A 51,836-nucleotide genomic window follows, 5' to 3' on the forward strand; every position below is an offset into this window, starting at 1 on the left:
CGTAGGAGCGGCCCGCGGCCGCGACGGGCTGCCGCAACGACGGGTGGCCGGAACGATGATCAAGGCCCGCTCGGACTGCACCAGGCGGTGGGTGGTGTAGCGCTCCCCGGTGGCGCTGTTCGTGGTTTTCAGAAGGTTAGAAAGCCCAGGCAGACTCCGTCGGCTTCACTGTGCTCTGGGTGTGCCCGGCCACCGCGTTCCGGCGAATGTCCGGATTCCCACCAAGAACGCTGCATTGCCGGGCCGCACCGTCCCCGGAGACCCTCATCTCTCCGAATGCCCTCGGTCAAGTTTACCGACGCAGCCGAACGGGAAAGGTGCTTCACTCGTCGAGGATACGGGTGAACCGATGCTGCTCGGTGCGGCACTGCAACGCGTCGATGCAGCGTTGCAGCAGGTCCGCCCTGTCAAACTTCCGAAATCGTGAGGATGCACGAGTCACGCTGACCCCAAGCGTGCGCCTTGAGCCTTGTCTCGGCAGCCGTGCAAGTTTATGCTCCGATTAGCTAATTGGAGACTAACCATGCAAACCCAGTTCAACATCCACGAAGCCAAGTCACAGTTATCCCGGCTCATCGAACAGGTGGAGGCCGGTGGCGAGGCCGTCATCGCCCGCGCCGGCAAGCCGGTCGTGCGCTTGGTGCTGGTCGGTGAGGCACCGCAGCGGCGCGTGCTCGGTCGGCTGGAACGCTGCTTCAGTCTGCCTGACAAACATGCACCGCCGATCCCGGAGACCCCGGATGACTTCATCGACGCCGTCGAGGGCCGCTGATGCGGGCGCTGACCGACACCCACATTCTGCTGTGGGTCTTATTACGGCCCGCGCGACTCGATGCAGCGTGCAGAGACGTGCTGGAATCACCCGAGCATCGGGTCTTCTTCAGCGCCGTCAATATCTGGGAGATCGCGATCAAGCGCGCCCTCAACCGCCCGGATTTCGACGTGGAGCCTGATGCAATCCATCGCGCGGCACTCGAAACCGGCTTTCGCGAGCTGCCGATATCCGCCGTCCATGCCGCTGCCGTCCGTCACCTGCCGGCTCACCATCGCGATCCGTTCGACCGCCTGCTGATCGTCCAGGCGCAAACCGAGCCGCTGCTGTTGATGACCGATGACCCGCTGATCAGCCTCTACCCGGTTCAGCGGATTGGCGGGGTCGCAGCCGGCAAGAAGACATAGGCGAACGATCAGGTCTTACCTCCTGCGCGTCTTCGCGCTGAATCTCTCTGGCTTCCCGCGGCCGATGTGACGGGAAGATGAACGACGCCGGCCCATGCCGACACCGCATCATTTGGCTATGTTGTACGCTGGCAGCAGTCCAGCTTTGGCAACCTCTGGTACTTCTTCGCATCGGAACGGCGTGATCCTGCCACCACGCAACGACCGAGACAGAAAAGACGCCGCCGCCTGAACTGTGTTTACCGAATAAGGGGTTCCCTTACCCAGGGAATTCCCTTAGTATCCGGCCACCCGCAAACGACCGACCGACTTCCCACCCCCATTTCGCGGGCAGGAGGGACTGGGTCGGCCCAAATAAACGGTTGGTAGTGATGAAAAAAACCCTGATTATGTCGGCTCTGGCGGCACAGATGCTCGGCACCGCAGTCGCGGCCCGCGCCGCTTTTCCGCAGGAGCAGTCAGGCTCATCCCAGGCCGGTGTGGCCTCCTATTACGCCGACCGCTTCCACGGACGGCGCACCGCCAGCGGCGCCCGCTACGACCGCAATGGGTACAGTGCCGCCCATCGCACGCTCCCTCTGGGAACCCAGGTGCGGGTGACCGATGTCGGCTCCGGCGAGAGCGTGGTGGTGCACATCAACGACCGCGGTCCCTTCGGACGGGGCCGGGTCATCGATCTCTCGCGCGCCGCGGCCTCCGAGATCGGACTCACCCGCAAGGGCGTTGCCAAGGTCCGACTGGAGGTCTTAAAGAAATCCAGGTCTGAACCACTCACCCTGAACGACGTGTTCTGACCTCCCTCAAGCCCGCCTCGCGGTCACTCGCCGACCGCAGACGGGCGACGGGCGATTGCATCATTCACCCGTCTCGCGTAGGCTCTATGCGTGCCAATCTGTCGGATCACCGGATCAGGATTCATCGTGAAGCGCTTGTTCCCCATCGCTGCCGCCGTGTTGTTCGCGGGCCAGGTCCATGCTGCTCTGGTGCTGGGTAATCTGAGCACCACGACGCCTGGTGCGCAGCTCTCTTTCGGCTCGACCACCACCATCAACGAGGTGCAAAGTAAGGCGGTGAGTTTTACCGTCGATGAGAACTTTAGACTTGGCTCCGTGTATCTCGGGCTCTCGAACTTCGATGATGCTGACGTCTTCGACGTCTTCCTGGGCAGCCTGTCCGGAACGGTGATTTCCAAGGTTGCGCAATTGAGCCTGACGGCCCCCGTGCGCTCCCAGGATAATTCCGCGCTGGTTTGGCAGTTCAACCTGACCGGGCTCAGCGAGTTCCTGCTCCAGCCGGGAACCACCTACGCCTTGACGCTCATGGGCGGCAGCACCACCAGCTACACTTGGGGCCGCGAGGGACTGAACCCGATCCCACCGACCGGTCCCGCAAATTTCGGCAACTATTACTTCAGCAGTGATTCAGGCGTAACCTACAACGTCTCGACCGATACACACCTGACCAACTCCTTTGCCATCGACGGCACTCCGCTGCCGCTCCCCGCGCCCATCACCCTGCTGCCTGCCGGCTTGGTCTTACTCGCGTTGCGCCGTCCGCGGTTGCGGGCCAAGGCCTCGATCAAGATTCCGGCCGTGCGCAATCAGGCCATCCTGGCCTGAAACCGTCAGGGCTGGAAGCCCTGACTACGCACGCCGCCGGCCGGGATTACGATCAATGCCCTGGTCAACTAGCGCCTGAGTGATCTACAAAACGCGTGCGACCTGCGGCGAATCGAGGCGACGATTACCCCTTGCGCTCCGCGCGGCGCGGTTCCTTGAAGAGCAGGGGCAGCACCTCCTCGTAGCGTGAGACGAAGTGGATGCGGAATCCCTTGCGGACATGCTCCGGGACTTCATCGAATTCGCCGCGGTTGTCCTCGGGGAGGATGAGTTCGGTGATCCCGGCGCGGCGGGCGGCGATGAGTTTCTCGCGGACGCCGCCGATGGGGAAAACCTCGCCCGTCAGGGTGATTTCACCGGTCATGGCGATGCGCCGCACCGGCTCGTTGCGGGCGAGCGAGAGCAAGGCCGAGGCCATGGTGATGCCGGCGGATGGTCCGTCCTTGGGGGTGGCCCCGGCCGGAACATGCAGGTGGATGAAAGCCTTGTCGAAAAAGGATGGCTCGGCCCCCAAGTCGCGCGCGCGGCTGGCGACATAGGTGTAGGCGATTTCGGCGGACTCCTTCATCACATCACCCAACTGACCGGTGAGTTTGAAGCCGCGGGTCTGTTCATGGGCCCGCACCGCCTCAATGGACAGGGTGGCACCGCCCATGGCGGTCCAGGCGAGACCGGTGACGACGCCGGGGCCGGAGAGTTTACGCTCGTCGCGGAAGACCGGACTGCCCAGATAGCCCTTCAGGTCATCGGGTGTGATGATGATGGGTGTCTCCTGCCCTTCCAGCAGACGCACCGCCACCTTGCGCACGATCTTGCCGAGTTGCTTCTCCAGGCGGCGCACGCCGGCGTCGCGGGCATAGCCGTCGATCAGCGGACGCAGGGTCGCGGTATCGAGTTTGATCGTATCCTTGGCCAGCCCGGCGCGGTCGAGCTGGCGCGGCAGCAGAAACCGCCTGGCGATCTGGAGCTTTTCCTCGGCGATGTAGCCGGCGAGCGAAATCTGCTCCATGCGGTCCAGGAGCGGCCCCGGAATGCTGTCGGTCTGATTGGCGGTGCAGACGAACAGGACCTTGGACAGGTCGAAGCGCAAATCCAGATAGTGGTCGAGGAAGTCCGAGTTCTGCTCCGGGTCCAGCACCTCCAGCAGGGCCGAGGCCGGATCGCCATGGTAGGAGGCGCCGACCTTGTCGATCTCGTCGAGCATGATGACCGGATTGGCGGTGCCGGCGTCCTTGATGGCCTGCAGGAACTTGCCGGGCATGGCACCGATGTAGGTGCGCCGATGGCCCTTGATCTCGGCCTCGTCACGCATGCCGCCCACCGAGAACCGATAGAAGCGTCGACCCAGGGCATCGGCGATCGAGCGGCCGACCGAGGTTTTGCCGACGCCGGGCGGACCGACCAGCAGGATGATGGAGCCGGCGATCTCGCCCTTGTGGATGCCGACCGCCAGGAACTCCAGGATGCGCTCCTTCACATCCGCCAGCCCGTAATGGTCCCGATCCAGAACGCGGCGGGCGCGCTTCAGGTCCAGTTTATCCGCGGAGTGCTGTCCCCAGGGCAAGAGGGTGATCCAGTCGAGATAGTTACGGGTCACCGAGTATTCCGGCGAGCCGGTCTCCAGGATCGCCATCTTCTCGAGTTCCTCGCCGACGCGCTTCTCGGCCTCCTCCGTGAGTGTGAGTTTGGCCAGACGCGCCTTGAACTTATCCACCTCGGCGGTCCGGTCATCCTTGGCCAGCCCCAACTCCTTCTGGATGGCCTTGAGTTGCTCCTTCAAGAAGAATTCACGCTGCTGCTTCTGCATCCGCTCCTCGACCGAGTGGCGGATCTTCTGCTGCGCCTTGGCCAGTTCCAGCTCGTTGTTAAGCAGCACCAGCACTTTTTCCATGCGCGGCAGGAGCGGCACCGCCTCCAAGACCTCCTGTAACTGCTCTTTCTTGGAGGTGGTGAGGCTGGCGGCGAAGTCGGACAGGTGCGATGGATCATCCGGGCCGAAGCGGTCCAGGAACATGCGCAGCTCTTCCACATACAGCGGATTGAGCGGCAGCAGTTCCTTGATGGTATTGATCACCGCCATCGCATAGGCACGCACCTCATCGTCCGGCGGACCGGCGGGCTCCGGCAGGTAGGAGACCCGTGCATTAAAGGGGACCTCGCCATGGACCCAGCCTTCGATATGGAAGCGCTGCAGGCACTCGATCAGGACCTGCAAATGGTCATCCTGACGGTGCACCCGATGCACGCGGCAGGCGGTGCCGACGGTGTAGAAGTCCTTGGAGCCGGCCTCCTCCGAAGTCTCGCTATGGACCAGCACCACGCCGAGAATCTTGTGCTCCGTAGCGCCGACCGCCTCAATGGTGGACGACCAATGCTCCGCGGCCATCATGAGCGGCACGGCTTGACCAGGGAAGAAAGGTCGGGAAGCCACCGGTAATAGATGAATCTGTCCCGGCAGCATGTCACTCGCCCGCGCCAACTGAATCTGCCCGCCCGCCGCTTGGTCAGAGCTATCCTCGACATCGTCGCTTTCCATGTCCAGGCTGTCCGCTACCACGCTGTCCGACTCAGGCATGAAGGTCTCCCGGGCACTGGCCCGTTGCTGATTGAACCCGCGCCCAACCGCACCGCCAGCGGCGCCTGCTTCGGGGGGTAATACCTTGTTATCTATAGGCGGATTTCAGGGCGCGGCGCGGGAATTGCAAGCGGGTTCGGCGTCCGGGCGATGAACGGCGTTGGCCAGCCGGATAAAGCCGGCCACGTCGACCGTCTCCGCCCGTTGCCCTGGATCGATCCCGGCGGCAGCGAACACAGCCGCATCCGCCAACCCCAACAGACTGTTGCGCAAGGTTTTGCGACGCTGGGAAAAGGCCGCGGCGACCAGCCGCGCATGCAGCGCCGGGTCGACCAGGGGGTGCGGCAAGGGCCGCAGCGGTCGCAGACGCAGTAAGGCGGACTCCACCTTGGGAGCCGGGGTGAAGGCGCCCGGACCGATCCGGAACAGCAATTCCGCGTCGCACCAGGTCTGCACCATCACCGTGAGCCGGCCATAGACCTTGTTGCCTGGCTCCGCGGCGATGCGCTCCACCACCTCGCGTTGCAGCATCAGATGCATGTCCGCGATGCACTCGGCCTGTTCGAGAAAGCGGAACATGAGCGGGGTCGAGATGTTGTAGGGCAGATTGCCGACCAGCCGCAACGACGCCGGGCGCGGCGCCAGCGTGCACAGGTCAAAGCGCAGCGCGTCGGCACTGTGGATACGCAGCGTTCCCACCCCGGCCAGGCGCTCCCGCAGCGGTTCGATCAGGTCGCGGTCGAGTTCGATCGCGTCCAGTGAGCCGGCCTGCTCCAGCAGACCCCGGGTCATCGCGCCCTGCCCTGGTCCGATCTCGACCAGAGCCTCCCCAGGGCGCGGACGGATGGCCTCCAGAATGCGGCGGATGGTACCGGGGTCATGAAGGAAGTTCTGGCCGAAACGTTTGCGCGCTTGATGCATACCCTTCAGTGTGGCCGAATCAGCGGCCGGAATCGAGCCTTAATGCAGCGGCCAGCCAAGCCACGCTGGATGCGATCGCCGTCGGACGTGATCACCGGACGTAGGGGGCGGGTTTCAAACCCGCCCCTACACCAAGGGTCGGTCTGGATATCAGGTACGAAGGCGATAATGATCGGCTCAATAGACCCAGGGCACGAACTTGCGGACCCGCAGCGCATAACCGGCGTACTCGGGATGGCGCTCGGTCAGCCAGCCCTCCTCCTTGGCCGCCTTGTAGTCGAAGAACAGAAAACCGAGGATCAGAATCGCCAAGTGACTGAGACTCAGGGTGTAAAAGACCCAACCCAGGGCAACGAACAACTGGCTGCTGTAGAGCGGGTGGCGGATGAGCCCGTACACGCCGGTCGTCACCAACTGGCTGTGGTCCACCGGATAAGGCAAGGGCGTCAGGTACCGGCGAATGCCCAGCGAGCCAAGCGCGCCGAACGCCGCGCCGATGACACCCAGGGTCAGCAGGGCGACCCAACGCGGCTGGATGGTCGCGGCCATCAGGTCCGGCGTCAGCCAGGGATTCCAAACGGGAACCATGACAAAGGCAAAAAGGAGCGCGAACTGGACGGCGACCAGGAGTTCGCCGCGCCGGCCGTGCCAGGAGGCCGCTGGTGTTGACGGGGCGCCGGGGAGCGGATCGGGAGACATGGATCGTCCTGCGGGTAATTGATCAGTAGCCCCAAAGTGCGGGCGCGCGACCGCGAGGCAAGGCGGTCGGCGGCTCGCAGCATTTCCAGACGCCTATAACTGGTCAATAAACCACGCATCGTAGACGCGATACAGGGCGAGCGCGGGCTTGGCGTAGGGGCGGGTTTGAAACCCGCCCCTACATCGTGTTGGACTCCTGTAACCTGTCAATCAACCAAGCATCGTAGACGTGATACAGCGCGAGCGCGGGCTCGATGGCTGCGATAACACGATCGAGATCAATCATGCAAATAATGGCGGAAGAAACCGAGCTTACGAGTGATGACCTCAGTGTTGGGCACGGGCATAGAGAAGCTCCCGCTGTTGATCGCGGATCCACTGGGTATCGGCGTAGAGAAACACGGCGCGGTCCTGCTCCTGATCGAACAGTCCCGGCGTGTCCTCGAAGAGCACGCGGCCCTCACGCATCACCTCGAAAAGAGTCAGTGGCGAGGTCGCCGGCCCGAGCACCAGCAAGTCCAGGGGCGTACCCGCGAGGACGGCATCCAGGTCCGACCACCAGCACCCCTGCGCCAACAGGTCGGGCTGGACGCGGGGCAAGACCGCCAGATCCAGGTCGCGGCCATGGCCATCCCGCGCCACGGAACCGAACAAGACCACCAGCCGCCAGCGATGACGCTCGGCGACCGGTCTGACAGCCGCGCGCAAGGCCGCCGGATCAGGAGCCACGGGCGAATGACTTGGGGTGATCATCAGTGCGGCGGCGGATCGCCCGCGGCAGCCGGAGGCGGTGCTGGCGGCACCACGCCCTCCGTCATGATAGGCTTGATGGCATGGAGGATGTTGGCAAACAGGTGGGGGTGCCCGGATTCCTCCCGCGCCAGCAGCGCTTTCATGTACTCCCGACGCGTCGGCATGGAAAAACAGGCCGGGCAACTGTCGGGCACCACCGGCAATCCGGCCGCGCGGGCAAAATCCGCCGTCTGGCGCTCGCGGCAATAGGCGAGCGGACGGATGATGCGAATATCCCCCGCATCGTTGACATAATGTGCCTTCATGGTGCGCAACTGGCCGCCGTGGAAGAGCGACATCAGAAGGCTCTCGGCCAGATCGTCCAGATGCTGGCCCAGCGCCAGGACGTTGTATCCCTGCTCACGGCAGATGCGGTACATGATCCCCCGCTTCATGCGCGAACAGTAGGCACAGAACGAATCGCCGTCCATGTGGGTGCGGGCCTGCTCCATGAGCGGCTGGCGCTCGTAGTACCCAACGAGCCCCAGGCGCGCGTAAAAATCCGGCAAGTGCGATGGATCGAATCCAGGCACCTGCGGATCGACCGTCAGCGCCGCCAGCGCGAAACGCACCGGCGCATAGGTCTGAAGATGTCGCAGGATCATCAGCAGCGACAGCGAGTCCTTGCCGCCCGAGACACCGAGCAGGATGCGGTCACCATCGCGGATCATACCGAAGTCGGCAATCGCACGGCCAACCTGACGCAACAGGGATTTCGGCGGCTTGGGGAAAGACTCGGTCATGACTGGCAACACACTGTTTTCATGCGATGGTCAAGGCCAGCTTGCCGGTCACATGGCCGCCCTCGATCAGCCGATGGGCCTCCTGCACCTGCGCCAACGGGAAGGTCTGCGAGACATGAATCCGCAATTCCTCCTCATCGATCATCTTGCCGCAGCGACGCAGGATCTCACCCTGATGGGCACGCGCCCGCGGCAGATCGCGCAGTTGCGGCGTCAGCATCAGTTCCAGGCTGATGCGCAGGTTGCGGTTGCGCGCCTCCTTCAGGTCCAGGTCCGGCCCCGGGTCCAGAATGGTCACCAGATTGCCGTAGGCCGCCATCGCCGGAATGCTGGCACGGAAACACGCGGGTCCCACGGTGTCGAGGGCGACGTCCACCCCGCGCCCGCCGGTCCAGTCCATCACCGCCTCGACCAGATTCTCCTCGTGGTAATTGATGCAGTACTCGGCCCCCAGGGCATGGGCGAAGTCGGCCTTCTCCGGGCTGCTGACCGTGGTGCAGACCCGCGCCCCGGCCGCGCGCGCGAGTTGAATCGCGACATGCCCGACGCCGCCGGCACCGGCATGGATCAGCACTGTTTGATCCGGCAGCAAACCGGCCCGGTCAGCCAAGGCCTCCCAGGCGGTGAGCAGCACCAACGGGGCCGCGGCGGCCTCGACGAAACTGATCCCGCGCGGCTTCGCCTGAGCGAACTGATTGTCCAAACAGATGTAGTCTGCGTAGTTACCGACCGGCCCGCCCAGTCCGCCGTGACAGAACCAGACCTCGTCACCAACCTTGAAGCGGGCGACCTCGGCGCCGACCGCCTCCACCACGCCGGACCCGTCGCAGCCCAGGACGGCCGGCAGCCCGTCGGGGAGGAGTGGTCCGCGAGCGCGGATCTTGGTATCAACCGGATTGATCCCGGCCGCCGCCAGCCGCACCAGAATATCGGTCGGGGTCGTCAGCTCCGGCCGCGGACGCTCCGTCAACTGAAGCACCGCGGGTCCACCCGTTTCACGCATTTCGATGACTTTCATATGAATACTCCCCTCGCGTCATTGTCAGGTTCCGGAGCAACCAGCGCCGCGCGCTGCACTCCCCATGCGGCAGAATGTCGCGCCAAGCGCCTCAGAAGCAACAGTAGCCTTGAGCGCACCTGTCTGACAACAGCAAGACGGGTACAATTCGGCAACACGCAGACCAGAGGACCAAGACCATGAGCGACCCGACGGACCTTGATGACCTGAACGGCCAGATCGCCGAACTCCAGGCCCAGATCGCCCGGTCGGCGGTGGTCCGGCAGCAGTTGATGGCCACCCAGGACGACTTGCACCGCACGCTGGAGCGTTTCGCGGGCATCCAGTCCTACAACACCCGCGCCATCGCCGTGCGTGACCAAGGAGTATTTGCCGAAATTACGGCCGAAGCGGTGATGGAGTTGTTCGACCTCAGCTTCGGGCTCCTATGGCTGACGGCACCCGACAGCACCCTCGCGGACCACCCGGCCGCCGCCGTCGGAATCGCGCCCGCAACCATCGACGCCGCCGCGCTGGGCACACTGCTCGCCGACGCGCGTTTTCGGCGCGACCACACCGGATGGTGGGGTCCGGAAGCGCATCCCCTGCTGCGGGACCTGGGGTTGCGGCAACTGGTCGCGAGCGCCTGTATCGGCCCCAGCGAGACCCGCTTCGCCTTGGTCCTCGGCGGGGTCACGGCGCGCGAAAACACCGGCTGCCGCGAACTGACCGCCACGCAACTCGAGTCATTCACCGTCTTCGCCCAGCAAATCGGCGCCCTGCTCCAGAACCGCAGCGATCAGGCCCTGATCGAAGCCCAGCGCGAGCGGGCCGAGGCCGCCAGCCGGGCCAAGAGCGAGTTCCTGGCCACCGTCAGCCATGAACTGTACACCCCAATGAACGGCGTACTCGGCATGCTGCATCTCCTGCAGTCCAACGACCCCACGCCGGAACAGGCCAGACACATCGTCCTGGCGCAGCAAGCCGGCGAGCGGCTGCTGCACATCATCCAGGACATGCTCGATATGTCGTCGCTCGAAGCGGGCGCGCTGGAACCGCGCTATGCCCCACTGGAACCCGGTGCCGAACTTCAGTCGGCGGCGGAGTCGCTGCGTGACCGTTGTACAGCCAAAGGCTTGAACCTGGTGATCACGCGTGACCCGGCACTGCCCGCGCACCTGCTGGGAGACGCGCGGCGGTTGCGCCAGATTGCCACCAACCTGATCGACAACGCGATCAAATTCACCGACCGGGGTACCGTGACCGTGACCATCGGCGGCGCCCCCCTGAGTGCCGATCGCTACGAACTGGTGCTTACGGTGTCCGATACGGGAATCGGGATCAGCACCGAGATCCAAACCCGACTCTTCACCCCCTTCACCCAGGCCGACGCCTCATTCACCCGACGCCACGGCGGCGCCGGGCTCGGACTCGCGATCTGCCGCCGACTGCTGGACCTCATGGGCGGTCGCATCAGCGTGGACAGCCAGCCCGATCAGGGGGCCTGTTTCAAGGTCCAGGTGCCCTTGACCGTCAGTCACACGGCGGACGCCGCACCGCGATCCCCGGCACCGGCCGCGGTGTCGGCCGCGCCGCGGCGGGTTCTGCTGGTCGAGGACAATCTGGTTGGTCAGAAGGTGGCGGCGGCCATGCTCGAACGGCTCGGCTGTTCCACGATCATTGCAGCCAACGGACTGGAGGCGCTCGACACCTTTGGCCTGGGCGGCATCGATGTCGTCCTGATGGATGTCCAGATGCCGATCATGGACGGCTTCGAAGCCACGCGCCTGCTGCGTGAACTGGAGGCCGATCGGGGCTGGCCGCGCACCCCGGTGCTGGCCCTCACCGCCAATACGCATGACACGGACCGCAACGCCTGTCTGGCGGCCGACATGGACGACTTTGTCGCCAAGCCGATGACCAAGGCGGGGCTCCAAGACGCCCTGCGGCGGTGGGTGGAACTCTGATGGTCAGTTCAGTTTCATCAGGCATCCGTCAGGTTGATAGCACAGGGCGCAGATCGCCAGGTCGGTCAAGGGCACCAGATCGGGTTTGGCCGCGTCCGCGTCCAGGTAGACAACGTCGATGGTACGCACCGCACGCCCGCCCCCGTCGCGGCCGCTGGCGCGCAGTTCATGGAGCATCTGCAACTCACCCATTGTCAGCCCACGTCCGCTGGTCATGGCGGTAAACTCGACCCGCTCCGAGGCCGGGTCATAACCGACGAAGTTCAGAGATGCGTGGGGCGCGGCGAGCCAACGGCGGTTCCAATCGGTCAGCACCGCGCGATGCCAGAGGGTCTGACCGACCCGAGCCGCACGCGCCAGCCGTAACTGACCATCGAGAACCGACTCGACCCACTGCGGCTCCGTGACCCGGTCCGCGGCGCGGATCACGATCTTGTGGTTCCCGCTCGCCTGCGTATCGTCCCAGGCCCGCTCGAATGCGCGTCGATCCGCGCCGTAGTATTCCGCAATCTGGGCATCGGTCGTCATCCAGAGGTGGCGCATTCGCGCAATCGGCGGCTCGGGAATGAAGAAACCACCAACCGAAGGCGAACGCACGACCTCGGCGGCGAGCGTCGGCAGCGCCGGGACTAGATAATGTGCGATTACGAGTGCGTGGGCAAGCCAGCGCCGCATCGCCGCCTCGCCTGCTCGGGCAAAGCACATTGAATCGATCATCCACCCATTGCCTTGACGAGCGGCGATGACTTCCAAACCGCTGTCATAGGTCAGTTCCAGGAAGCCGTCATCGATTCCCGCAAGATCACCGTGCAGGATTTGATCAAGGGATGAGCGCCCCTGCGACGACGGCGACGGTTGGCCCGCCAGACGCCATGTTCGAAGCGTAGCGCCCACGGCGGCGGCATCAACGAGTGCGTCGGCCAGCGTCGGCAACGGAGTTCCTGTCGGGTGGACGGTCAGCAGACGCAGATATTCAGGCAGTGAGTCGTCTGGATTCATGGTGGGCTCAAAGTGAGTACATGGTCATCAAGGAATCGGAACGGCGGAGGCTGCGGGGCTCGGCGTCAACAACTGGCGAGCGCCCTTCGCATCGTAAGCACCCACATGAATTCCGCCGGGATGACGGCCCAAGAGCGGTCTTATCAAAGGATCTTCCCTCATCTGCTTCAGCGCCTTTCCGGCATCCTCAGCACTGGAGAACATGATGATGAGTCCATCATAGTCGCTGGCTTTCGCCGCGTCTGGAGCAAGACGCAGCCCGCGGCCCGGGGCGGCAGTGCGAGCATAGTCGCGCATTTGTTCAAGCACAAAGGCACCAGGGCCGGTCTTGTCCTCAACGGCGAAACGCCCCTTGGGCAGCCATCCGGGCACATCGGCCTTCTGTCGCACCACATCATCCGGCGTGCGCTTTGCAGTCGTAGTGGCAAACTCCGGATGCCTGAAGGGCTCCACCGGCAGGCCGACCTCAATCCCGCCCTCGGCCCGCCACATCGCCTTGCGGAACTCGGTGAACAGCTCGCCTCTGGAGCGGTTGTCCGGCAGGGCCGCGAGTAGCGCCTGCAACGTCTCCATGCGCTGGGCACCATCGCCCACTGCTGCCGCCACGTCCGCCGCCTCCGCACGCAGGGCGCCGCGGAAACTGCTCAAGGCGCCGTCGGTCATGCCGCCGACCCCGCGCGGCAGGCCGCGCACCGCGTTCAACTGGGGGATGGACCGCTGCGACCGGTTGACCAGTTCCTCGACGAAGCCCGCCCAGCCCAGCAACAGGCCGGCATCCGCCGGACCCATGGCGCCATCCTTCACCAGGCCTTCCAGATGCGTGCGGAACGGGCTCTTAAGAAGGCGCTGGGCGTTCACCAAATCCGTCCCCGTCAGCCGTCCAGCCGCTATGGCGGCTCGCTGACGCCCGAGCCCCTCCTGCTCTGCCTGCCAGGCGAGTGCCGCGTCCCGGCGCAGGTCCTCATGGTTGCGGACGCCGCCACGTCCGCGCGTGATCAGTCCGTCCGGACCGATCGACAGGTGGGGCAATACGCCCTCCGGCGCACCTGGCGGGCGCTGGATGCGAATGATACGGCCGCCTTGGTCGCGATGAATCGAATAACCGGCCGTTTGTAACTTGGCCTCGACCTCGCCCGGCAGTTTCCCCTCGAAGCCGGCGAGGATCTTTTCCTGCGCCGTGGTCAGGTTGGCTTCGACCGGCTTCGCCGCCGTCCCGCGGGCATAGAAGCGCGGGGGCGAGGGGTCGTCCAGCCGCAAACCGCGGGCGTCGATGGACTCCGGCTTCAACAGGGCACGATCGAGCTCCTCGATCCGGCGATTGATGAGGAACAGATTGTCGTCCGCCGCCAGCCACTCGCCCTCGGCCAGGGCATCACCCGCCCGGGCCCGGACCTCGACGTCGCGCAGGATGCCGCGTTGCGCGTCGGCCTCGACGATCAGATGCTCGCGCGCCAGGCGGGCGCGGTCGGCCGGCCCCATCCCGCGCCAGGTGGTGTCGTCCACCGCCATGACCCGCGTCATGCGCTCCCGCATCAGGGGGTCCTGCTGCCACTGCATCAGGTGCTGGATCTCCTCCCGCACGGCGGTCGGCGGAGAGCCGCGCCGCACATAGACCCGTGGGCTGCCGTTCTCGATGGCGAACACCGCGTGGGCGCGCGGGTCCGCCGCGTGGCTCAGGAACTCCTGCTCATCCACCTCCACGACTTGACGGGCCAGGACGCTCGCGTCGCGCTCACCGATATCGAGCCCCGTGCGCACCAGGTGCAGGCGCCGCAAGGCCGAATTCAGGGCCTCGGCATCCGCCGCGGCAAGCCCGCCAACACGCCGCAGGGCCGCTTGGGCACCGTCGATATCCCCCGTGGCGGCCTGGCGGCTGGCGGCCTGGATCGCCGCCAGGGCGTCGTCGCTGAGTGCTTCCGGGTGCTGCACACCCGCATCCGCCAGCAGGCGTCCCAGGGCCTCCGCCTCCTGCCCGCCGAGACGCGTAACCATACGCTGCACTGCATGACCGATGGCGCCGCCCAGGGCACCGCCCGCGGCACCCATCGACGCGCCGCGCGCCAGGGCCGCCAGCAAGGCGGCGATCGCCGCGGCCACGCCGCGGTTCCAGGTCGCCTCATCAATGGCGGTCTGAAACAGCTCCCCGGCCGCACCGCCGATGGCACCGTCGATCGCGCCCTCGGCCATGGCCGCGCCCAGGCCCCCGGTGGCCGTTCGCACCGCCTGGCCGCCGGCCGCCCGCGCGGCCTGACCGGCGGCACGCCCGGCGGTGGCCCCATGCACAAGCTCCGCCGCCAACGCGGCGCTGGCCACCGCCACCGCGCCCTCCACCGCGCCGGTGGAGACATCGGTCAGCACCTCGGCGTCCGTGGACTCCCCGCGGATCGCTGCGCCGGTGAGACCCGCCGCCGCGCCCCCGGCGAAGCCGGCCAGGGCCGCGATCGCCACCGGCCCCAGGGTGCCGCCGCTCAGCGCGGTGACGACCACGGTCCCGACCACAGCCGCGACCAGCATCCCGGCGGTCGAGGCAAAAGCCCGATTCGTGGGTGCGAAGACCTCGAGCGCCCGCAGGGTGCGATGATAGAGATCCGCGAGTTGAGCCAGCTCGGCGCGTCCGACGCCGCCTGGACGAACCCGGTCGTAGAGAACGCGAAACTGGGTGGCATTCTCGTCGACCGTCGGACCGGCCCAGCTCAGCAGGTCGGAGACGGCGGAGGCCGAAGGCCGCAAGGCGGTCAAACGGTCCTCCAACCGAAAGTGCATGAAGTCCGCTTCCGAGGTCGGATCCTGGGGGCCTGGGGTCGTACCCAGCACGTCCGGATCCCCAAAGGCGACCGCCTCGAAGGCCGCCCGCAGGTCGTGGTCGCGGTCTCCGATCTCCTCGGCCGCCTGACGAGCGGCGACGAAGCGCTCGGCCAAGGCGCGGTCGGCGGGTGTCACCTCGAGTGTCGGGTCCGCATCGAGTCGGCGGCGGATCACCATCCCCCGGCGCAGCTCCGCTTGGGCCTCCGGGCTGCGGGCGATGACTTCGATGAACGCACGGGGGTCGGCAACGCGCAAGGTCGGCCGGCCGTCGCGCACGACCCACGTGGTCGCGTCCTCCCGAAGCAAGGTTGCGGCCTCGCCCGCCAGTCCGCGGCGCAATCGCAGCCCCTGTATCGTCTCGGTGACGGTCCCGCGCTCAAGCCTGCGGAGCAAGTCGATCAACGGCGGGCGCGGCCGCTTATCGTCGGGCGCCGGGGGGGCCGCCATCAGGTTGGCGAGGCGCTGGCGCCGTTCCGCGGGCATGCGCAACAGCAGCGACCACACGCGGGCGCTCTCGCCCCGCTCCCAGCTCTGTTCGATGTCATAGGCATCGAGCAAGGCTTGTTGGTCCTTCAGAAAATCGGTGTTCGCCAATTCCTGATTGCCCTCGTAGAGGGCGGCCAGCAGCAAATTCTGCTGGGCGGGGCTCGGATTGATGCCCATCACCTGGGTGACCTTCGACTGATACCAGGGCGATTGGGTCACGGTGAGGCGACGCGCCGCGGGGATGCGCCGCATCCAGGCCAGCAACTCGGTGAAGTTCGCCACCTTGTTGACGGTGAACTGGGCGGTCTGCTCGGCGGACGCGCCAAGCCCGGCCAGGGTCGCCTCGCCCGTCTCATGCGCGGCAAAGTAGAGCGACTGAACCAGCCCCTGCTCATGGAACCGCTGCTCGAGGGCGGCAAGCTCCGCGGTCCTGCGGTTGCGCTCCTCGCTCGATGCCGGCGGCAGTGCGTCGAGCCGGGCGCGCGCCTGGGCGATCATGGCCCCGACCCGACCGGCAGCATGCTCCAGCATCGCCGCAGACAGATCGCCAGTGCCGGACCCGGCACCGCGCAGGGCGCGTTCGAGGGCCGTCGCGTCGTCCGGCTCGGCGGTGATCGCCCGCAGGTCGCCGATGGTGGCCCCGAGCCGCGGCCAGGCGCCACCGTTGAGCCGGACACGCAGTTCGTGCCGCTGCGCCGCATTCAGGTCGGCGATGGCCAGGTAGGCGTCGCGGACCCGTCCGGCCGCCTCCGCCGCGCTGATCCGCGTGTAGGCGTAAGCGACCCGCTGGCGGGCGACGGCATCGATCGGGGCGGGTGAGCCCGGAGGCAACGCCGGCCGGGCCGCGCGGGCCCGCTCCGCCTTGCCAAGGAGGAGTTGCGTCGCGCGGTACTGGCCGTCTGCATCCATGGCACCGGCGATGGCCGCCTGGACGTCCGTCCACGATGCCCGCGGCGGGGCCGCGGGGGGATTGACGGCGGGCACCGCGGCGGCGGCCGGCGCGGGAACGCCCGCGGACTCCTCGATCATCCGCAACACGTCGGCGTCCGGCCAGCGCTCCAGGGTCTCCATGATGCCGATCTGGTCATGGATCAGGATACCGGTACGGGTCTGGATGTTCTCGGCCAGGGTCAACTGGGCGCCGAGATAACCGCGTGCCGTGCCCCAGTCAGAATCGCCCAGCGCGCTCTTCAAATCCGGGAAAAAGCGAGGGCCGTAGTCCGCCCGCAACTGCGCCATGTCCGGGGGGTTCGCATTCTCCTTGAGTATCGCCAGTACCTCCCCGAGATCGAGCCCTTTGAATGGATCGGGCGTGAGCGCCCGGCGCAGTTCCGTCGCCCCGCGACGACGCGGCGGTGTGTCAAAGAGCCAGACCGCGGGCGCCCGTCCCTGGACCGCCGCCCGGCCCGCCGAAGCGTCCATTGCCACCCGCCGCGCCTCGGCTTCGAGTGCGGCGCGCCCATCCACCGACCCCGCCCCGCCTCGACGCGCCTGCAACACATGGGTCATTTCATGGGCCATCAGCGACAGGGGCGGCGCGCGCCCGGCGATCTCCAGCCGCGACTCACGGGTCGCCGCCCGTGCCGCTGGGCGGCCGCCGGGCGCGGGCACGCCCAAGACGACGCTGACGCCACCCAGCGGCTCGCCGAACAGACGTTCCAACGCAGTTTGATGGGGCAAAAATCCACCCCGCCCGGCGCCGGAGTACGCGACCCCTGGATGGGCGACCGGGCCTGGGCTCAAGCGCCGTTCCAGGTAGTCGGACGGGATACCGGTGGACGCCGCCTGGGGGAGTGCCCACTCCGCCGCCGGGACGGGCGACGCCGACCAACGCACCGCGCCGGATGCCCCGCGCGCGGCCCCGGCGCAGGCGGGGCAAAGACCGGAGTTCGCAGCGCAAGCCGTGCATGTGACCCCAGCCACATCGCCGACGCGCCCGGCAGGCGTCTCTGCCGTACCCCCTCGCTCCCTGGGCCGTTCGGTGACGACCCGTTTGCCCAGGTCCGGCGCGACGGCACGCTCGGCAGCCATGACCTAGTGCTTCCCCGGCATCGCAACGGCCGTCTGCCCCAGGCCGACCAACTCCACCAAGTCCGCGGCGGTCCGCGGAGCGACCGGAGGGCGCGCCCCGGTCATCGCGTGGCGCTGCTCCGCGGCGGGCCTGGGCAAACGGCTTGGAAGCTGGCGCCAGTCCATGGCATGGCCTACTTCTTCTCCGGCGCCCCGCCAAGCTGCAAGCGCAGCCAGGGCGGGACCAGCGGCAGTTGGGTCAGGTCGACACTGATGAAGGCGCCGAAGCCCGCCGGACCCATGCTCGGACCCGTCTCCGGGAGACGCTGCATCGACCAGGCGGGGGCGCCGTTGGGGTTGGTCACCGGGGTGGGCCAACTCAGGCCCACACCGGCCCCGGCAGACAGGTTCAGGCCCGGCATCAGGCCGAGGTCGACCTTGCCGCCGGACAGACCAAGGCTATCGCTGCCCGGATCATAGCGCCAAGTGAGGTCGATCCCGAGGGTCGGAGCAAACTGGTCTTTCGCCTTGCCGAATGCCAGGCGCAGCCAATCGTCGCCCTTGAGCCGCCCGCCGAAAATGATTGGCCCCTCCCCCGTCGGCGGCAGAATGAACCGAACCTCATCAATCGTGCCATAGGGCACCACGGCGAGCGGCGTGGCCAGGTTAAAGTCGGACAGGAGCGCCCGGCCCTTGGCGCTTGACAGCATCCCGGCCAGAAAGGTGCCGTACATCGCAATGCCGCCCACTGCCACGCCCGCCTGCGCATCCGCCGGGAGTTGGTTCCACTTGGCCTCCGCGTACGCCTTGAGAGGATCCATAAGAGACGGCTGCTGCGTGGCCACATCGACCACGGTTTCGAGTCCCCCGCCGACCGCGTCGGAAGTCGCCGCGGCCTCCTTGTCCGGGAGCTTCAACTCCGGCTCGCCCGGACGCGGCGGCCCGTCGAGCTGCACAGCCTGAACGCCGCTCGCCCCCTGCTCCAGGACATGGGCCAGCTCGTGCCCGAGCAAGCGGCGACCCTCGCGAGTCCCTGGGCGGAAGCGCCCCGGAGCCAAACCGATGTCGCGCCCGCTGGCGAAGGCATTGGCGGCCAGGGCGGCGGCGGCGTTTGACCCGGGGTGGATCCGCACCGCCGACAGGTCGGCCCCCAGGCGCCGCTGAAAATAGCCGAGCTCGGCCGCGGGCAGCGGCTGGCCCGGCCCGAGCCCCAGTGCGGCCGGGGCGCGGGTGGCCGGCACCCGCCCCCCCGGAGACGGGCGCTCACCGTGGGCAACGCGCTCGGCGCGGTGCTCGGCGCCGTGATCATGGGTCGGGAGCGGCAGCCTGGCGCGGATGAGTCGACGTGGCATGATCAGCCCCTCAAGGACCGGGCGGGGGCGGCGGGGTCAGGGCGGCGCTGACGGCCGCCGCGGCGTCCGCGTCGCGGGTGGAGCCCTTGGCCGCCATCGCGGCCCGCTTGGTCGCCAGGTTGAGCCGGCGCTGGCTCACCAGGGTGCGGGCGACAAGCAGGTCGGCCAGCGCCGACAGGGCCTGATCGCGCGCGGTGTTCCAGTCGGTCGTGAGCTTGGTCTCGGCGCTGGCTGGCTTGGCGTCGTTCAGGGCCTTGCGCGCTGCCTCATAGTCGGCAAAGGCAACCGCGGCGGCGGCACCACGTGCCTGTGGGGTCGCGGCCCCGGCCTTCGACCAGGCGGCGGCCTCCTCACGGCGCAACAGGGCGCGGGCCAGCGTCTTGGGCAGGTCCACCGGCGCGGCCTCCGCCGCGGCCAGGGCCGCGTCGGCGGCCGCCTGCTTCGCGTCGTAGGCCGCCTGCTTGACCAGCAGGTCAGCCTCGGCAGCAGCCAGCTCGGTCACCGCGGTATCGTCCAGCTTGGCGATGTCGTCATCGACCTTTTTGACCGCCGGGAGCGCGTCGCTCGTCAGCGTGGCCGGGCTCGTGCCCGCGGCGAGTGCTACCACCATGGCCAGGGCGGTGGCGGTAGCGTCCGCCAGGGGCTTGCCGCCCGCGGTACGTTCCAGCTCGGCCTTGGCCAGGGCCGCCGCGCGGGCCGTCAGCGCTTGGGTCAACTTGGCGTCCCGCGCCACGAGTTGGCCGCGCAGGCCATCGGCCTGCGCCTTGGCGGCCGCGAGCTCGGCGACAGCCTGCCAGGCCGCCGCCGCGGTCTGGGCCTGGGCGGCGCCCCCCGCGGCGGCGGCCGCCGCGGTCTGCTGCAGTGCCGCCAGGGTGGCCTCGGTCTGGGTCAGGGTCGTGTTGATGTCAGTCATCCGGCTCCTCCCGGGCGGCCGGGAAAGGGCCTGCCCTTCTTGTTGAATTCCTCGGCCACCGCCGCCTCGAGGAGCGCGCCGGTGACCACCCCATCGCCGTCGGCGGCGGCAAAAGCCGCGCCGATGGCCGCGTTGCGGATCTCACCTCCAGTGAGTTCGAAGCGCAGCGCCAACTGCTCTTCCGTGACACCCGGCGCCACCCGTCCCTTGGGCAGATGGCCGCGCCAGATGTGCAGCCGCTCGGCCACCCCCGGGCGCGGGAAGTGGATGACCTGGTCGAAGCGGCGCAGGAAGGCCTCGTCCACCCCCTGGAGCAGGTTGGTCGCGAGGATGGCACAGCCCTCGAACGCTTCCAGGCGCTGCAGGAGGTAGTTGACCTCGATGTTGGCGTATCGGTCGTGGGCGTCCTGCACATTGGTGCGGCGCCCGAACAGGGCGTCGGCCTCGTCGAAGAAGAGCAGTGCCGCGAAGCCCTCGGCGGCGGCAAAGAGTTCCGCAAGGTTCTTCTCGGTCTCGCCGATGTACTTGGAGACCACGAGCGACAGGTCGACCGCCAGCATGGGCAGTTGCAGCCGGGTGGCCATGGCCTCGGCGGCCAGCGTCTTGCCGGTGCCGGAGTCGCCATGCAGCAACCCGATGACCGAGCGTCCGCGCCCGCCCGCGGCCAGACCCCAGCGCAGTTGCACCGTGACCCGACGACGCACCCGCCGCACCAGGTCGGCCAGGCGTGTCTGGGTCTCCGCCGGGACCACCAGCCGCCCCCAGGGGACCTCGGGCGTGCGGCGGGTGGCGAGTCGCAGGGCGCGCGGCGGGGTCAGGCTGGCCACCTCGGCCAGGGCCTCCTCCAGCCCGGCGCCGACGACGCCGGTCGCGGGCGCCGTCAGGAGCACCGCGGCAACGCGCCGCGGCGCATCCGCATCCAGCCAGTTGCGTCCGGCCAGTTCATCCGCCGCCGCCTGATCCAGGCCCAGGGCCGCGCGCCAGGCGTCGGACAGCTCCAAGGGATCATTGGCGCCGACTTCCAGCCGCACCAGCCGCGCCAGGGGTCCGCGCAGAATGAATGTGGCCGGGGCGATGATCGGCAGCGGCGCGGCGGTGCCGCCGACCGGTCTGACGTCGGCGCCGGACCAGGGCGCCGCCAACTGCAAAGCGTCGGTCCGCAGGGCGACCAGTGCACCGGTGCCCAGCCCAACCACCTGCGCCTCGGCCCAGGGCGGAGCGGCATGGGGGTCGTCCGGGGCGTCCAGGACCAGGGCTCCGGCCGCCCCGGCGACTACCGCCAGGACCTGCTCGGCACGCTCCGGCTGACCCGCCAGGTGAACACAGATCCCCGGCTGCGCGGCCAGCCGTTCGGCCGCCCGCCGGATGCTCTCGGCGGGCCGGGACTGGGGTTGCACCCAACGCGGGCGCCAGCCCTCCCCCACGTGAGATGGGGCCGCCCCGTCGAGCCCGGCCAGCAGGGACTCGGTAGGGTCCAGCCGACGCTCCAGGGTCGGACGCGCGGCCTCGCCGGGGTGGATCAGACCGCTCGACCAGAGGGGCGAGGCGCGGACCGCGGCGCGCACCGCGGCCGGATCCGCGGCGTCGCCGAACAGGAGTTTCAGGGCCAGACCCAGTGTCAGCCGGCGCGCGCCGCCGCTGAGTTCGACGACCGTCGCGGCGCCATCCTCGCTCAGACAGGGCAGCACGGCGAAAGCAAGCAGGTCCAGATCGAACCCGGACAGCCCGCAGCCGGCGCTGATCCGCCCCAGCGGCTCGCGCTCCGGGTGGTCGGCAAGGGCGGCGAACAGGTTTGTGGACGCGGCGGCGATCCACTCGGCCAGGGCGCGCGGGTCCGCGACGGGCTGGTACGCGGTGACCAGGCGCCGCAGGCCCGCGTCCTCCGGGCGGCGCAACAGCAGGCGCCCGGCGGCCAGGGCCAGCCACAGGTCGAGCAGGGCGACCGGCGCCGCCCGCGGCACAAGGCTCACCGCGCTCATCCCGATTCTCCGAAGCGCAGGCGCAGGGTGCGCCCGAGCCAGGGCACCCAACCCGGATCCTGGTCCCAGCCGGCACGGCGCAGGGCCAGATCCGCCGCGGCCAGTGGCCAGGTCAGTTCGGCCTCCCAGTCGGTGACGCGCAGCCGTCCCGGACGCAGCAGGAGCCGGGCGAGCAGCAGGTCCGCCGCGGTGCCGATGGCCGGTGTCGATGAACCGAAGATCCGGCGCGACGCACCGGGCGCGAAGGCGGTTTCCGCCGGGATGACGGCGCTCAGGGCGGCCAGCAGGTCGGCGGCCGCCGTGGGGTCCCGCACCGGGATAGCGGCGATGCGCGCCCCCCAGTCGCACTCCGGGGCAAACACCGCGAGCAGGGGCCGCTCGCGCTCCTGCGCCGCCGCCAGTTCACCGGGCGGCAACGGGGCCAGGACCCGGCGCAGCGCGGTGAGTGCCAGGTCGCCCAGACGGCTCGCCAGGTGCGGCGCATCCGGGAGCAGCCCGAGCTTGAGCAGCGGCCGGATCAGGAGCAACAGGCCCCCGGCATGGATCGGCAGGCCCGGCGTCCCATCGGTCGATCCCTCGTCCGCCGCGCCGAACACGCGGCCGGAGTCCGGGAACGACTCGGCCGCTACCGCGCCCCCGGTCCCCTGATCGGGTCGCCCGGCGACCGCCGGCCGCCGCGCGCCAGGGTGGGAGTCGGCCGCGGCCGCGGCCGGGAGCGTCGGGCCGACCGCGGGCGAGCCCGCCCACTGGACGAGCGTCCGCGCGATCAGGTCCAGGATCAGGGTTGGCGACAGCCGACAGACCGCGGGGTACCGGGCGAACAGCGCGGCGGCCAGCCAGGGGGCGGCCCGGCTCAGGCCGGCGGCATCCGCGCCCCCGGCGGCAACCGTCAACGATTCGGCCAGCCCGCGGAGACGGCCCAGCCCCTCCCGCAGGAATGCGGCCCGCGCACGCACGGCCCCGCCGTCATCCGTCGGCGCCCCCTCCCCGTCCGGCAATCCAGGCGCGGCGGCACTCAGACGGACCACCAGTGCGCGGGTCAGGTCCGCCGCCTCCGGTTGGCCGAGCAGGCGGGTGACCCGCTGGTCGGCCGCGGCGAGCGCGGTCATCGTGATCACCGCCCGCGGCGGGTCCAGTGCCAGCCAGCGTTGCAGAATGACGGCGGGTCGCGGGGTGTCCGCCCCGGCGTCCACCAGCGCCGAAACCCACCAGGCCGGGGACACCCCGGCCGCGGCCAGTTCCAGGTAGCGGCGCTCCGCCGCCCAGGGGTCCGGAAACCAGACCTGATCCGCGGCCTCGACGTCAGCCCCCGCGGGCACCCCGGACAAGGACTGCGCCAGCGCCTGCTCACAGGCATCGGCCCAGCCCTGAGAGAGGCGAGCACTGTCCACCGCAACGCCGACCCGCAGGCGCAGGCTCAGCCGACGCACCGCCACCACCGCGCTGGCCGGCAGCCCGGCGCGGGCCAGGGCGCGGCCGGCAATCCCGTCCAAATCCTGCCTGAGCCGCCCGCCGAGCACGGCGCGGACCTGTCCGGTCAGCGCCGCGACCCGGTCCGGGTCCGCGGCCCGGATACGGGTCGCGAGCCGACCGATGGCGAGCGTGGCGGTCATGGCCTAACGGCTCGGCGTGCGCTTGATACGCTGCAGAGCGGCTAGATTGCCGCCGTTGATACGCAGCACCGTGGCGGCGGAGTCGAGCAGCGGCTGGTTCTCGATGGAGGTGCCCGCCTTAACCTTCTCAATCGCCGCCGCCGGGGTGGACCCGGCGCGGATCTCGGTCTCCAGCGCGTCCGCCACGGCCGTCGGCACGCCTTTGCTCAGAACCTCCGCGCCCGCGGTGGCCGCCGCCCGCTCCGTGGTGAAGGCCGCGGTGAACTGCTTGTAGGTTTCAGCGCCCAGGAGTGCCTCGGCCTCGGCCGGGGAGCGCGCCAAGACCGCTTCGGCGGTCAACTCGGTCTTGGCATCCGGCACATAGTCGCTGATCTTGCGCTCGCCCATGGTCCGGCGCAGGTCCGCGTAGAGTGAGCGGGAGTCGTTGTCCGCAAAGACCTTGGGACCCGCGGCCGTCAGGGCGTCCGCCACGGTCCCCTGGCGCGCGGCGGCCCGGCCGATGGCGAGCTTGTCGACCACCGCCAGGGTCTGGATCGGGGGCTGGACGGCGGCCAGGATCTGCATGACCTGGTAGTCCGGGTACTCGGCGGCATAGGCATCGGCCACCCGATCGACAGCGGTACGGCGGCGCAGGGTCTCGTCCGGAATCTCAAAGGCCAGGGGCGCCTCGACCGCGGCCACGTCGCGCCGGAATGCCAGGTTGCGGCTGGAGACCGCGAGCTCCGACCCGGAGAGGTCCGCGGCCTGGACCAGCGTATCCTGAACCTCGGGCCGGCCCAGTACGGCGACCATGATGGCACGCTTCTCCGCCGGTTGGGCGGCAAGCGCGCGGCGGTAATCCTGAACCTGGGGCGCCCGGATCTGCGCTTGGTCGCCCGCCGTGTTCTGACCGCTGCCCACCTTGACGATGGCCCCGGCCAGGGTCACCCACTCGATCAGCACCTGGATCAGCTCCAACACATAGAACAGCAGATCCAGGAGCACCAGACGCTGTTTGACATAGACCACGAAGTGCCGCGGCAGCATGTCGAGCCCCAGGCGCTGCATAATCCCGGCCAGGGCCGCGGCCTCCGGGAACAGCTCCGGGTCCAGGTTGGCGAGAGGTCCGCCGGCGGTCGCCGCCGGGTTCACCCCCCAGGCGGTCCCCTGGGGCAGCGCGTCCGCGGCGATCGGTCCGAGCAGCGGGTGCCGCCGGGTGAGCCCTTGCAGCGGCACCACCAGCTTGACGATCTCGGTGCGGCGGTTGACCAGGTGCTCCAGACCCAGCACCCGGAACAGGACCTCAAGGGTGGCGAAGAACCTGTTGGTCGCGAGCACCTTGTAAGCACTCGTCGACTTGTGGGTGTCGAGCGCTGCCGGCTGTTGCGCGCGGTCGTAGAGGGATCGGTCGAGCGTCCAATGGGGCCTGGTGACCTGAATCGGATCTTTATCGAAGACGTTGCCCAAATCCTCCAGAATGTCATCGTCGTGCAGCGCGACGACGCCATAGGTGATGACATTGGTATTGTCGAAATAGCGTGCCGCCTCAGCCATGCCGCGGCGCACCAGGGGCGAGACCAGGAAGTCCCCGGCCCCGGCCATGGCGAAAATCTCGTCGAACGCGGTCACGCCGATGTTTGAGTCCGGGTTGTTACCCTGGTCTTCCTGCGGGTCGAGCCGCAGCGGCAGGAAGCCGATGGGCGGAATGTGCCTGAAGCCGCGGGTATAGAGATCGTTGCGGAAGGGACGCAGGGGCTCGCGGGTCAGCCCCTCCGCCAACATGCATTGGAACTGATGGATGCGCGCCCAGGCGGCGGCGCGGGGCGGGGCGCCGAAGCGGGTGCGGTGCCAGTCCTCGGCCGGGGTGTCGCAGAGGGTCCGGCGCGGGATCCACTGATCCAGGAACAGCACGGTGCCGTCCTCGGCCAGGTGGAGCATGGCCAGCGCGATGGCCCCGGCATCGTGGCGCCCGGGCCCGGTGTCCCGGCAAAAGACCCCGTCGGCCAGAAAGTCCGGGTCCCAGCGCCGCCACAGCGGGTGCTCGAAGACATCGAAGTAGTAAGCGGACAGCGTGCCGCGCAAGTCCCAGGCGGTGCCCAGGTCCGGCCGCAGCGGCAGTTCCACCGGGAAGCGCACCAGCGAGAGCCCGAAGCCGCCGCGCCAGGCATCCGCCCGACAGGTGACGGGGGCGGCCCCGGCGCAGACCTCTCCCATGACCTTGGCCCCACCCTCATCGGTCTCCCCGGCCTCGATGACCAGCAGATAGGTCCCGGGGGGCACCGCCGGACCGCCGCTGGTGGGGCCGGCCGGATCCGGGGCGAGACAGAGGCAGGGAGCAAACTCGGTCCCGCCGCCGACCACCCGCTGGGGGGTCTTGCGATAGGTACCGATCAATTGCTCCACGGTGAAGTTGAACGCCTGAGAGACCAGGATCGGCCGGCCGAAGTGGTCGAAGGCGAGCCCGCGCTGGAGCGCGATCTGCCGGTTCACCGGGAAGCCATTAGCCCGCTGGTTTTGATCGACATTGGGAAGGACCGGGGTAGCGTTGGCCCCGTCGACCGCAAGCCCCAACCCCCACGCGATACCGGGCATGAGTGCATGGGCGTTGAGCCGGGATCTGGCGTCGAAATAGGTGTCCTGCCGCGACAGCGCTTCGGCGGTAAGATAACGCCCGTTGAACCAATTGGTCCGGCGCAGGTTGTTATCGCCGCGCACGTCCCCCGCCGGGCCGCCGGGCAGGCCCTGCGCCGCCCCCTGAGGGCTGAATCCGGTGAGATAGTCGGCGACCAGCCGCTCCTCGGCCAGGGTCAGGTTCTCATTGCCGGCCATTTTCGCCATGACCCTGAAGAACCCCGGGTCCACCTTCATCTGACTGTATGCGCTCATGTTGGACTCCGGGTCAGGCGGTGACTTGGTAGACGGAAGACAGGCAGGCGTCGCGGCCGCCGGCGGTCGGCACCGAGTCGCCCACCACGCCGGCCAACAGGCGGCCCTGGATGTCCAGCAGGGCGTGGTCGCCGGTGCCGGAGAGCAGGACCTGGAATCGGGTCGCGGGCACCCAAGCCCCCGCCACCGCGATGACGATGCCGGTCGGGGTGACCGCGCGGCTGGCGACCGTCGGCTCCTTCCAGCCGGGGCCGGCGGGGTCCCAGTACAGCACCCGGACGGACGGGGCGGTCAGGGTTGCCGCGTCCACCGCGGCGCTGGTGGTCACGGTGATGATCATCTCGCCCGTCTCCTCCAGCGCGGCGGAGACGCCGACCGCCTGGAAGGCGGTGGCGCCGGGCGCACCGTCCAGGCGCACCCCGAGCGCCAGGTCGGCGACCGCCTGGAGCGAGGGCAGGATGGCGCGGACCCCGTTGTCGATCACGCCGGCCAATTCGACCCGCTCGACCGGCTCACCCACCGGCCGCAGATCCAGCGCCGCGAGCAAGAGCGGGGCCTCATCCGCCCCGCCCCAGCAGCGGGCGAGGTCCAGGCTGGGGTTCAGGATCAATTCGAGCAGCCGTTCACGCACCCCAGGCGGAGCGCTGAGTGCGGTGATATCGCGCTGGGTGGCGGCGGGATCCGGCGGCGCCTCGGCCTGAAGACAGACCCGGTAGCCGTCGAGGATGCGCGAGTGGACCAGCGCGGCATCGCTGTCAGAGCAGGGGGGGGTCACGGCCGGCACCGGGGCGCTCAGACAGGCGCGGTAGCTCAGCACCACATAGACCCGGCGGCGCGGATCCGGGTCCTCTTCCTCACCGTCAGCCTCGCCCGGCGCTGCCGGCGGCGCCGCGAGGTCACCCCAGAAGGGGGTGGCGGCGAGTCCGGTCAAGTCCAGGCAGACCCGCTGCGGGACATAGATCTCCCGCCCCAGGGCATCAATGGCGAGCCCAGGGTCGCAGATCAGGCGCAGCCCCGCCGGCTCGGTACTGACCTGCTCACGCACCCGCAGCCCCCAAGCGGTGCCGGCCCCATGCAGCAGGGCGTTGTGCAGCCGGCTGCGCAGCAGGAAATAGCGTTGCTCGGTCTCGAAATCCTCGGCCCCGAGCAACTGGCCGTAGTGGTAACGCAGCCGGGTGAAGGGGTCGCCCGGAGTGGCGGGGTCCTGGTCATCCAGCGGGGCGAAGGTCTCGGCGGTCATTGTGCTCATAGCGCCGTCCCCCATGGGGTCATGGGTTTGAAGGAGGGGTAGCGGTCGTCGTCGCGGCCGCGGTGGAGGGTGGTGAAGCCCGACAACACGGCGTCGCCGAGCACCGCGGGGGCGGGACGCCGCACCGACCCCAGGTGTGAGATGCCCACCAGACTGGCGCTGCCCACGCGGTAGCCGGCGTCCAGCCAGCACAGGCGGTGGATGGTGTGCGCCGGTTTGTGGGTCTCGATGGCCAGATCCAGCACCGCCTCCAGGACCGCATCGCAGGGGCGCGGGACGATGACGGTAAAGCGGTGGGCATGACGCCGATAGAAGCCGATCAGCGGATCGTCCGGGAGCGGATCAGCGGGCGCCGCGGCTGGACAGGGGTGGTCGTCGCCCGCCCGGCGCAGCAAAAGGGCCGCGTGCCCGACGGCCAAGTCGCGCTCCCAGGACTCGGCGCCGGTCAGGTCGAAGGCCCCTTCGCGCCCGCCGATCTCCAATCCGGGACCCAGGGCGGAGTCGCCGACAAAGGCCGCCGTGGGCCGCCGCAGCCGGAACCCCTCGACGATCTGCACCGCCGATTCGGCGAGGATCGAGAGCAGTCGGGTCAGGCCCGGCAAGGTCCCGCGCGCCCGATAGAGTGGCGCGATCTCGATCAGGAGTTGGCGCCGCACCCCCTCGCGCACGCGGTCGTCGAAGACCAGGGCGAGAAAGGAGGCGAGCCACTCCAGCGCCTCGCGCGGGGCCAGGCGGGGGTCGAACAGCCGCTGGAGCACGTCGATCCGCCCATCGAGTTCCGTGGTCCAGCCCTCGAACAGCGCCAGCGCCCGCTCCGTGGCCGCCCCGCCCTGCTCCTCGGCCCGCCAATAGGCGGGCAGATAGTCCAGCAGCGAAGGGCGCGGGAAACTGGCGCGCAGGGCAAAAAGCGCGGGGCCGCGCCGGCGGGTGCCGGCGAGCCGCAGACGCAGCCACAGGTAGCGCCCGGGCGGGGCAACGATCAGCCATTCATGGGTCTGCAGCGCCGCGGGTACCGCCGGCTGGACCCCGCGATGCGGGGCCAGCGGGTCCTCGGCGGGGCGCTCCAAGTCCAGCCCAGGGAGCGGCAGGTCGGCGCGGCCCGGGCGGGCATCAGCGAAGCCGAGCGGCACCCAACCCTCGGCCTCCTGCGTCGTCAGCGAGCCCAAGGGCAGCCAGGGGTCGTTCAGGTCGGGCATGACGAGGGCGCTGCCGCCGCTCGGGATCAGGTCGGCCGGCAGCCGCCGCCCGCGCCGCACGGCGAACGGCGGCAGATCATCGCCGGTCTTGGCCTCCACCGTCACGGCACAGTCCGCGGGCAGGCAAAGATCCAGGAACAGGCGATGCCAGACACAGGCGAAAACGCCCGAGTCCAGGGCGAAGGTCTCCACCACGCCCTCACCGCGCAGGGACTGCTCACGGGGATAAAGGACCCGGGCACCGGCGGCGGTGGTGGCATAGACCTGACCCGCCTCCAGCCAGAGGGCGCGCCCGTCGAAACCGCGCACCGCGAATCCCCGCTCCGCCTCCGGCCCCGTGGACTTGAGCAACATCTCACGGAAGAAGAAGGGCCGAGGGTCGCCCGGCCGATGCGCGGGTTCACCCACCAACAGCGTATCGGCGCCGGTCAGGATCAGATGCAGCGGGTCCCTCACCATGGGCAGACCCCAGAGGGTGACCCCATCCGCGCCGATCACCAGCAGCCGGTGCGCACCGGCCGCCCCGCGCAGCAGCGCGACCGCGCGCGGGAAGCGCGGGTCCGCGGCGAGCGCGACTAGGGCCTCGCCGGCCGCCGGGTGCGGCACCTGATAACCCCGCCATTCGCCGCCCCAGGGTTGCACCAGGAGCCGGGACGTCGCGGCCTCCGTCACCACCAGGCCGAGGGCGGTACAGCCGAGCAGCAGCGGATCCGAACCCGGCGGGCAGCGCCAGCGACGCCTCCACCCGCAGATCCGGCGCCAGCAGCCGCACCGTCCGGCCCGGGTGATCCAAGAGCCAGAGCCGGCCCCAGGGGTCCTGGCCGATCGCGGCGGGGGCCGCCGGAACCGGGGGCGGCGCCAGGGGCGCGAAATCCAGACCAGCGGGCGCCGACGGGTCGGTTGCCGCCGCCGGCGTCGGCAGTTCCATCCAACCCTGGGGTGTCAGCAGCGCGAGCGGCCGACCGCCGCCGCCGGCCAGCACCCGACTCGCGGCGCAACGGTCGGGGGCACAGGCGATCACCACCGCTGATCCCATGACCGCCCGCCAGGCGGCCAGGTCGGCCGGGCTCAGAACCGCGTCGCCGCCGCCCGCGCCGTCGGCGCCGGCCAGCACCACGGCCCCGGACGCGCCGGGCTGCCCCTCGAGGCGGGTCCCGTCGTGGTCGCAATGCCCCCACATGGGGCGGCCGGTGAGCTGGGCGAAAGCCGGAGTGGGCATCAGCATTCCTCCTTGCCGACCGGGACCGGCATGGCGTCCACCGGCAGCGGCGCGGGCTCAGTGTCCAGCGGCGGCAGGGGTTCGGCCACCGCGTCCGCCCCGATCGCCACCCGCACCTCCAGCAGGACCGGCAGTTGCCAGGGGAGCAGCGGGACGGTCTGGGTCACCGGGGCCGGGGTGCCGTTGCGGCTGATGGACTGGCCGACGATCAGGACCTCATTGACCAGCCGCACCCCCTGAACCCGCAGCACCGCCGCTTCACAGTCACGGTCGCGCACGGCGCGGCCGAAGGGCCAGCCGGAACCGTCCGGTCCATAGGGCGGCAATGGGGCAAGATGCTGGCGCAGGGCCAGTTCCACATGGCGCCGCAGGGTCTCCTCCCCGGTTCCGGCGTCCGGCTCCACGGCCACCGAACAGGACAGCCGCACATACTGGGGCGGGGTCACATAGAGTTCGGTGGTCACCAGGCGCCGCGGCTCCAGGTGGGCGCAGACCCGCCGCAACTGCTCCCGGTCCGGCGTGGGTTGGTCGGGGTGCAGGGGGTCATAGGTCGGCAGCACGATCAGGGTGACAGTGCCGGGGACGCCGTCGACCCGCTCGTGCGGCTTGTGGCGGGGCAGGCAGTGGGCACGGCCGACCGCGGTGCCGGGGGTCTCCAGGGCCAGGGTCACGAAGTCTTCCGCGGCCACCGCCCGGTCGTTGGTGCGCAACACCGTGGGGATGCGGGCGGCGGCGGCATCCTGAGTTTCGGCGTCGGCGCCGCCCTCCGCGGGCAGCGGGTTGGTGGCCTTCAGCGCCAGGGCGCCGGGCGGCGAGCCGGCACGCACCCGGTTGATCCGCGCGGCCCCCAGATTGCCCTGGACCCCGCCGCCATAGCGATACGACTGGCAGCGGATGGCCTCGCCCGGCAGCGGGATGCGCCCATGGATGCCGTCGCCGAAGGTGACGGTCCCGTCGCCCGGATCCAGGGTATAGAAGGGGTCGTCGGGTCCGGCCAGCGCCAGGTCGTCCACCCGGGTCCAGTTCTCCCAACCCAGCACGCCGCGGACCTGGATGCGCTCGGCGTCCAGGATCGCCGGGGTGCGCGAGAGCCGACCGGTCTGCCCGGTCCGACCGTTCCCATAGCCCAGGATCTCCGGGGGCGCGGTCACCGCCTGCTCCACCCGCACCATGTTGGCATCGATGAAGCGCAGCCGGATCGGCGGGTGAGCGGAGTCCGCCCGGCCCAGACGAATCCATGCCAGCACACGGGCGGCGAGCTGGTCGTCGTCCAGCCGCGGCGGCAACTCGCCGACCCCGAGCAGGTCCGGGTCGGGCGGGGCGAAGGCGTCCGCGGTCCAGTTGCCGAAGGGGGGAGTGCCGTCCGGGGCCTTATCCGGCAGCCGCAGACGCAGGGTGCCGGACCGGGTGAGCCCGTCGGTGCTGTCCGCCACCACCGTCAGGCGCTGGTAGAGCACCCGATCCACCCGTCGCGCCGCGCCGGAAAAGCGCCCGGTGGAGACCTCGAAACGGACCGGCCACCGGGGCGGGTCGGCGCCCGGGTCCGGGCAGCGCGCGTGGTCGGCGGCACCGCAGAGGGTGTCGTCGGTGCGCACGCCCAGATTCAGGACCTGGCCGGCCAGCGCACCGCGAATCTGTTGCAGGGCGGCGGCGTCGTTCCCGAGTTGCTTGAACACCGGTGCCGGGGCGAGCAGCGCCAGCCAGATCCGACCGTCCCGGCTGGACGCGGTGGAAACCCCCGCGGGCAGCACCCCGCCCGCGGGGGCGGGCAGCGGCACCGGCTGGTACTTGGCCAGCAGCGGGGCGCTGCCCAGGTGGTCCTCAAGCAAGGTGTTCAGGTTGTCTTCCCCGCCCGCCAGCACAGCGCCGTCGTAGCCCTGTTTGATCCAGGCGGTCAATTCCACCGGCAGCGCGGTGACCTCCTCCAGTGCCTGGAAACGGACCTCCCCGGCGGACAACTCCAGCCGCGGGGTCCCGCCCGCGAGGAACTCCGGCGTCACCGGCTGGAACGCCTTGGGCGGCAGCTCGAGGCGCACCTGCGCCTGGGCGATCCGCGCGGGGTTGGGGAGGATGGCCAGCAGCCGCAGAAACTCCAGCCGCGACGCCTCCGGCACCCGATTGAGCCGATACAGCAGATTGTCGCCCAGGGCGGCAAAGAGCTCGATCAGGGCGATCCCTGGATCCGAGGCATTATGGTCGGTCCACTCCGGGGCATGAATGGGGATGCGGCGCTTGAGCTCGGCGCTCAGGTCCGCGAAGCTGCGATCGTCCAGGCGCGGCGGAATGATGGCCATCAGGCACCCCCGCTGAGATAGAAAGGAAAGACCAGATTGCGCGCCCCGGGCTCACCCAGGACCTCATAGCGAATGGCGATGCGCAGCACCGTGGGTTCGCGCTCGTCGGTGGCAACCCCGACCGACTCCAGCCGGATGCGCGGCTCGTCGCGCGCCAAAGCCTCGGTGACGGTGAGCCGGATGCGGGTGCGCAGCTCCAGCCCGTTGGGCGCGAACAGGAACCGGCGCAGTCCGGCCCCGTAATTCGGCCGGGCGATGCGCTCCCCGGGCTCGGTGAGCAGGATGGCGCGGATGGACTGCTCCACCGCGGCGACTCCCGCGACCCAACCGAAGCCGGCCGCGGTCACCAAGGGAAAACGCAACCCTTGTCCCAATTTGGACTCGCTCATGCGCTCCCCCCGGCGAACGGCTCCCTGGCGAACGGTGTCGGGCTGCTCATGGTCATGACCCCTTCTTTGGGAACGGTATGCAGAATTTCAGCAGCAGCATCCAGGTGAATCCCGGAATCAGGATCAGGATGCTGAAGATCAGACTGAACAAGACCATCGCGCAAATGGTGAGCACCGGAATGCCGAAACTGCAGATAAAACCGATGCCCCAATCGCGCTGGGTGTCGGCCATCTCTTCCCCGGCGACGATCCCGGAACGGTCGGGGGCGGTAACCGCCGCAAAGGGCCGCGCCCGCGCCTTGGCCAGGCGCGGCAGATCGCGCAGGAGCTTGGGGATGTCCGGCAGCTTGAGGACCGCCGGGCGCCCGCCCAGCAAATCGGTCGGGTCGGCGATGGCAAAGGGTTCGCTGCGTCCGGTCCAGATGACCTGCGCCGGCTCGCAGGGGTGGCGCCCGGCCACCCGCACCCAGCACCAGACGGCATAGAGGTGATCGGCATCGAAGCGCAGCCGCGGCGCCGACTCGCGGGCGCGCGCCTCGGGCAGCGCCAGTGACTCGGGGGCGAGGACGAAACGGTTCGCGGCCTGGTCCGCAAACTGCGCGAGCGTGGCCGCGACGGACGGAAAGCCGGGAAGGATCAACAGACCCTGCGCCGGCTGCTCGAACAGACTGGCCCCGGCGGCGCGCAGCGGCAACAGACCCCCGGCGATTCTAAAAACGCCGGTGATCTCACCGGCCAGCGTGGCGGCCCGGGCGCGCAACTCGGCCCCGACCACCCCGCCCGCGGCACCGAGCCCCGCGTCCAGCCCGGCATAGAGATCCGCCAGTGCGACCCCGGCCCGGTGGACGCCGAGGAGGCGGCCCGCGTTGGGAAGCGCGTGGTAGGAGATCGGCGCCCAGGGCGGCGCGGTTCTGGGGTCGGCACGCCCGGCCTCCAGGGCCAACACGGATTCGATTTCTTCCCCAAGGGCCGCCGCCGTAGCGATTGGGTTGCCATCCATATCCACAGCGCGCAGCCGCCCCCCGGCGTCCCCCAAGCCCACGCGCGGGCTCAGATAGGCGGCCAGGGCCAGGCGGTGACCGCGCAGACGCAGGACCGCAAGCAGCAGCAGGGCCGACAGATCCGCCGCGCCGAGCACACTGGAGTTGCCCTGGGTCGGTGCAGGGATGACGCCGGTATTCAGCCAGTGGTCGACCACCTGATGCAGCCGTTCGCGCACCAGCCGGTCCCAGTCCAGGGTATGTTGGGTGGTGTTCTGATGCAGCCATTCGGCCGGCTGGGCACCCGACTCCGCGGGAACCTCGTCGCTCATCGCGGAAAAGGCGTCCGGCTGAATCGCCTGGCTGGATGCCCCGCTGGACTGCCACAGCAACTGCCCGGTCGGTACCTGCCCGGCGATGTCCAGGTGGGCGGTCGCCGCCGCGGAGACCCCGGTCCACAGGGCCGCGATGGCGCGGCGCAGCACCCAGTCCACGCCGGTCGCAACGGCGTTGTGGATATCCAGCGGGGCGGAGAACCCCAGGTGACCGGGGTTATTGATCAGGATGCGGGCATTGGTGATCTCCCCCGCCGTCGGGCGCGTCGGCAGGAGGGCGTCGACGAACAGGATGCGCAGCTCAGGTGCGGCCCGAGCGCGCAGGGCGGGCGCCGCGGCAAACAGGTCATTGAGTGTCGTTCGGCTCCGGGCAGCCAGGGTGGCGGCGATGGTGGTCACCGAACTTTGGGAGAGCCGCGCCGTCACCGCCTCCTGAGCGCTGCTGAAGACCGGCAGATAGCCGAACAGGGTGCAGTGCTCCGCGGCCTGGCCGGCATCCGGCGGGACCAGGGCCAGGGGTTGGCTGGTCAGGGCGACGGGCGGCAGCGCCTGCCCGACCGGGATGTCCAGCAATCCGTGCAGCGCCGCCTGGGCGCTCACCCTGAGGTCCGCGAACGGCAGTGCCGCCGGGTCGACCGGCAGGTGTTCGGCCGACGCGGCGGGCGGGTCCGGCGGGCGCATCTGCCCATCGAGCAGCCCGATCCAGGCGCCGTGCTGGTCATCCACCGCGATCCAATCCTGCCAGTGCTCTTCGGTAGGGTGCCGCACCAGGCGGCGGATCACCGCCCCGGACTGCATGACCCGCGGGCGCGCCAGCCGCGGCCAGCCGGGTGAGCGACACACCACATCGAAGGCGATGAGGTTGAAGCGCTCATGCAGCGGCAGATACAGCTTGCGCAGCCAGGGCGGCGTGCCGCTCGGGATCCCGTCCGGATCGATCCCGCCCCCGGACTCGGGTTCGAAGGCAAGCAGTGGACCGCGCGCGATGGAGTTCGGATAGCGTTTGGCGCCGACGGTGTCCAGCATGGCATCCGGGGGCTCGGACCAGTCGCGCCAGGGCAGGAGCCTGGGCAGCGTCCGGGTCTGCCCGGCCACCGCCAGGAAGTCGTCCATGAAGCCGTCGGTCGCGAAGGACAGGATGAGCGGCGGTCGCGCCGCCGGGGCCTGCGTCAGGTCGCGCAGGAAGAAGGGGGCGACGGCGACCAGAACCTCCCGCGCCGCGAGGCGCAGAGCCGGTACCAGGAGCCGTTTGGATGGCTTGGCGCTCACCAGATGTTCCCCGCCCCCGGCGTATAGCTCGCCGAGACCACGCTGTTGGTAATCACCGTATCCGCCTTGACCACCCCGGAGAACTTGGACATCGCCGCGTCCACCGTGACCATGGCGGCCGTGATGTCGAGCCCCGCCGGGGCCTGGATCTTGACCTTGACGTTGGCGGTAATCTCGATGTTGCCGGCCGCGTCGATCTTGATCTTGGCGCCGTTGGAGTGTTCGAGGGTGACAGTGCCCCCGGCGCTATCGTCCAGGGTCAGGGTGTGTCCGCTCTGGGTCTCCAACACCACCTTCTCGGCCCCGGCGGTGTCGTCGAAGGCGAGCCGGTGACCGGAGCGGGAGGTGACCGAGCGGACGTTGTTGTCGCTGTCCATGGTCTCCGGCGGGGCATCCACGCCGTTCCAGAGGGCACCGATCACCACCGGGCGGCGCGGATCCCCGCCGACAAAGGCGACCAGAACCTCATCGTCGACCTCGGGGATGAACCAAGTCCCGCGGTCGCCGCCGGCCATCAGGGTCGCCAGGCGCGCCCATGCCAGGGCCGCGCCGCCGTCCGCCGCCGCCACGAAGGGCAGGCGCAGCTGCACCCGCCCCTGGGCGTCCGGGTCCTGCACGTCGGTCACCTGGGCCGGATAGACGCCGTAGAGGCGGAAGCGGTCCTGACCGACTGCGGCGGGGTTGGCGCCGGGGATCATGATCCGTCCCCCAGGTCGGCCCGCTGGGCCTCGAATTCGGTGCGGTAGCCGTCCACCTGGTCGAAGCGGTGCGTGACGGCGGTGACCAGATAGGTCCCGGCGAACCAGGGACCCAGATCCACCAGATTGACCCGTGAGCCCACCCGCAAGGACGGCGTCCCCTTGGTGGTTCCGACCCCGCGCACGAAGCGGCGCGCCCGGCGCCGCATCGCCGCCTCCGCCAGGGTGCGCGCCTCGGCACCGGTGGCCGGGGCTTCCAGATGCAGATCCTCGGCGGCCTCTGGGAAGACGTCGGCCACCACCTCGGGTCCGAGCCGCCCGCCGCTCGCCTCCGGGCGCACCGCGTCCGCGCCGGCGCTCTCGTGGATCGCCTCCTTGGCGGCGACGTCCCAGCCATGAACCCGCACCGCGCCGCGCTGGTGGGCCAGGTCGGCGAGCACGGTGAAGCGGATCAGGTCGTTCTCACGGGTGAGCTTGATGGGTGGATCGTTGGCGTTGACGGGCTCCAGCACCCGCACGGTACCGTCGCGCAGCCCGATCAGGGCATCCCCGGTGCGCTCCCGCAAGGCACTCAGGTCATCTTGATTGACCTGCCATAGGGCGGTGTGACTGGCCCCGTCGCGCGCGACCTCGGCGCGCAGACCCGCGTCCTCCAGGATGCGGGTCGCGATTGCCCCATCAGTCTGATCCTCGCTCAAACGTGTGCGGCGGCGATAGCGCAACCCGGTCAGGGCGTCCTCGGCGAGCAGGGTCAGCTCCGGCGCACGCAGTTCCGGGTAGGCGGCGCCGATGCCGGTAATGAGCCCCTCGAAAATCGGCTCCGGCGCGCCGGTAACAGCGAAGGCGATGCCGATGCGTTTGCCGAAGTCGATGGCGGTCCGGTCAAAGTGGACGAAGTCGACCGGCTTGCCCTCCTCCCGGCTCCCCCAGTTGAGGAAGACCGCCTCCAGGGAGGCCACGCCGGCCGCGTCCGCCCGCGCCTCCAGCCGGATCAGATCCGCTTCCAGGCGCGCGGCGGGAGCGCCGTCCACCTGGATGCGTGGGCGACCCGCGGCGCTGAGTTCGGGCTGGCCGCTCATGGGCAGTCGCCCCGCCGACGCAGCCAGCGCTCGATTTCTTCCGCCACCAGGGCGCGGACCAGCGGACGCAGGTCCTCGATCTGCACCTCGAAGGCCGCCCCCTCCTGCGGACTGAGCGCAGCACCGGATTCGCCGCCGCCCGTTGGCGGGGACTCGATGGTGGTGGTCATCTCACCGATATGCACGGTCATCGGTCACCCCCGCCCGACCCGTCGCCTGACTGACGCGCGGACTGACCGGAGGCTGCCGTACCGCAGCGACGGCAACCGCACCCGGGCGGGTGGACGGCGGCCGTCGCCGCGGCGGGCGACAGCGACTCCCAGCGCGGGCGACGCTCGCCCAGGTCGCGGGAGACCGGCGGACCGCCGACGCTGAGCAGGGGAACAGCGAGGCCGAGGGAACGCTGGGGCGCGAGCGGCGGACTGCCGCGGACCGGAAGCGGCGGTGCCGCCGCGGTGCCGCCGGAAGCCGCGGCGGGAGCCGGTCGGGCCAGCGCCCCACCCGCCCGCTGGTTGGCGACAACGGCGGCGAGTCCGGCCGCGCGGCTCCCCGGGGCCGGACCCTCGGGGGCCCAGGGGTTGGGGACGGCACCGGCGGCGGCGAGTCCGGGCGAAGGCTGAGGCAGCGCCAGACCGCTGCGCCCCAGGTCCACCCCGCCGCCCGCTCCGCCCGCACCGCCCGCACCGCCGCCCAGGGCCGCGGCGCCGAACAGGTCCACCGCGGCGGCGGCGTCCAGGTGGACCCCGGCCCCCACCGAGAGACCGATATCGGCAGACGCGCCGAACTTGGCTGAAAGCCCCAAATCCGCCGACAGTCCCAGGTCCAAATCCAGATCGAGGCCGACCTCGAGTGCGAAGCTCGCGCTCAGATCCAACCCCAGCCCGGCGCCGAAGGGGCCGCCCGCCCCCAACACGCTGCCGGCCCCGGCAGCGGCGGCCTGGGCGCGCGCGCCGCCGGCGGCCTGCTCGACCGCCTGACGGCGCCGGGCGGCGTCGGTAGCGGCCACGTCGTAGCGGAACTCCTGTTCGGTCAGGGTCAACTGGACCTTGGACCGCAGCGGCACCCCGCTCGGGCTGAAATACTCGAACACCTCCTGATGCGAGCTGATGACCCCGTTGAAGATCAGGGTCCCCCACGCGAACTGGACGCGCCGCGGGGCCTGCTCCTTACCGCTGCCGAACACTTGGAGCAGATCGGCGATGGGCTTGGTGCGCAGGCGCACATCCAGCAGTTCCTCGCCGCTCCCGCCGTCACCGGCCTGGCCGTCGCGCGGGCGGGTGGAGTCGAAGACACATTCAAAGTTCAGGGTCGCCTTGGAAGCGCCGACGTTCTGCACCTGCTGGCGTCCCTTACGGCCTTTGTCCTTCTGCTCACCGCCCGAGACCTTGAGGGTCAGGGTCTCCGGATTGAAATCGAGCGGGATGGCGCGGGACTCCTCAAGCTGCTTGCCCCCGGCAGCGAACGGGATCAGCTTGGCGCGTTTGAATTCGGCGGTGCTCATTGCGGCTCCCGGCTCAGGCCCTCATGGACGATGTGCAGTTCCTCCAAGGGCACTTCACGTCCGGCCGCGGCGTTGAGATCCGCGGCCTTGACCTTGTTGACAATCCCGTTCTCGAAGCGCCACACGCCGGCCGGCGCCCCCGCCCCGCTGGCCTGGTAGACCCGGACCGTGCCGGCGACATAGGGCAGCGGAAAGGTGCCGTTCAGGCAATGCTGCACCCAGGTCCAGAAGGCCGGGTCCAGTGACAGGCCGCGCTTGAGCACCAAGGGGGGATTGGTGGTCTTGCCGACCAACTGACGCGCGCCGCGGTTGTAGCCGCCCTCGCGGAAGGTCACCGGCTCCAGGGTGATCTCGAGTCCGGAGACCTCCGAGAAGGCGCCGCGTGCCCCGAGCGCGAGGCCCTCGTCCCCGCCCAGGCCGGACAACTCGATCTGGACGGAAAAGTTATAGTTGGTGAGCAGGACCTCGGTGCCCATCAGGGTGCCTCCATACGTGCATCGTCGGCGCCGTGACGCACCAGCCGAAAGACGATGAACTCCGCCGGTACCGCGGGCGCGACGCCGATCAGCAGGGTCGCGCGGCCCGCGTCCAGGTCGGCCTGGGGGTTGGTGCCGGCATCGCAGCGCACGAAGAAGCTGTCGCTGTCGGTACGCCCGGCCAGCGCCCCGGCATTGAACAGGGGCATGAGCCGGCGCCGTGCGGTGCCGGCCATGGCCGACCAGAGGGCCGCATCGTTGGGCTCGAACGGCGCCCAGGCCAGGTCCGCGGCGAGTTGCGCCTTGAGCCAGTCGATCAGCCGCCGCACGCCGATGTGGGTCCAGTCCGGGTCAGTGGAGGTGGTGCGGGAACCGAGCAGCAGCAGACCGCGCTCGGTGCGCCGAATCTCGTCAATGCGCTCCTCAAACAGGAATCCGGGGTCCGGCAGCCCCTGATCCTCGACCCGGGCGAAGGCACCCAGGACCGACCGGTTGGCGGGCGCGGCCCAGACACCGATCGCGTTCTCCACCTGGGCGACGATGCCGGCCGCGGCGCCCCCGGGCGGGACGCTGAGCGCCGCGCCATCCGCATCCACCCGCAGCCAGGGCGCATAGAGCGCTGCCCGGTCACTGGCCAGCGACCGCCGCCACCCCACGACCTCCCCGGCACCCAGCCCGGGGGGCAGATCGAGCAGGGCGATGCGTCCACCCTGGGCCTCGCAGTGAGCCACCAGCCGCTGTTGGGCCGCGCGGAGATCCGCGGCGTCGAAACCCAGAAGCGGATAACCGCGCACCTGGGGTGGCGCCTCGGCGGGCGACGCGGCGCAGGCGGCGGAAAAGCAGAACGGGTCCGCGGGCAGCGCCGGTGCCGCCGCGGGCGTCTCCGGGGTGCTGGGGTGCAGCAGGTCGGGCAGATAGAGCACAGCGATGGGTTCAAACGGGAAGGCGTCGTCCCAGCGGACCAAGGCGTCCAGCGCGCCGGGCCGAAAACCGAAGGGGATGAGTCGGTGATCGCTGTCCGCGGCGGCCTGGGCCGGGTACATTTCAGTCGCCTCGAAGAACTGCGCACGCCCGGTGGTGACGTTGGCGTCGCGTCCGCGGCGGGAGACCGGCAACTCCGCCCCCGAGAGATAGAGCCCGGTTGGCGCGTCCAACAGCGCCTTGCCGGGGCGCAGCCAGGCGTCTGTGAGCAGTGCACTCGGACGCAGATACTCGGAGCCCCAGGGATCGTCCAGTGTGCCCCACAACCGGTCCGCCTCGGCCCCCGGGTCCTCCGGGTCCGGGTCATGCACCGGCGGCGGACGCAGGCCCTCGGTCGCCGCGCGCCGCCCGATCAACCGCGGCAGATAGCGGGGATGATCCGGGTGCAGGCCGGTGTCTTCCCAGCGCTCCACCAGTCGGCCATCCAGGTGAATCTCCAGGGTCAGCGTCAGCTCCTGCGCGGCACGCAGCAACTCGGGGTCGCGGAAGGCCGCGGTGACGGCGGGGTAAAACTCAACCTCCGCCGCGCCCTGCCGGCTGGTGCCCAACCCGGCCCCCGCGGCGGGATCAGGCGCGATACCGGGCCCCAGACCGGTGACCCGGAAGAGCCGCAGCCGGGGGGCGGCGCCAGGGGAGTCCGGCAAGCCGGTCAGCCGCAGGGTGCTGCCGACCAGGGTACGGCGGTCCGGGGCCAGATAATGGGGCTGCCCGGCGGCGTCGATTGCAAGGTCAAGCGGCAGGGGCCGCGCCACCACGCGCAGCCGCAACCCCAGACCATTGCCCCAGGCCCCGGGGTTGCGCGCGGCCAACCGGGCTTGGCGCCCGGAGGTGCCGCGCAGGGCACGGATACCGGGAAGGATGAACCGGGCGGTGCGGACCATCGCATGATCCAGGCAACGCACCACCACACAGCGCCGGCCGCCGTTGGCAAAGAACAGGCGCACCGCCTGGGGCAGGTTGAGCCCCGGCAGCGCCCGCCCGAACAACGCCGTGAACTGGCCGGGATCGTCGATCCCCACCGGGGTGTTGATCGGACCGCGCTCGCTGAGCCCGATCAGGGCGGCGACATCGAGCCGGACCCGCGGCCGGCGGGCGACCGCGGGGACCTCCTCGAAGACGCCGGGCGGCAGACCGGGCCGCCACAGGCTGCCTTGCAGTGCGACACTCATGGATCCGGAACCTCAGGTCTGACGGGACGGCACATCGGCCGGGGCGGCACGGGCGCGCCCGCGGGGCCGGCGGTCATTCGTACTCCAGGTCCTCACAGACCAGGGTGAGTTCCTCCATCGCCACGTCCGAAGCCCCTTTGGCGGCCAGGGTGGGACCGGTCCATTTGGACGGTCGGGCGTTGACCAGCCGCCAGGTGGCGACCGTGGCCGCGTGGTCCTCGCTCAACAACTCGATGACTACCGTGGCGCGCGCCTGCATGTTGCCCTTGCGCACCGCCACGACCCAGTTCCACAGATCCAGGGCGGCGATCAGTCCGCGCTTGAGGGTGACATCCCCGGCCTTGTACATCAGGGGGATCTTGCGCGGGCGGTTGGCGGCATCCGTGCCCTCCCGATAGTCGGCATAGGTGATCTCGCTCGACAGTCCCGAGCAATCCGAGAACCCGCCCCGGAACTCGCCGCCGCTCCCGGGGGAGATGGTGACCTTGAAGTTGAATGGACCGTAGGGGTCTTCACGCAGGGTTGCCATGTCTGGTCTCCGTAGAAAATTCGGTCGCCGACGATCCGCACCGCGGACCGGGCCTTCGAGAACGGTTCAGGCCCGGACGCCGGGCTTCAGACGAGCGAGGCATCCGCGGTCCACTGGCCGATGCGGAAGATCACGAACTCCGCCGGCTTGGTGGGCGCGACCCCGATCAGACAGACCAGACGGCCGTTGTCCAGGTCCGATTGACTCATGGTGGTCCGGTCGCAACGCACGAAAAAGGCGTCTTCCGGGTTCGCACCCAAGAGGGCGCCCTTGCGCCATTCGTCGTAGAGGAACCCCTCGATGGTGAGACGGATCTTGAGCCAGAGCTCCGCGTTGTTCGGCTCGAAAACCGCCCACTGGGTACTGCGGTCGATTGAATGCTCCAGATAGATGAAGAGCCGGCGGACATTGACATAGGTCCATTCCGGATCCGAGGTGATGGTGCGCGCACCCCACACCCGGTAGCCGCGCCCCTCGAAGAAGCGCAGGCAGTTGATCCCTTCCGGGTTGAGGACGTCCTGCTCGCCCTTGTTGACGTTCCTGGAAAAACGCAGGATGCCGCGGACCGTCTCGTTGGCCGGGGCCTTGTGCACGCCGCGTTCGATATCGCTGCGGGCAAAGATGCCGGCCATGGCACCCTCCGGGGACAGCAGCATGGTCTCGCGCGCCCCGCCCGGGACACTGACGACCAGCCAGGGGTAGTAGAGCGCGGCATAGGTGGAGTCGAATTTGCCGCGGACCTCGCGAATCTCGGCCTGATCGGCGTTGGCGGGCCCGGCCAGGATGGCGAAGCGGTAGCGCAGGTTGCTCGCGTGGGTGATCAGCACATCGTTGACCGCCTGACGGTCGTCGGCGTTCTCCAGCGCGGCGGACCCGGGGGCCGCGACGATGGCGATATCCTCGATCTCGGCCAGGGCCGCGAGCCCGGTTGCCGCGTGCCCGCTGCCTCCGCCCGCGACAGTGGCCGGCTCCAGCGCCCGTCCATCCACGCCCCCGGCCAGCGTCATGGGCGACCGCGCGATCAGGACGTTCAGCAGATCGCGGGCGAAGGAGGTGCGGTCGGCCGGCAGACTGGGCAGATCGGCCACCGGATCGAACCAGACCCGCTGGCCGCGATCGGCCGGCGGCTCGACCCCGTTTGCCGGGTCCTCATGGCGCAGGATGCGACCGACGAACTGGTCGGAGTCCGGATGCGTGGACAGGCGCGGGATCAGGTCCAGCCGGCCCCCGGTCGAGCCGTCCTGGTTGGGTCCGATGGTCAGGTCCAGGGTGATCTTCTGCACCGCGGTCAACCCCGCGGCATTCAGATCCAGTGGATTGGCCGGGGGATTGGCGTCGTTGCTCAGCACCGGGCGTCCCGCCGAGTCGAAACTGACCGAGTAGAAGTTGGTTCCGACCACCGCCTGCGGACCGCTGGACGTCACCACCCGGTCCTTGACCGTTCCACCCCCGGTCACCGCTTCCACCACATCCCCCAACCGCAGCCCGGTGACCGTGCGGTTGGGTGCCGCGCCGGTCAGCAGGTTTCCGCTACGAAACGCGCGGGCCGTCACGACCACATTGCCCGCGGCCCCAGGGAAGCGGGCACGCAGGAAGCGATCCACGCCAAGCACCGAGAGCGCCAACGGGTCCGGGCTGGCCGGCGTACCCGCCCGGCTGAGCGCGGTCGTGCTGCCGACCGCGGGGCGGAACACGCGCGCCACATAGACCCGTTTGCCGCCGTTCTCGAAAAACAGGCGCACCGCATGGGCCAGATGGTTGGTCGTCGGAACCCCGGCGAGCAGCAGCGCATCCGCGTCGCCGAACCGGCGCTGGAAGTCTTCGAAGCCGGTGATCAGAACCGGCAGACCCTCCACCGGTCCGAAGCGCGCCTGGCCGACGAAGCCGGCCGTGGAGGTGGCCACGCCCTCGATCGACTTGGCGCGGAAACTGGTCTCTTCGACATAGACACCGGGGGCAAGATACTCGGGCATGGGACCCTCCGTCGGCCTCAGGGGAACAGCTCGATATCCCACCGGACGCGTTCGCCGATGGAAACCGTGGTTAAGGGATTCTGGCCGTTGACGCGCTCGCGCAGGGCACCAACGGCCGGGCGCAGTTGGAAGTCACGGACCTGGAACAGGGCAGTGCGATCCGCGTCCGAAAGGCTGAAGACACCCGGCGGCAGCGCCCGCAAATAACCCTGGGGCCCGGCCAGGGCCGCCGCCAAGGGCGGACGCGGGACCTCGACGGTCAGGCGGCGGTCGAAGCGGCGCACCGGCGGCGCAACACCGCGATTTATCATTTCACCGGGCAGAACCAGGAGGTAGCAGCCGTCCGGGCCGCTCATGCTGGTGACCCGGTCCGCCACCTCGGTCCGTACCGTATCCAGCCCCACCAGGGCACCGGGGACCGGACGCCGGTCATCGCGCCCGCGCACCAGCCCCCAGATCGCGGCAGTGCCCGGGGGGACGGCGAAATCGATCGCCGGGCGCAGCGCGACGTCCAGATACAGGGGCCGCGGCGCGTTCGCACCCGGCACCTCGCCCGCCTCCAAGGCCTCCCGCACCGACTGCCGATCCGGTACCGCGGCGGTCAGCGCCTGCGGCAGATAGCGACCGGCGGGGTCCGACACTTCCACCCGGGCGATCCCCGGCGGCAACCGGAGAAAGCCGTAAAGCCCGGTCGACTGATGCCAGACAGGCGTCTCCTCGCGGTCCGGCACCCGCACCATCAGCCCCGGGATCGGGGTGAGTCCCAACGCAACACCGTCGCTCAAGTAACGCCGCGGGCGAATGGCCAGGACGCCGACCGCGGCAATCCGGTCCGGGGAATGCCCGGCGGCCCAGGTCATCACGTGTTCGGCGGGTACGGCCATCTCAGGCAGGTACCGGGGGCACAACCGGGGTCATGACCAAGGTCCGGGTATCGGCAATCGGGGGGTCGGAGCGCTCGCGCACGGCCAACCGGATCGTGCGCACCACATAAGGGATCGAGATCTGGTAGGGGGGCTCCAGACTGTCCCAGAGCCTCAGCATGTCCTCAGTACTCAAGTGCGAGAGCGAAACCCGCAGCGCGTCCTCGGGCTCCCAGGGATAACCGGGATCCAGCAGGTTGCCGGTGATCACGGCGTGACGATCCAGGATATCCATGCAGCGCGCCAGCATCATCTGTTCTCCCTCCGCCGACGGACCGCTGCCCCACACCGTGAGCAGGTAATGCAGTTCCAGCCCCAGGGCCACCCGCCGCGGGGCGGTCGGCGCCAACCGGGGCAGTTCGACGTGGCGGCGCGCCTCGTCCACCTCCACCCGATAGAGAAAGATGGCCACCGTGTTGGTCAGCCCCGGGGAGAAGTGACGCGTGGAAAAAAGCGACACCGTGAAGGGGTTGACACCGCCGGTGGCAGCCAACTGGTCTTCGAGTAACCTCCGCAGGGTAGCGCTGGCGCCGGCAATGAACATGGATAAGGCTCGTTTTCGATCCGTTTACTTTCGTTTACTGCAAAGAGTCACCGGGCGCACTCGGCCGCGGCTCCGCCGCAGGTTCGGCGGGCCCGACTCCCGATGACTGGCGTGTGGCGCCTGCGCCATCACCCGCCAACATATAAAGGGTCTGGCCGGCCGGTGAGACCTTGAACTGGACCCGCGCCTCGCCGACCAGATAATCGAGGGCACGCTGAACCCGCCACCGGGTCTCTTCAAGTCGCTGCCGCTTGATCCACCAGCGGGCGATCCCTTCGACCGTATCCGCCGCCTCCCCATGGGTTTCCAGATACCTGAGGATTTCGCGCGCGAGCGACTCGACATCGACTTCGGGATTCATGCCCATCGCCACCCTCGTCTCGCGTCGGCCCAAGCGCTGGCGCCATGTCCGAGTGTTGCAGTTTGGATGCCAATGCGAGTCTTCTCGTAACCAATTGAATCGCAATGGCGTGTTGCGGCCGAGACCAGGCTGCGGGTTGATCAGGACCCACCAGCACCCGTGGTTTCGACAGTAAACACAGGGATATCATAATCTTATGCGGTTCGCGCCAAGACCGTCGGCGGGTCACCCACGACCCGCGCGGGTCGGATACGACCCACCCCCCAACCGTCGGCGGCTGTCCGTCGCGGGACTGGAATGGTCCGCCCGCTGCGCCGGGCAGCGCATGCCGGCCTCGATCAAGATTCCGGCCACTTGGGCTCGCCGAGTGCGTCGTCAGGCCATCCTGGCCTGACACCGTCAGGGCTGGAAGCCCTGACTACGCACGCCGCCGGCCGGGATGACGATCAAGGCCCGCGTGCCGGCTTCAGCAATTCCAAATTTGAGGGTCCGCTGCGGCCCATGGTGGATGGGGCGCGCACAACCGACGTGCTGAATCCCGAACATCGTGCGGCGCGCCTTATCCACCCTACAAAATTAAAGGTTTTGTAGGGGGGATAAGCGTAGCGCATCCACCATCAGCCCCGCCGACGGCTTCACGCTGGATGCTGCCGCCCAAATTTGGAATTGCTGTGCCGGCTTGCCGGGCGTGGTGGGATGCGTTCGCGGCGGGCGAGATCAGATTGGATCGCAGCCGTTTAGGGAGGCCGCGGTAATCCCGTATTTCTTGAGCAGCTTGCCGAGGGCACGCCGCTCCTTTCCGGCCACCCGGGCAGCGCGGGTCACGTTGCCGTTGGCGTCCGCCATCAGACGGATCAGATACTCCTTCTCGAAGATCTCGACGGCCCGGCTCTTGGCCGCGGCAAAACCGATCCCGGCGAGCGGGTGGTCGTCGGGCTGAAAAGGCCCCAAAGACTGTGCGGAATCGGCCGCGGGGAACACCCGCAACAGGTCACCGGTCGCCAGGAGAACCTCGCGATGCATCAGGTTCTCGAGTTCCCGAACGTTCCCGGGCCAGTGATAGGCGCGCAGCAGGCGCAGCGTGCCCGGGTCCAGCGTCTTGACCCGAAGGCCGTACTGATGACAGAACATCTCGACGAAGTGGCGCGCGAGCAGGTCGATATCGTCCACCCGCTCGCGCAGCGGCGGCAGCCGCAGTGACAGGATGTTCAACCGGAAGTACAGATCGGCCCGAAACCCCTGCCGGGCCGACAACGCGCGCAGGTCGGCGTTGCTGGCGGTGACGACGCGGGTATCGGCGTGACGCACCTGCTGCCCGCCGAGCGGGCGGTATTCCTTGTTTTGCAGGAACCGCAGCAGCGCCGCCTGCGCCTTAGGCGAGAGTGCCTCGACCTCATCGAGAAAGAGGGTGCCGCCGGCGGCCTCACCGATCGCGCCCACGGCGGCGGAGCGGGCATCCGTGTAGGCACCGCGCTCATGACCGAAGAGTTCGTTTTCGACCAGATGATCAGGCAGCGCTCCGCAGTTGACCGGCACGAAGGGGCCACCCGCCCGCCCGCCCAGGTAATGCAGGGCGCGCGCGACCAGTTCCTTACCGGTGCCGGTCTCACCCTCGATCAGCACCGGGGCCGCGCATTGGGCCAGCCGGCGCACCCGGCCGATAGCATCGAGAAAACTCGGGGAGCGGCCGATCAGGTTGAGCTCGACCAGGGTCTGCGCGAGCTCGGGGTCCAGACTCTCCGGCGCCGGGCGCCGATCATGGCACAGGCGTTTCAGCCGGTAAGCCAGTTCATCTTCAGCACAAGGCCAGCGGGCGCAGTCGCAGCAGCGCTCGATCAACTCCGGCTCCCACACCGTCTCGCCGGTGACCAGCAGTGCCAGACTTGGCATCGCCCGCGCCGATTCCATGGCCGTCAGGACATGGTCCCGACGACCCGCTGAACCGAGCAGGAACACCACCGCCCCCGGCCAGCCGTCCATCGCTCCGTCGTTCACCTGCGCGGGCGACAGGACGCGCGGCTGGTAGCCGAGCGCGTCGAGGGCCGCGCGCATGGCCGCGCCGGTATCCGGATGGGCGAAGGGAACCAAGGCTAAGGGCGAGGCGTTCAAGAAGTCCTCCCGGGCTTGCCGGTTGAGTTTCTATCGACGATGCCCCGGAGCGCTCAGGCGCAGTTCCGGGCGCGAAATCGGCAGCAGGGGCACTGCCGATCGATGCGAGGCGTTCGGGACACCCGCGTACCGGGCCGACTCAATCAATTCGTGCTGTCGCCGCACCTGCTGCCGACGCGACCGGGTGCCTGCTTGAAGGTCAGTCAGGCGTCAGAGGGTTATCGCCTGGCATTCTACTAGGAGAAAGATAGCAGACTTGACCCGAGGGGTCCGCGCGATTCAGGCACCGCCCGTGTCGGACGCGTCCCCGATCCCTGTAGGAATCGTCTTGCCCCGACGGCCCACGGGCGGCGATCATCCCACGCATCTCGATCAGCGGCAGCGCGGCACCCTCAGTTGGACTTTCACTTTTCCCCCATCGGCTTCATCCGCTCTCCGTACACCGACAAGTTCGGTATCCCGCGGCAGCCGGGCCTGGTCACCGCCGCGCAAGCGCGGCTGGACCTGCTGCCGGACTATGCCCGCGAAGAAGCCTTCAAAGGGATCGAGGGCTTCTCTCATGTTTGGTTGCTGTTCGTGTTCCATGACGACTGTCTGACCGCCGGCTGGCGGCCAACAGTCCGCCCGCCCCGTCTGGGCGGACGTGAGCGGGTGGGCGTCTTCGCCAGCCGCGCGCCCTATCGGCCCAACCCGATCGGACTATCCGCGGTGGAACATCAGGGACTGGAACGCACCCCGACCGGCTTGGCCTTGCGCCTGCGCGGAGTCGACCTGCTCGACGGCACCCCGGTCCTCGACGTGAAGCCGTACGTCCCCTACGCCGACGCCCTGCCCCACGCGCGCTCCGGGTTCGCGGCGGCGGGACGTCCGCAGGACTGGGAGGTGGAGTTCAGCCCGGCGGCCTTGAGCGGACTGGCGCGCGCCGACCCGGACGGCAGCCGGCAGTTGCGCCAACTCATCGAACAGGTGCTGGCCCAGGACCCGCGGCCGGGGTATATGGACCGCTATCCGCAACGCGATGCCTTCACCCTGCGGCTCTATGACCTGGAGTTGCGTTGGCAGGTGCTGGGGCGGCGCGCCCTGGTGACCGGGTTGGACACCGCGGCGGCGGGTGCGCCGGTTGATTGAACTCGGGTGATCGGTCCGCGATTTGGGAAGGAACCATCAGTCACAGGCCCTTTGAATTCATCCTGGTTCGTCGAGTGTCGCCTGGATTGAATGACCTCATCAACGTGTTAGCGTCTCGTCTGGACGAGATTTCATGATTGAACCTGGCCCGTTTTGTCACCTTGAGCCCCTTCATGCCGGCGAACGCTCGTGGCGAACGCTCGCTTTTGAGCGAACTTGTTAGCCCAACAATTGGTCATACTCGGCATGACTGCCAATCCAAAACCACTGCACACCGTCTGGGACGGGTACGCCAAGAGCCCGAAAATGCTTTCCCACACGAACGCTTCGATACTGTCCATTCTTGACTTGTTTGAAGCGCAGGGACGGATGCGACGGGTCTTGACGCAAGAGTTCGTAGTTCGCTCTTGCCAACTGCTGAATGGACTCTGGAAGATCGCCGAAACATCCCCAGAATTTGGTTGATGCGTAGTGTTTCAAATTTCCCTAGCCGACCCGGAGCGGTACTCCGCGAGCGCTTCTGCCGCCAAGGCGTCCAACTTACCAGCTTGGGCATCTGCCTCTATTTGGCGGTCCCAGGCATCGGCGTCCCACTCCTGAAACCAGCGGCGAAACTCGTAAAGCTCAACTTCAGATAACGCCTGAACCTGAGCTTCGATTCTTTCCAGTACTGTCATTTCTGTTGCCTCTAATGCCAACTGTGCTATTAGGTGCCTAATGGTTTGTAGGACCCGTTAGGCATTCTTGGATTTCATAATTGAGCTTGGCCCCTTTACCATCTGGTCCATTTCTCTTGTCGAGTCTAGATACAATGTATCGGGACAAATATCTTGTTCATGAGGCCAAACGACAGTGCCGGCAGAGACCTTGGCTAGTCTAAAATAGCTATAGTTCTTAAACTCCTTGAAGACTCCAAATTCTACCAAGCCAGAGCAATCATATATTCCTTGCTCACCGTTACTGAAAACGATAGACAGTTTGTAATCATTCAAGACCGATACTTGCTCAACTCTTGGATTCATAATCTTTACTTCAAAGGATCGATTTTATAAGGTAGTTCGCCTGACAGGGCCAGTTCCCAATTAGCCATTAGTTCTTCCTTATGTATTTCTATCCAGGCATTAAGGAGCTTCATTTTTGCAGAGGGAATATTTCCTTCAAGAATTTCTCCGTCGGGTATAGATACTATGACCTCTTGCCCTGAATATGTAACATGAATATGGGGCAGTTTATGTTGTTTGTTGTCCATGAAATACATATAAACGATGATCCCATAAAATGCTGAAATTGAAGGCATGATTTCTCTCGAAGCTATCGGCCGAAGAGTTCGAAGAGTTCCGGGGACAGTTTACGAGTCGAGTTCCGGGGACAGTTTACTCAATTACGTCTGCCGCAGAGCATGAAATAAGTAAACTGTCCCCAGAATTGCGTCGAAATAAGTAAACTGTCCCCAGAATTGCGTCCCCAGAATTGCCCAAGTTGTCGCCTCCGTACTCACCGCCAAGCAAGCCGGGAATCTTTAGGCAATACTTCCGCCCTTCTTCGAGAGGACCTACCTTCGCTTGTGCCTCTTCGACAAGGGCAGGCATGCTCCAGTCCTGCTGAAACTCTTCATCTTCGATCAGTGTGTCGAGTGCCGAGCGATCCGCCGCGATGATCTTGCAGTACAGGTCCTCTGGGCAGATGCGCCAGTATTGGCCATGTGGGTCACGGACCATGAGGTTCCCGAAGTCGTTCTCTGCGACGACTTTGACCGGCTGAATTCCGGTCCAGCCCCATGCGCGCGCAATAAGCTCAACGATTTCCATGACGCCTTACGACCGGCCTAAAGCGGCGCGCGCCCCCACGCAGCCTGCCAGTTAGCACGAACCCCGTGGCGCGCGCTCGTTTTTGAGTCCGCTTGTTAGGCTGCACTCTTCTTGCAGATACTCCTGTCCAATTCAAGCGTATACGACAAGATGGTATCAATATTAAGCCTGTCCGACGCCCGAAGTATCTCTATCCCGGTGATTTTTCCATCTTCTGTCGTGTCGAGATTGACGCCTTCTGCGATTTCGATTACCCCGTCCGACTCTTGGTCGCCAAAACTTAAATACAATGCATCAACTTCATCGTCATAATGAACTCTCATATCGTAGGTCCTTTTTTGAGCGGATAGCTCGTGATTATGGTAGCAACTTGACCTTCAAGAACCGCGACAATTTTCAGTGGGAACTTAAAGCCCGGAACGAGTTCTATTATCTCGTTCTCGCCAACGGCAAGATTTGCTTTCGCGATTATTTGCTCGACAGTGGATTCAGGAATACTGTAAAGCTTCGCACGTCGTTTCGCGTGTCTTGAGAACCGTATTTCCATGAAAACCGCCTTTGTTAACCTCTCTATTTAACGCGCCGCCTTTTTCCGATTGCATCAGGGTTTATCCGGGTTGTCAAGCCCTTGCCCGCAGTTCTTCACCGCACCGTTCGTGCGTTATGAGGCAATCGTGCCTCTCAACGCACGAAAGGATCGCGGGTACGCCACATATACCGGGGATGCGCGCGTCGTTCTGATCAAAGAATTAAGAGAAAAAACACGCGTGTGAAGTCCCTTTCTCGGCGAATGTTCAGGGTGTTTAGAGGCACCGGCAGGCAGTCGCGCTTGGCCTCCCACTCCCCCGGAACTGCTGGGTCATCCGGCGGTCACGGGCGAGCGCGTGCGGGTGATCGAATGGCGGGATGGGACCAGCCAAATCTGTTGCCTCAACCCCGAGACTCAGGCCGCCGTCAACGGGATCGATACCGTTGGCTGGATGCTGAGCGCGAACGCACTCTGGACCAGCCGGGAACCGGAGACCTTTTCCGGCCTTGATCATAATTCCGGCCACCCGTCGTTGCGGCAGCCCGTCGCGGCCGTGGGCCGCTCCTACGGCAGGAGCGGCCCA

The 51,836-nt window shown here is 68.3% G+C and carries 42 protein-coding genes; 7 read left to right on the top strand and 35 right to left on the bottom strand.

What is annotated here, in order from left to right; all coding sequences use genetic code 11:
- Window positions 1-523: 523 nt before the first annotated feature.
- The 4 genes from QZY03_RS05570 (at window position 524) to QZY03_RS05585 (ending at window position 2,798) form a co-directional block, all read left to right on the top strand.
- On the top strand, window positions 524-772 hold the full coding sequence (locus tag QZY03_RS05570; RefSeq protein WP_295578881.1) for a type II toxin-antitoxin system Phd/YefM family antitoxin: 249 nt from the start codon (window positions 524-526) through the stop codon (window positions 770-772).
- A complete protein-coding gene (locus tag QZY03_RS05575) occupies window positions 772-1,179 on the top strand; it encodes a type II toxin-antitoxin system VapC family toxin (RefSeq protein WP_295578884.1) in 408 nt (135 codons plus the stop codon). The genes QZY03_RS05570 and QZY03_RS05575 overlap by 1 nt, the downstream gene beginning before the upstream one ends.
- A gap of 371 nt (window positions 1,180-1,550) precedes the next feature.
- A complete protein-coding gene (locus QZY03_RS05580) occupies window positions 1,551-1,973 on the top strand; it encodes a septal ring lytic transglycosylase RlpA family protein (protein ID WP_295578886.1) in 423 nt (140 codons plus the stop codon).
- A gap of 126 nt (window positions 1,974-2,099) precedes the next feature.
- Window positions 2,100-2,798, top strand: a complete 699-nt coding sequence (locus QZY03_RS05585) for a choice-of-anchor R domain-containing protein (protein ID WP_295578888.1) — start codon at window positions 2,100-2,102, stop codon at window positions 2,796-2,798.
- A gap of 124 nt (window positions 2,799-2,922) precedes the next feature.
- Here QZY03_RS05585 and lon read toward each other — a convergent pair whose 3' ends face one another.
- The 6 genes from lon to QZY03_RS05615 form a co-directional block, all read right to left on the bottom strand.
- Window positions 2,923-5,334, bottom strand: a complete 2,412-nt coding sequence (gene lon / locus QZY03_RS05590; protein ID WP_295578968.1) for an endopeptidase La — start codon at window positions 5,332-5,334, stop codon at window positions 2,923-2,925.
- A gap of 144 nt (window positions 5,335-5,478) precedes the next feature.
- On the bottom strand, window positions 5,479-6,294 hold the full coding sequence (rsmA, locus tag QZY03_RS05595; protein ID WP_295578890.1) for a 16S rRNA (adenine(1518)-N(6)/adenine(1519)-N(6))-dimethyltransferase RsmA: 816 nt from the start codon (window positions 6,292-6,294) through the stop codon (window positions 5,479-5,481).
- 177 nt (window positions 6,295-6,471) lie between these two features.
- Window positions 6,472-6,993 (bottom strand): isoprenylcysteine carboxylmethyltransferase family protein, encoded by a 522-nt coding sequence (locus tag QZY03_RS05600; RefSeq protein ID WP_295578892.1) that lies wholly within the window; start codon window positions 6,991-6,993, stop codon window positions 6,472-6,474.
- A gap of 327 nt (window positions 6,994-7,320) precedes the next feature.
- On the bottom strand, window positions 7,321-7,722 hold the full coding sequence (locus QZY03_RS05605; protein ID WP_295578894.1) for a nucleotidyltransferase domain-containing protein: 402 nt from the start codon (window positions 7,720-7,722) through the stop codon (window positions 7,321-7,323).
- Window positions 7,723-7,745: 23 nt separating this feature from the next.
- A complete protein-coding gene (locus QZY03_RS05610) occupies window positions 7,746-8,528 on the bottom strand; it encodes an ATP-binding protein (RefSeq protein WP_295578896.1) in 783 nt (260 codons plus the stop codon).
- Window positions 8,529-8,547: 19 nt separating this feature from the next.
- Window positions 8,548-9,546 (bottom strand): zinc-dependent alcohol dehydrogenase family protein, encoded by a 999-nt coding sequence (locus QZY03_RS05615; protein WP_295578899.1) that lies wholly within the window; start codon window positions 9,544-9,546, stop codon window positions 8,548-8,550.
- Between the two features lie 179 nt (window positions 9,547-9,725).
- On the opposite strand from QZY03_RS05615, the gene QZY03_RS05620 reads away from it, so the two are divergent.
- Window positions 9,726-11,492, top strand: coding sequence for an ATP-binding protein (locus QZY03_RS05620; RefSeq protein WP_295578901.1), 1,767 nt, complete (start codon window positions 9,726-9,728; stop codon window positions 11,490-11,492).
- A 3-nt stretch (window positions 11,493-11,495) separates the two neighbouring features.
- On the opposite strand, the gene QZY03_RS05625 is transcribed toward QZY03_RS05620, so the two are convergent.
- The 24 genes from QZY03_RS05625 to QZY03_RS05740 all read right to left on the bottom strand — a co-directional run bounded on the left by QZY03_RS05625 (window position 11,496) and on the right by QZY03_RS05740 (window position 47,788).
- Window positions 11,496-12,491: a hypothetical protein gene (locus QZY03_RS05625; RefSeq protein ID WP_295578903.1), complete on the bottom strand. Its 996-nt coding sequence runs from the start codon at window positions 12,489-12,491 to the stop codon at window positions 11,496-11,498.
- 27 nt (window positions 12,492-12,518) lie between these two features.
- Entirely contained in the window at window positions 12,519-17,813 is a 5,295-nt protein-coding gene (locus tag QZY03_RS05630; protein ID WP_295578905.1) for a hypothetical protein, read from the bottom strand.
- A 173-nt stretch (window positions 17,814-17,986) separates the two neighbouring features.
- Window positions 17,987-19,144, bottom strand: a complete 1,158-nt coding sequence (locus QZY03_RS05635; protein WP_295578906.1) for a DUF4157 domain-containing protein — start codon at window positions 19,142-19,144, stop codon at window positions 17,987-17,989.
- A gap of 10 nt (window positions 19,145-19,154) precedes the next feature.
- Window positions 19,155-20,057, bottom strand: a complete 903-nt coding sequence (locus QZY03_RS05640; RefSeq protein WP_295578908.1) for a hypothetical protein — start codon at window positions 20,055-20,057, stop codon at window positions 19,155-19,157.
- On the bottom strand, window positions 20,054-22,036 hold the full coding sequence (locus QZY03_RS05645) for an ATP-binding protein (protein WP_295578910.1): 1,983 nt from the start codon (window positions 22,034-22,036) through the stop codon (window positions 20,054-20,056). The genes QZY03_RS05640 and QZY03_RS05645 overlap by 4 nt, the downstream gene beginning before the upstream one ends.
- The gene (locus tag QZY03_RS05650; RefSeq protein ID WP_295578912.1) at window positions 22,033-23,649 is read right to left on the bottom strand and encodes a hypothetical protein; all 1,617 of its coding nucleotides are present in this window, start codon (window positions 23,647-23,649) and stop codon (window positions 22,033-22,035) included. The genes QZY03_RS05645 and QZY03_RS05650 overlap by 4 nt, the downstream gene beginning before the upstream one ends.
- A gap of 3 nt (window positions 23,650-23,652) precedes the next feature.
- Window positions 23,653-26,514, bottom strand: a complete 2,862-nt coding sequence (locus QZY03_RS05655; RefSeq protein ID WP_295578915.1) for a hypothetical protein — start codon at window positions 26,512-26,514, stop codon at window positions 23,653-23,655.
- Between the two features lie 13 nt (window positions 26,515-26,527).
- A complete protein-coding gene (locus QZY03_RS05660; protein ID WP_295578916.1) occupies window positions 26,528-27,763 on the bottom strand; it encodes a hypothetical protein in 1,236 nt (411 codons plus the stop codon).
- Window positions 27,760-29,631, bottom strand: a complete 1,872-nt coding sequence (locus QZY03_RS05665; RefSeq protein ID WP_295578918.1) for a phage tail protein — start codon at window positions 29,629-29,631, stop codon at window positions 27,760-27,762. The genes QZY03_RS05660 and QZY03_RS05665 overlap by 4 nt, the downstream gene beginning before the upstream one ends.
- 546 nt (window positions 29,632-30,177) lie before the next feature.
- A complete protein-coding gene (locus QZY03_RS05670; protein WP_295578920.1) occupies window positions 30,178-32,472 on the bottom strand; it encodes a putative baseplate assembly protein in 2,295 nt (764 codons plus the stop codon).
- Window positions 32,472-32,861: a GPW/gp25 family protein gene (locus QZY03_RS05675; RefSeq protein ID WP_295578922.1), complete on the bottom strand. Its 390-nt coding sequence runs from the start codon at window positions 32,859-32,861 to the stop codon at window positions 32,472-32,474. Before QZY03_RS05675 ends, QZY03_RS05670 begins: the two co-directional genes overlap by 1 nt.
- A 52-nt stretch (window positions 32,862-32,913) precedes the next feature.
- Window positions 32,914-35,445, bottom strand: a complete 2,532-nt coding sequence (locus QZY03_RS05680) for a hypothetical protein (RefSeq protein ID WP_295578924.1) — start codon at window positions 35,443-35,445, stop codon at window positions 32,914-32,916.
- A complete protein-coding gene (locus QZY03_RS05685; RefSeq protein WP_295578926.1) occupies window positions 35,442-36,143 on the bottom strand; it encodes a phage baseplate assembly protein V in 702 nt (233 codons plus the stop codon). Before QZY03_RS05685 ends, QZY03_RS05680 begins: the two co-directional genes overlap by 4 nt.
- A complete protein-coding gene (locus QZY03_RS05690) occupies window positions 36,140-37,222 on the bottom strand; it encodes a hypothetical protein (protein ID WP_295578930.1) in 1,083 nt (360 codons plus the stop codon). Before QZY03_RS05690 ends, QZY03_RS05685 begins: the two co-directional genes overlap by 4 nt.
- The gene (locus QZY03_RS05695) at window positions 37,219-37,413 is read right to left on the bottom strand and encodes a hypothetical protein (RefSeq protein WP_295578933.1); all 195 of its coding nucleotides are present in this window, start codon (window positions 37,411-37,413) and stop codon (window positions 37,219-37,221) included. The genes QZY03_RS05690 and QZY03_RS05695 overlap by 4 nt, the downstream gene beginning before the upstream one ends.
- Window positions 37,410-38,723, bottom strand: a complete 1,314-nt coding sequence (locus tag QZY03_RS05700) for a hypothetical protein (RefSeq protein WP_295578936.1) — start codon at window positions 38,721-38,723, stop codon at window positions 37,410-37,412. The genes QZY03_RS05695 and QZY03_RS05700 overlap by 4 nt, the downstream gene beginning before the upstream one ends.
- Window positions 38,720-39,199, bottom strand: a complete 480-nt coding sequence (locus tag QZY03_RS05705; protein WP_295578939.1) for a phage tail protein — start codon at window positions 39,197-39,199, stop codon at window positions 38,720-38,722. The genes QZY03_RS05700 and QZY03_RS05705 overlap by 4 nt, the downstream gene beginning before the upstream one ends.
- On the bottom strand, window positions 39,199-41,349 hold the full coding sequence (locus QZY03_RS05710) for a phage tail sheath C-terminal domain-containing protein (protein WP_295578941.1): 2,151 nt from the start codon (window positions 41,347-41,349) through the stop codon (window positions 39,199-39,201). Before QZY03_RS05710 ends, QZY03_RS05705 begins: the two co-directional genes overlap by 1 nt.
- Window positions 41,350-41,422: 73 nt before the next feature.
- On the bottom strand, window positions 41,423-41,878 hold the full coding sequence (locus QZY03_RS05715) for a phage tail protein (protein WP_295578943.1): 456 nt from the start codon (window positions 41,876-41,878) through the stop codon (window positions 41,423-41,425).
- A gap of 86 nt (window positions 41,879-41,964) precedes the next feature.
- Entirely contained in the window at window positions 41,965-43,851 is a 1,887-nt protein-coding gene (locus tag QZY03_RS05720) for a phage tail sheath subtilisin-like domain-containing protein (RefSeq protein ID WP_295578945.1), read from the bottom strand.
- Window positions 43,852-43,868: 17 nt separating this feature from the next.
- Window positions 43,869-44,735 (bottom strand): hypothetical protein, encoded by an 867-nt coding sequence (locus QZY03_RS05725; protein WP_295578947.1) that lies wholly within the window; start codon window positions 44,733-44,735, stop codon window positions 43,869-43,871.
- A 1-nt stretch (window position 44,736) separates the two neighbouring features.
- The gene (locus QZY03_RS05730) at window positions 44,737-45,318 is read right to left on the bottom strand and encodes a DUF4255 domain-containing protein (RefSeq protein ID WP_295578949.1); all 582 of its coding nucleotides are present in this window, start codon (window positions 45,316-45,318) and stop codon (window positions 44,737-44,739) included.
- 34 nt (window positions 45,319-45,352) lie between these two features.
- Complete coding sequence (locus tag QZY03_RS05735) at window positions 45,353-45,685, bottom strand: hypothetical protein (RefSeq protein ID WP_295578951.1); 333 nt, start codon at window positions 45,683-45,685, stop codon at window positions 45,353-45,355.
- 711 nt (window positions 45,686-46,396) lie between these two features.
- Complete coding sequence (locus tag QZY03_RS05740; RefSeq protein ID WP_295578954.1) at window positions 46,397-47,788, bottom strand: sigma-54-dependent Fis family transcriptional regulator; 1,392 nt, start codon at window positions 47,786-47,788, stop codon at window positions 46,397-46,399.
- 396 nt (window positions 47,789-48,184) lie between these two features.
- On the opposite strand from QZY03_RS05740, the gene tsaA reads away from it, so the two are divergent.
- On the top strand, window positions 48,185-48,916 hold the full coding sequence (gene tsaA / locus QZY03_RS05745) for a tRNA (N6-threonylcarbamoyladenosine(37)-N6)-methyltransferase TrmO (protein WP_295578956.1): 732 nt from the start codon (window positions 48,185-48,187) through the stop codon (window positions 48,914-48,916).
- 476 nt (window positions 48,917-49,392) lie between these two features.
- On the opposite strand, the gene QZY03_RS05750 is transcribed toward tsaA, so the two are convergent.
- The 5 genes from QZY03_RS05750 to QZY03_RS05765 form a co-directional block, all read right to left on the bottom strand.
- The gene (locus QZY03_RS05750) at window positions 49,393-49,593 is read right to left on the bottom strand and encodes a hypothetical protein (RefSeq protein ID WP_295578958.1); all 201 of its coding nucleotides are present in this window, start codon (window positions 49,591-49,593) and stop codon (window positions 49,393-49,395) included.
- A 57-nt stretch (window positions 49,594-49,650) separates the two neighbouring features.
- Window positions 49,651-49,938 carry a DUF2442 domain-containing protein gene (locus tag QZY03_RS31995; RefSeq protein WP_083924853.1) on the bottom strand — a complete coding sequence of 96 codons (288 nt, stop codon included), beginning with the start codon at window positions 49,936-49,938 and terminating at the stop codon, window positions 49,651-49,653.
- A gap of 5 nt (window positions 49,939-49,943) precedes the next feature.
- Window positions 49,944-50,213 carry a DUF4160 domain-containing protein gene (locus tag QZY03_RS05755; RefSeq protein ID WP_295578960.1) on the bottom strand — a complete coding sequence of 90 codons (270 nt, stop codon included), beginning with the start codon at window positions 50,211-50,213 and terminating at the stop codon, window positions 49,944-49,946.
- A 76-nt stretch (window positions 50,214-50,289) separates the two neighbouring features.
- Complete coding sequence (locus tag QZY03_RS05760) at window positions 50,290-50,724, bottom strand: T6SS immunity protein Tdi1 domain-containing protein (RefSeq protein WP_295578962.1); 435 nt, start codon at window positions 50,722-50,724, stop codon at window positions 50,290-50,292.
- 95 nt (window positions 50,725-50,819) lie between these two features.
- Entirely contained in the window at window positions 50,820-51,047 is a 228-nt protein-coding gene (locus QZY03_RS05765) for a DUF2283 domain-containing protein (RefSeq protein ID WP_295578964.1), read from the bottom strand.
- A gap of 561 nt (window positions 51,048-51,608) precedes the next feature.
- Here QZY03_RS05765 and QZY03_RS05770 point away from each other — a divergent pair.
- The coding region (locus QZY03_RS05770) for a hypothetical protein (RefSeq protein ID WP_295578965.1) at window positions 51,609-51,836 on the top strand (228 nt) is incomplete at its 3' end.

This window comes from uncultured Lamprocystis sp. (assembly GCF_903933125.1).
Taxonomy (GTDB): domain Bacteria; phylum Pseudomonadota; class Gammaproteobacteria; order Chromatiales; family Chromatiaceae; genus Thiodictyon.

Bases quoted from the DNA above. Each gene is read 5' to 3' on its own strand.
- QZY03_RS05570 (WP_295578881.1), top strand. From the start codon at position 524: ATGCAAACCCAGTTCAACATCCACGAAGCCAAGTCACAGTTATCCCGG.
- QZY03_RS05575 (WP_295578884.1), top strand. From the start codon at position 772: ATGCGGGCGCTGACCGACACCCACATTCTGCTGTGGGTCTTATTACGG.
- QZY03_RS05580 (WP_295578886.1), top strand. From the start codon at position 1,551: ATGAAAAAAACCCTGATTATGTCGGCTCTGGCGGCACAGATGCTCGGC.
- lon (WP_295578968.1), bottom strand. From the start codon at position 5,334: ATGGAAAGCGACGATGTCGAGGATAGCTCTGACCAAGCGGCGGGCGGG.
- rsmA (WP_295578890.1), bottom strand. From the start codon at position 6,294: ATGCATCAAGCGCGCAAACGTTTCGGCCAGAACTTCCTTCATGACCCC.
- QZY03_RS05600 (WP_295578892.1), bottom strand. From the start codon at position 6,993: ATGTCTCCCGATCCGCTCCCCGGCGCCCCGTCAACACCAGCGGCCTCC.
- QZY03_RS05610 (WP_295578896.1), bottom strand. From the start codon at position 8,528: ATGACCGAGTCTTTCCCCAAGCCGCCGAAATCCCTGTTGCGTCAGGTT.
- QZY03_RS05615 (WP_295578899.1), bottom strand. From the start codon at position 9,546: ATGAAAGTCATCGAAATGCGTGAAACGGGTGGACCCGCGGTGCTTCAG.
- QZY03_RS05620 (WP_295578901.1), top strand. From the start codon at position 9,726: ATGAGCGACCCGACGGACCTTGATGACCTGAACGGCCAGATCGCCGAA.
- QZY03_RS05625 (WP_295578903.1), bottom strand. From the start codon at position 12,491: ATGAATCCAGACGACTCACTGCCTGAATATCTGCGTCTGCTGACCGTC.
- QZY03_RS05630 (WP_295578905.1), bottom strand. From the start codon at position 17,813: ATGGCTGCCGAGCGTGCCGTCGCGCCGGACCTGGGCAAACGGGTCGTC.
- QZY03_RS05635 (WP_295578906.1), bottom strand. From the start codon at position 19,144: ATGCCACGTCGACTCATCCGCGCCAGGCTGCCGCTCCCGACCCATGAT.
- QZY03_RS05640 (WP_295578908.1), bottom strand. From the start codon at position 20,057: ATGACTGACATCAACACGACCCTGACCCAGACCGAGGCCACCCTGGCG.
- QZY03_RS05645 (WP_295578910.1), bottom strand. From the start codon at position 22,036: ATGAGCGCGGTGAGCCTTGTGCCGCGGGCGGCGCCGGTCGCCCTGCTC.
- QZY03_RS05650 (WP_295578912.1), bottom strand. From the start codon at position 23,649: ATGACCGCCACGCTCGCCATCGGTCGGCTCGCGACCCGTATCCGGGCC.
- QZY03_RS05655 (WP_295578915.1), bottom strand. From the start codon at position 26,514: ATGAGCGCATACAGTCAGATGAAGGTGGACCCGGGGTTCTTCAGGGTC.
- QZY03_RS05660 (WP_295578916.1), bottom strand. From the start codon at position 27,763: ATGAGCACAATGACCGCCGAGACCTTCGCCCCGCTGGATGACCAGGAC.
- QZY03_RS05670 (WP_295578920.1), bottom strand. From the start codon at position 32,472: ATGGCCATCATTCCGCCGCGCCTGGACGATCGCAGCTTCGCGGACCTG.
- QZY03_RS05675 (WP_295578922.1), bottom strand. From the start codon at position 32,861: ATGAGCGAGTCCAAATTGGGACAAGGGTTGCGTTTTCCCTTGGTGACC.
- QZY03_RS05685 (WP_295578926.1), bottom strand. From the start codon at position 36,143: ATGATCCCCGGCGCCAACCCCGCCGCAGTCGGTCAGGACCGCTTCCGC.
- QZY03_RS05690 (WP_295578930.1), bottom strand. From the start codon at position 37,222: ATGAGCGGCCAGCCCGAACTCAGCGCCGCGGGTCGCCCACGCATCCAG.
- QZY03_RS05695 (WP_295578933.1), bottom strand. From the start codon at position 37,413: ATGACCGTGCATATCGGTGAGATGACCACCACCATCGAGTCCCCGCCA.
- QZY03_RS05700 (WP_295578936.1), bottom strand. From the start codon at position 38,723: ATGAGCACCGCCGAATTCAAACGCGCCAAGCTGATCCCGTTCGCTGCC.
- QZY03_RS05705 (WP_295578939.1), bottom strand. From the start codon at position 39,199: ATGGGCACCGAGGTCCTGCTCACCAACTATAACTTTTCCGTCCAGATC.
- QZY03_RS05710 (WP_295578941.1), bottom strand. From the start codon at position 41,349: ATGAGTGTCGCACTGCAAGGCAGCCTGTGGCGGCCCGGTCTGCCGCCC.
- QZY03_RS05715 (WP_295578943.1), bottom strand. From the start codon at position 41,878: ATGGCAACCCTGCGTGAAGACCCCTACGGTCCATTCAACTTCAAGGTC.
- QZY03_RS05720 (WP_295578945.1), bottom strand. From the start codon at position 43,851: ATGCCCGAGTATCTTGCCCCCGGTGTCTATGTCGAAGAGACCAGTTTC.
- QZY03_RS05725 (WP_295578947.1), bottom strand. From the start codon at position 44,735: ATGGCCGTACCCGCCGAACACGTGATGACCTGGGCCGCCGGGCATTCC.
- QZY03_RS05730 (WP_295578949.1), bottom strand. From the start codon at position 45,318: ATGTTCATTGCCGGCGCCAGCGCTACCCTGCGGAGGTTACTCGAAGAC.
- QZY03_RS05735 (WP_295578951.1), bottom strand. From the start codon at position 45,685: ATGGGCATGAATCCCGAAGTCGATGTCGAGTCGCTCGCGCGCGAAATC.
- QZY03_RS05750 (WP_295578958.1), bottom strand. From the start codon at position 49,593: ATGACAGTACTGGAAAGAATCGAAGCTCAGGTTCAGGCGTTATCTGAA.
- QZY03_RS31995 (WP_083924853.1), bottom strand. From the start codon at position 49,938: ATGAATCCAAGAGTTGAGCAAGTATCGGTCTTGAATGATTACAAACTG.
- QZY03_RS05755 (WP_295578960.1), bottom strand. From the start codon at position 50,213: ATGCCTTCAATTTCAGCATTTTATGGGATCATCGTTTATATGTATTTC.
- QZY03_RS05760 (WP_295578962.1), bottom strand. From the start codon at position 50,724: ATGGAAATCGTTGAGCTTATTGCGCGCGCATGGGGCTGGACCGGAATT.
- QZY03_RS05765 (WP_295578964.1), bottom strand. From the start codon at position 51,047: ATGAGAGTTCATTATGACGATGAAGTTGATGCATTGTATTTAAGTTTT.